Genomic DNA, 57,671 nt, shown 5'->3' on the forward strand with positions numbered 1-57,671 from the left:
GTGTTCCTTTTGCCTCTCCGGTTCCAAATCTGGGGGTGCTGGCTCCAATGATATAACTCTCTCTCTGATAACCGGAAAAAGCGATGGTAGACTTATGTTCACTTTCCCGATCTTTTCTCCATTCCACCAGATAATCGTTTACTTTTTCTCCCAGTTCCTTACAGCTTTTTAAAGGAATTAAGCCTAATGGTCCAACCGGAATGGTTTCTATCGTTTTCTCTTCGTAAAGCATTGATTTCTCCTCCAACGTGTCCTTATGCATTGCAACGGTTCTTTTATAACATTATGCGCGAAAATAGTCAAGTTAATCGGATAGTTTTTGTCATTCTCCACGTTTGGATTTTTTCCTGATTCGGATATCATCTCCATATAGGGGAATTACTGTATAACGGCTGATCAGCCTGGAAGTAACCCGTTCCGTATAACGGTCCCGCAATTCATTAATCGGGTGATTGGTAGAAATAATCGTCGATTTTGATGAATTAAGCCGCTCATTAATACAGTAGAAAAGTTCGGAAGAGGTAAAGCTGTTATTTAACTCTGTACCAAGATCGTCGATGATTAAAAGATCACAGTCCAGAATGTATTGATACATTCCTTTCATATCATCCTCGTCCTGATAATCAAATCGATTTTTGGAAAACACTTCAAAAAGATCATTGGCGGATAAATAGATCACAGAATAAAAACGGTCAATCAGCTCTTTGGCGATACAGTTGGTTAAAAATGTCTTCCCCACACCAGTCGGTCCAGTAAACAGAAGATTCCCATGCTCTTTCGGAAGGTTTGTCACAAAATTCCTGCAGGTTTCCGTTACCTGCATCATATATTGTTTTACTGTCCGGTTCAAAACCGGGATCACTCTGGTATTATCAAAGTACTCATAAGAAAATGTTTCAAAATTTTCTACTGCAATAATCTGTTCAATATTGGACTGTGCATATAAATATCTCATCTCACACTGTCGGAAGCAATGACACTTTATGCCATCTGCATAACCGGTATCCTTACAGTCCGGACATAAATACTGCATCTCCATATAATCTGCGGGATACCCGGAGGATTTAAGAAGAACCGCCTTCTGTTCCCGCAAATCCGTGATTTCATCTCTCAGCTCCTTTAGAGCCTCCTTGTCCCCATCTAAAAGCCTGCGGGCACATGCTACGGCTCTTGTGCTGATGGAATCGTCAAGTTCTTTTATTACAGGAATTTTTAAATAAACTTGCGCAATCCGCTTTTCCTGTTCATGCCGGTTCTTCAACTGCTGCTGCCCGTAAGCCCGCATGATGGCGTCATATTGTGAATTGCTCAGTGCCATAGCTACCTCCGTTCCTGTTGTGCTTCTCTTTGTTATTTAAGCTCTGTAAGCTGTTCAAGAATAAGAGCATCATAATCAATCTCTCGTTGAGGAAAGTTCTGAAACTGATTCTGCCCGTTCCTTCCCTTCCCACCAGCTGTATTCACTGCTGCCTTACCAGCTTTATCATTGCCGCTCTTTTTCCGGTCCGCATGCTGCTCATCCAGCTTACGGATGTCTTCCATCGTACGGACTCCGGCTTTCTTCCAGCCTTCTATAATCTTGTCCGTATAAGGAAAGCTGGGTGAATGCGTCGCTGTCAGAGTCCGGTTGCATGCCTCAATAACCAGCTCTTTGGTGAATCCGTATGTACGAAACCATTTATCCATATATTCCCGTTCTGAATCTCCGGGATTACGGTCACTCAGTCCAAAAGCTCTCATCACTGCAAATGAGTCCTTTGAAAATGTAAGTGCATAATTCTTGGCATCATCTACTGTCTGAAAGCCTTTTTCATGCCAGTTAATGGCCACTGTTTCAATATAACGTATGCTGGTATGTCCACCCTGCACACAATACTCCACCACATATTCCAAAAGCTCTGAGGGCATATGAAGGCCATCGTAAAGGTAAGCAAATACCTCGCACTCCCTCTGGGTGAAAACTTTGTTCATATATTTCTGGGCAATATAAAGCAGCTGGGAAAAATCCTCATCTCCTGCCAGCCTGCTGATCTGATCCGGAGTGTAGGACTTACGCTCTGGAGATTCCACGGCCTTTTCCTTCTTTCTTTCACCAGCCGGTCGTACGGAACATGCCGTCTCCGACGCGGCAGGAGAAAGCTCAGGCTTAGACACTGCCGACTCGCTTAATACTCCGGCTTTTTTCCAGTAAGATAAGGCACGCATCACATCGGCCTCTGTATGATTTAAGGCATCAGCAATCATGGAAACGGTCACCTCTTCACCCTCATGACGCATCAGGAACAGATATTCTTTAATATATTCACCATTAGCCGAAGCCATAGATTCATCTATGAATTGATTTGATATTATCGTACCATTGATCTTAAAACTGCTTTTAAAATTCACCGCCATAACCTCACCTTTTTATCGTATTCATATCATACCACAGGTCTTTCCAAAAGAAAATAGGGGCAGTTATCCACTAAATCAATTGTGGATATTGTGGATAATGTGGAAACCAAGTATACATAATCTTAGTTTATCCACTTTATTCCTGTCGAAATGCTGATAAAATCTAGATTTCCTAAATTGTGAGACGATAATTTATGTAAATTAAAAAATCCACATAGCTTCTTAACATAAAATGTTGAAAACTATGTGGATAATGTGGATAACTATAAGCCTAACAGCTTTTCTCCCACTTTTACAATATCTCCGGCACCCATAGTTATCAACAAATCACCGTGTATACAATTTTCTAAAATAAATGTTTCAATCTCGTCAAATGAAGTGATATAGTGCGCTTTCACGCCCTTTTTCTCTATTCTTTCCACAATATCTGCTGAACTGATCCCCAGATTGTCGGTTTCTCTTGCTGCATATATTTCTGCAAGTACCACCTCATCTGCCAGAGACAATGCATCTGCAAATTCGTCAAGAAATGCCTTTGTGCGTGTATACGTATGGGGCTGAAAAACCACCCAGAGTTTCTTGTGTGGATAATGCTGGGCAGTGTTTAAAGTTGCCCGGATCTCCTGGGGATGGTGGGCATAATCATCAATAATGGTCACGCCTCCCAGTTCACCTTTCTTTTCAAAACGGCGGTTGGTTCCTGTAAAGTGTTTCAATCCCTTTTTCACCTGTTCCAGTGAAATACCAAGTTCTGCACATACTGCTGCTGCTGCCAGGGAGTTATAAACATTATGTTCTCCGGGAACTCCAAGAGTTACCGTATCCACAACACTGCCGTCAATTATCAGTTCATAAGTGGCTCTTGCCAGATCATCAAATCTTATGGAATCTGCCTGGTATCTGCTTCCAGCTCTCTTTCCAAAGGTTACTACTTTACAGGGCAGATCACGTACGATCTCCTCATTATTATCGATATCATTATTAATTACCAGCAGTCCATCCTTTGGCAGCTTCTGGGCAAAAAGACGAAATGAATTGCGGATATCCTTAATATCTTTAAAGAAATCCAGGTGATCTGCCTCTATATTTAAAATAACCTCTACAGTGGGATAAAAAGAAAGAAAACTGTTGGTATATTCGCAGGCTTCGGTCACAAATAAATCCGGACCTCCAACGCGGATGTTACCACCTATGGAATTTAAAATTCCTCCTACGGAAATAGTAGGGTCCACATCTGCACATAGTAGTACTTCTGTAATCATAGAGGTTGTTGTGGTTTTCCCGTGTGTTCCAGAAATTGCAATTGCATTCTCATAATTTTTCATCATCTGACCAAGCAGCTCTGCCCTGCTGAGAACAGGAAGTCCCTTTTCTTTAGCAGCCATCAGTTCTGGATTGTCGGAATGTACTGCAGCCGTATAAACCACCACATCGATTCCCTCTGTAATATTCTCCGCACGCTGACCATACGCAACGTTTGCACCTTTTGTCTCCAAATGATGTGTCAGTTCCGATTCATGGGAATCTGATCCGGTCACTGTGAATCCCTCGTCTATGAGAATCTCAGCCAGACCGCTCATGCTGATTCCTCCGATACCGATAAAATGAACTGCCTGTGGTTTATGAAAATCAATTTGATACATGCTTTATCCATCCTTAATTTATTGTTTTATTTATGTAACGGTTACTTCCAATTACTTTTACTGCTTTTTTCTTATAAAGTCAACTGCTTTCTTCTTTATTATATAAGAAATACGGCAGAAAATCTACAAGTGAATCCAAACAGTACTAAAGCCTGATCGTGGCATGCTCCACATGCATCTGCTATAATTTCTTCTTATTATATAAAAATGCACCTTACAGATTCTATGAACTGTAAAGTGCACTTTATGACACCGAAAATTATGATCCGGATAACGCATATCCTGCACCTGCATGCAGATGTTCCCCAAAGCCATTGTTTTCAGCCGAAGTCTCTGCCACCGATGCTATCAAATAAAGCATTTCCTTATAACTGCGGAACAACTGTTTCTGTCTTCCCTCTCTCCAAAAAATAATTCCCTGCCAGGTTGCGTGTTCGTGGAACAGTACCTTAATAGAAAAAGAAGCAATCTTGCCACCTCTTCTGCAAAGATTACAAGCATCACTGGATATCAGCTGTCCATAATTCAGCCCATACTTTGGAATATCATCATTCTTTAATTCATATTCCATAAAAGTACCCAGTGACTTAGCCAAATCAACTGGTTGTACCTGCTGTTCTAATATCTCAGAAGGTATATTCTGATAATTTCCGGTAAACTTTCCGGAATGATAGGTGTCTATTGCCACGTGGCATGTTGTAATGATGTTATTAACATGCTCTTTTGTTTCACTGCCGGATAATAATAGGTACATGGAAAGAATCAGTTCAAGCTCACTTCCAAATGGTACCCTCTCATTACCTTCCAGCCATTTATAGTTTCCCTGCCAGCTTGCGTAATAACGGTACTGTACAAAAACATTGAAAGTTGCCAGTTTTCCAGGTCTCTCTTTCTCACTGGTTTCCTTCACTTCAGGAGAGAGATCATTTACACCGGTAAACTGCCGAATTTGAACAGTCTGCTTTGGACTGCCCAATTGATCAAAAATCCGATCCATATGAAAAAACATCTCCAGCAGGCTTTCAAATATAATTCCGTTTGAGCTGCTTTCATGAAACAAAATCCCTTTTATATTGCTATCATCAAATTCATCCACTGCTATTGTAAAATATCTGTCTGCATTTCGTACCACACTCATTCTTCCAACTGTCATCCCTTCACCATAATCTTTCATTTGCATATTTATTATATAAAAAAACGGTTACAAGCCGGTTACATAGCCATGTTTTCGATAAATATATTTTATCACATGTAACTAGTTATGAAAATAGAAAATATAAACAAAAACTCCCGTCTTTTCATGATAGTCGGGAGTTTCTTCGTAGTCTATTAAATTGTTTCTGAAAAAAAACGTTCAAATATGAAATATCTGTATCTGTTAAGTACGCCCAGCAAAATATTACCCAATACCCCAATTGCCAGAACCTCTCCGATTCCTACCGTAATCATAGCATACCATATCATATCCTGGGAACCGTATGCATATCGAAGAACCCATGGAATAATAATTACATTCGACAATATAGGCGGAATACATACCAGCCACTTATTACCCCGGAGTTTATAAGCTCCAATTGCTCCGATCAGTGTGGCCAGACTGCCAAATATTACGTCAAGTGCTGCTGCACCGCACAGAAGATTAGACAGAAAACACCCGATAAATAATCCTGGGATTGCCGCTGGGGTAAAATAGGGAAGGATACATAGCATTTCCGAAATCCGAAACTGGACAGGTCCGAAGCTGATGGGGGCAAATGCCATGGTCAGCACCGTGTAGATTGCAGCAATAACTGCTGAAAAAACCATGAAATAGGTTTTCACTGATGATTTGTGATTCATATTTTATTCTCCTCTAGTTTTGTTTTAGGTGTGGAAGGTCTCGAACACACCGGTCGTTGTTGTGAGATCCTTGTAAAATCAAAGGTTTCTCGGCCTTATTGAATCAACAATGTCTATGTAAGAATGACTGCTACACAGTTTTTACACAGTTACACTTAAAAACTGGCATTCAGAATCTTAAATCCCGACCTTATTGACGGATATAGTATATCATTCAGAATAGCAGTTATCAAGACTTATTTAAATACGCCCTCCATTTGAAAATTGAAAAAGTAAATTCCACTCCCATTTCCCCTGGTAAAGTTTACCTCTGCACAGTTAATATCCTCTTCCGAAACTTCGCTTTGATTAATTTCAGTGACCATGGCACTAAGTTCTTCATATGATACAGCTTTCTTTACGGGAATAAGCAACATTTCATGGACGCTCGATGGAAGTATGATAATATCCGTCCCCTGTTCGGACGCAAATCTCTTCAGGCAGTTATCATATAAAATACAGCTGCCACCATTCACCTGTCTTGAGTTGGATAATACATAAAGGGGTACCCTGCCCTCTCCCAACAGTTCGTCAACTAATCCACCATCACAAATATTAAGTCTTTCATATTCATATCATCACCTTCTTTTACAGCAAAAAGCCCCTGCAGCTTACACTGCAAGGGCAATTTCTATTAAATACGTTGTTGAAACCAGTCCGGCACATTATGGGAAATACGAACCGGAATCCCATCTTAATAAATAGCAATTCTTCTAAATTCCTCCGTATTGTCATACAAAGAAGCCAAATTGCACATGGGAAGAATCTGCTTAAGATTCCGGAACGTCTCCAGATACCGCTTTTCCACGTCCGCATCTGGGATTCCATGCCCTCCCTTTGATACACGGTAGACAATTCTCTCTTTGGCCAGCTCCACAGTATCCACTCCAACGTAATATAGTTCAATAGAATATCCCTGATTCTTAGCCTTTTCTATCGTTTTGAAAATGGTCTTACCGCAGAGAGTTGTTTCTTGATTAAAGGAAATTCCTGCAGACAGACACCGATTCAATTCCTGGACAGCCAATTTTCCCGCTTTCATAACATCACTGGTGACCTTCCAATCCCCAAATGTCTTAAGAATTTCGTCCGTGTTTATTCTGGGCATATTCTGGAATCTTGGAAATGTCTGATATAGTGTTGACTTCCCAGCTCCATTCACCCCTGCAAAAACAATATATTGTTTCATCAAAAACGATTCTCCTCAATTACTTTTCTCTGTCTCTGCTGAAGAACAAGGTCGCTGACCATAGAATAAAACTCCTGCTCTTCTTCCGTTTCCGCACCCAGAATCAACTGCGTCGCCTCATCTGGCTCCAATTTCTGGCACTCTTTATATAACATTTTCAAGGCATCATTCATTAGCATGTCATCACTCCTTCCTTGTAAATACATTATAACACAAGCACATAACAGAATACAATGGAGCAGTCAAAACAATTGCAGTAAGTACTTTTTATGCCGCTTGCTCTACGAATTCCCCATTTTCGCCATCCCCTCATAATTGCTTTTCCATGGACTGAATTCAGAAGAAAACGCTTTTGAATATCTGGACGCATAGGTGTCAATACCAGCTTTGGCATTAGACCTAATTCATATTCAAATTCATCATTCTCATAGACAGTCTGTGCCTCAATGCTCTGTACCCGTTCATTCCGGTAAGCTTATATGGATATTCTCTGTTGCATCTGAAAAACACAAGCACTTTATCAAATTAACCACCATTCCTTCGGAATGGTTTCCAGCTCTATTATACAATTAATCTGGTGGGATAACACATCTTTTGTTACTTCATAGATAGCTTTTGCATCACACAGAATACAGTCAGCATTGCCAAACAAAGTCTTAACAGCAGCTTTTCTATCATAAAAAGCCTGTTCCAGTTTTGTGTAATTTTCTGAGATATGATCTGTAACAGAATTGTCATGACGGTGCATGAAGGAAGGCTTTATCTTACCATCAGGCATAACGATCTTAAAATATGTTGGCTCACTGGTCAGACGGTCCGGGACATCTAAATGTTCTTCCACGCAATGGATAAAAGTATTTCTTTCATGTCCGATTCCAATCAGCAGAATTTTTCCGTTTCTTTCCTTTAAACGGTCATAGCATCCCCCTGGAGGACAGGGCGTGATCCGATTTTCTTCTCCTTCAATGAATTCTTCGCTGTCCGCTCCATACACAGCAACACTATGTGTCGGGTGAAGGGAACGAAGAACGCCTTTCCGTTTCATAAAAAGATTTGGTAAAATCCCAACACAGGCCGGCTCTAACCGAGGGTCGTATACGCTATGGTATTCCGACATGGAGTACCATGTATGAGTGGGAAGTATCAGAAGTCCTTCTGACAGATATTCCATTAAAGCATCAAGAACAGTATCCGCCCCACCGTCAACTTCTCCGATTGATTTCATGGATGAATGTACCAGTAAAGTGTCATGGGGCTTTATTCCCATCTCTTTTAAATTCTGCTTCAGATCTTGTTTTGTAAACATAATTATACCTTTCTTATCCCAAATCAGTTAATTGACATGGTATCCACTATCATAATGGTTGCGTAGATATTTTGCAAGTATCCACCAAGACATAACTATAGCTGTTATCGAATGGGAATATACAGATCTGTTTCTGAGTCCGGGTGGTCATATCCCAGAAACCGGTTATCATAAAGTTCAAAATCCTCCCGCCAGTCTAACTCCTCATCCGTTGTCAGAAACCAGGTTCCCCAGATATAGTCAAACGTCTGGGGCAGCATACGTAAACTTCCCCTGTGAGTAAATACAGCATATTTACCGGCAGGCAGAATCTTACGGACAAATTGGGATGGAAGATCTTCAAATGAATCCACCTCGTATCCAGCCACCTCAGTGAATAAAACCCAGTCATTCATCGTATACAAAGTATTTTCATTACATGCCTCACAGATCCCAAACCCTCTGCCACCCTCCACCCGATGTGGTATGTCGCAATGCATACGGTTTGCATGGTTCCAAAGTTCTCTCAGCTTTATATCAGAAAGAGTAGTCTCTCCCCGAATGCCTGCTACTTTAATCTCCGGCATGGTCACTATTCGAGGGTGTACCGTTACGTTTGATATCAGATGCTGTAATAACCCCTGATCCAGTCGCTCTTTTGATCCCACACAGGCATCCAGTCGATTTTTACGGTATATCTGGGGACTTACCTGATAAATTGCTTTAAATGCGCGGCTGAACGCTTCTGATGACTCAAATCCACTGTCTATAGCAATATCTATAATTCTTTCCTCTGTATAGAGCAGCCGCTTTGCTGCATTGGCAAGGCGGCGCTTTTTTATATAACTGCCTATACTTTCACCCAGAAGTGCCAAAAACTGCCGGTTAAGATGGTAGTATGAGTAACCGGCAGCTTTGGCCACATCCTCTACACATATATCCTCACTTAAGTTGGTTTCAATGTAAATGACAGCCCGTTCCAGCGCCTTCCGGTAATTCATATCAATCCCCTCTCCCTTTTTATATGATTGGCTGATAGGTAAAAATATCCGGGTCTGCTTTTTCAAAATTTAATCCGATCTCCCTGACGCTCTCTTCCATAACATCATCCACCCGAAAGCGCTCCCAGCCGTTCTCTTCTCTGCCACCCCAGCAAATATCAATAGAACGATCAACTGGTGACAGAATCATGCTCTTTGTAGTTCCAAAGTATTCCTCGTAGTAATGGGTGCACAATCCCTCCGGATATTTAGACAAAAGCATATCTTTCAACTGATCCGTGGTAATACCAAAAGAGCCGGACAGGGTCCGCGAGATATAATCATAACGCTTTGCTGAATGGACAAATGCTTTTGGTTCATAGGGAATTAACTCCGGTAATACAGGGTGGTTAGTGGCATGTAAAAATGATTGTGGTGAGTCAGGATCCAGTATCTTATATGATTTTCGTCCATCCAGTGTCTCAACCAGAGCCGCACTGCCGGTTTGATCCAAAATTAATAAATTTAAGTTATAAGCAATGGGCATATCTTTCATATACTCCAGCGCCTCAGTTACATCTTTACAGTTCTCCAGCAGGGCACGAATTACAGCCCAGAATTGAAGACCCTTTACCTTGGGCTTTCGCATATACGTCATCGCACCTACAGGAAAGCCACAGGAACTCATCGTCACTGACAGGCCATGTTCATTGATTCCATCATCTCTGCCAAAAAACAATACACTGGTTCCAATATGTGCAAACTTTCCCTGAATCTTGGTTTTTGCAAGGCAGAAATCCTCTGCTTCATGACTAAATTCATAGTTCCGGGCCAGAAGCGGCTTATGTTCTGCTGTCATAGACGGCTGCAGTGCAATGTGGCTGCAGCGGGGCAACAAATATGTCATTCCATAAAAGAAAATCTGATCTTCGCTTACCTGCAAAGCGTCTGCAAATCCTTTCATCTCTTCAGTCAGTCCGGGACACCATTGATCAAACAGCTTCTTTGCGTCTTTAAAATCAGGCGCTCCAAAGCCTTCTACTGATTGGGTATGAATGTCTCTTAACTGGGGAATTGCTCCCATTCTTTTTCCCGTCTGATAGCCTGTTTCATAATTCGTACCTTCCAGATTCATCGTATAAGCCATAACATTATTCATATTTTTAATCCTCCTGTTCTGAGTTTAGTTTAATCAGTCAGTTGGAATGCTGCATGATATTTTCTGCTTTTTTACTTATGCAATTAAATCTTAATTATAGTTTTCATCCCTTAACTTATACAATATACCAACTATATTCTTATTATACTATTTCCACATAATAATAACAATCTTCCCTAAATCTTCTCCCCATATCGAACATGTGTTCTGCGCAAATCATAACACCAGCAGGTAAAAAAGTCAATAGCTGCCCGTAATATCTATTTCCGGATTTTTGTTGACTTTTTGTCTACATCATGTTATTATCTGTACACACAATAAAAATACCAAAAACTTCCCTTTACCTATCTGTAAATCTTCTCTCCTTTATCAAAACCGTCTGACCGTTAAAATCGGCAGATAAAACGAAAGGAGAGGCATTTCATATGAAATCAGAACTAAAAACAACAATACCAACAAGAGAAGAATTTCACAGAGTCTATGCAGGAGAAATCAGTCTTCGAGATTTCTGTACCGAATCAACCAGACAGCGTAATATTCCCCCTTATACGCCACAAGAGCGCAAAGTGAAGTCAGACAACACAAACATGCAGAACAAACATACTACTTTATGATTTAACCGAAAGGGGGAAAACAATTGAACAGCAACCAAACCTGTCAAAGATTTATATATAAGCTGCAAAGCCGCCGCCTGGCAGAAGCAGGCTGGAATTTATCTCTTCCTCTTTCCGCTGCGCTTCATAACAAAAATGATGTGGTGGCGGCAGGAGACAGCCAGCTTCTACGCTGGATTATGGAATTAAACGGCAATGAGGATATGGACAAAGAAGTGAGCTCTTTAAAACTACAATTAAAAGAATTAAAAAAGACGGCTAAAGGAGAGGACTCTAAAAAACGTGTAAAAGAATTATACAAAAAGCTGTACGATCTTCAATATCAGACAGACTGCCTCTACCTGATTATGGATTCCACAAAAGATTACCATAGATCAAACAAAGGATTTTCAATTAATGGAATCCGATACCACAGGCTTCTGGGCACAAACGGTGGTGTCAAAAAGTCTACAATCACCTACGTCAGTGAACGTGTTTATGAACCAATTAAAAAACGTATGGAAAATGGGAGAGATCTAAATAAAAAGCTGGTGCCTGCTAAACTGGAGGCTTACCAGGCGCTGATCTGCAGCAGTTCTGTCCCAGTAACCATGCCCCGCATTGTAGTTGTGAAGGATTGTTTTGTCTCATGGAAAGAGGATGTTATCCTGATTCGTGATGAGGATGGAACCGAGCCGGACATGTCATATAAAAAAGATTATGAAATTACTTATTGCGACTCCGATGGCTATGGTTTCATGTCTCCGGAATATTCTAAACTCATCAATAAAGAGCTGAATGGCGTATCTGCAGAGGATAAAACCATTACTGGTGTCAATACACGCTTTGCCTGGACAAAAGGTATGCTTTTTACTTTCGATTTTGTTGAATTTGCCCAAAAGATCAATCATGAAAACTACATGATTGAAGATGTATGGGGAAAACCTCGGGATGTCCGTGACTTTGATGTAATTCTCACTGCATCTATGGTGAAGCTCTGGGACTCCTATAACAGCCTGGAACATTTTCTTGGCTGCTCAATGGAAAATCACTACCAGTTTTCCGTATCAAAAACAACTCCACTAAATCTGGAGCATGTAAGAAATGCTAATTATCAATTTCTTCAGACTTATGAATTTACAGATGAAGAAATACAGAAGCTTTGTGAACCTACTATAGAAGAACTGAAAGGCGCCCTTTGTATGGATTGGGGTAAAACTCTTGTTTTCTTAAAAGGCATGTATTTAGAAGAAGATCAAATAGATGGTTTAAACAATGATTTTGTTAAAGCGCTCATGATTGATGAAGGCATGAAGGAGGATCCATTTATACTCAGTAAAGTTTATGGAATGATTAAAAAGAGAATCCAGATGGCTGCTAAAGGTTCCATTCAGCTAACCGGTAATTATGCCATTGTTTCCGGAGATCTTTATTCTCTCGCCCAGTCAATCTTTGGACTACCAGTTACCGGTCTGTTAAAGCCGGGGGAAGTTTACCACAGATACTGGCTGGATCAGGGCGTAAGCGAAATTGCCTGCTTTCGAGCCCCCATGACCTGCCACAATAACTTACGAAAGCGGTCTGTCGTTCATAGCCAGGAAATGGATTACTGGTACCAATACAATCAGACGGGACTGATTCTTAATTCCTGGGATTCTACCTGTGATGCTTTAAATGGAGCGGACAAAGACAGCGACAGTTTTTTTACAACTAACAACGAAATTATTTTAAACAATACCAGGAATGATCCTACCATTGAATGTGTACAGAGACAGGCAGAAAAAATAATTCCAGACGAACCGGCTCTTATTAAAGCAAATCTTCTCGCCTTTGGTGATGAAATCGGTTCAATAACCAACAGAATCACCTCTATGATTGAGCTTCAGTCAGGTTTTGAGAAAGACAGGCCGGAATACAGGATGCTTGAATACAGAATCATGTGCGGACAACACTACCAGCAGAATTCGATTGATAAGGCAAAAGGAATTCTATCAAAACCAATGCCCAGGTACTGGTACGATAAATCAGCCTGTCATAAGCTTCCTGAATCAACTGAGAAAGAAAAGGAATTTAAGAAACTTTGTATTAGTATTGCTGCAGATAAAAAGCCTTATTTTATGAGATACATTTACCCAGATCTCATGAATGAATATAAGAAATACACCACTGGCAGCAATAAGAAATGTATCCGGCAGTTTCAAATGTCTCTTATGGACCTTGAACAGACTCAGAATTACACCCCCGAACAGGCGGAATTTCTGAAATTCCATCAGAAATTTATGCCCACCGGTAACAATCTCAGTACCGTTAACCGGATCTGCCTTCTGATTGAGGAAAATTTTAGTCAATTTCTCTCTGACCGAAAAAACGAAACCTGCTTTGATTACTCTGTCTTAAAAAGCGGAGTCAGCTATCAGAAAAGCGTTTATAGAAAAATCCAGAGTATTAAAAAAGAATATGACGATACCATGAAACTCTACCAGCAGGCTGCCAAAACCATGCGCCTGGATAAAGAGGAAACGGCTGAAAACAGGACGATGATGCGTATGAAATTTCGCTCAGCGTGTGAATCCATTTGCCCCAATTCTCTGGAACTGTGTGAAATTCTTTTAGACATGTGTTATACCACCAATAAATCCAAGCAGTTTGTCTGGGATATCTGCGGAGATACCATTATACAAACGCTTCTCAAAAAAAATAATGATATTATCCATTTTCCTGCACTGGCAGAAACAGATGCTGAAGGGGTATTTAAATATGGGGGCGAGTCATTCATTATGAAAGAAAAGAAAATAGGAAAGGAAGAGAGACTTTGATTATTTTAGATGAAAAAAAATATGCAGAACAATTACTTTGTACGGAACCAATAGATTTTTCGAAACCATATCAGACTTTAAGCATTCTTGCCCGCTACTACTATCATATATATGGATGCCACGGTGATAAACTAATTGACAGACTGCATTGCTTTATGGAACAGCATTACCCCAGATACAATCCTCTGGACTGGACAAACAGTATTGTGTCCTGTGCCAGACAGGCTGCAAAGTTTCCCCTCTGTCAGTGTGACGGTATCTGGATTACACAAAAGGAACTGAACATTATTATAGGAATAAATGACAAGGTTCTGGAACGGCTTGCATTTACACTATTATGTCTGGCCAAGTATCACAATTATAAAAATAAAAACAATCAGAACTGGGTGAATAATCCCGACAGTGAAATATACCGCCTCGCCTGTATTACCACCAATTCCTATGATAAAGACATTCGGTTTTATAAGTTAAGAGAAATGGGGTTCATTGATTATGCCCAAAAAATTGATAATCTGAGCATAAAAATACTGTTTGTTCATGATGATTCTGAAAGAAGACTCTGCATTACTGATTTCCGCAAACTGGGATATGAATGGAGACTCTATAAGGGAGAGGATTATATCAGATGCACAGGTTGTAACATATTAATCAGAAAAACTTCTGTTAATAAGAAATACTGCAAAGATTGTGTTAAAAAGAACCCCTACTACACTCCTGTCGGAGTAAAAACCATTCTCTGCCGGGACTGTGGTGTGACTTTTAATGCGGAAGCGTCCAGCAGAGAATGCCGGTGTGAGACATGTAAAACCAGTCACCGCAAAGAACTTCAGAGAATGAAAATGAGGCGTTACCGAAGTAAAACAGCCTTGTAGACCTGGTTCATTTCAGTCCTCAGTACACCTATAGTACTAAAAATCCCTTATACTGCAAGGGCGAAATACAAACACATGTTCGATTGTAAATTTTCTAATATGGAAAGGTAACAGTTGAAAAATCCTTTCTCATAAACTCCTTGTTACCGGTGGTCTGATGGCAAACGGCCGTCAGACTGCCGTTTGTATATACTGTTATTTATGTGCGAAAGGAGGAATCCAATGAAACTGGATTATGGAACGCTGCTTAGTACCGCCCCTGTTATACTGCAAAATGGCTTACATATCCGTTCTCCGTTACTGAGTGAGATATCAGAGATTTCATTCCCCGTTTACCAGTCCTATTTAGCGGCACTTATGCTGAATAAAGAATCTTATCTTTACGGGATTGATCATGAACAATTTCATTACCTGACTAATTATTCTGAGAAAGAAAAACAAGCTTTTCAAAGAATGCGGGCAGAATATGATACGTTTACAGAGGAAGAAAAAAACATTTTACCATTTATGGACCTTGTAATTTTTGACCCTGTTTTATTATTTACTCTGGAACAGGCTTTATCTTTTTTCTTAAGCAGTAGGCTCACCTACTCTCAGGATAAGCAGGGTTTTATAAATGCAGAGAAAAAAGACCCAGTTTATATCATTCCCAAAGCTTGTTACCCTGAAATAGCAGATCTCATTCTTCAGAGAAACGGAATCTCTACAAAGGCTCAGAAAGCAGAAACGCCTGTGTTTAAAAGCAAATTGGCCAAAGCTCTTTACGATCGGACACTGGAGGCACAGAAAAAAAAAGAATCAGTGATAAAAGCAGATAAAAATATGGATCTGCCCAATATTATTTCGGCAGTCTCTGCCAGGCACCCCTCTCTTAATATTCAAAATATATGGGATATTACGGTTTATCAGCTATATGATCAGTTTAAACGGCTTCAGGTCAACAATTTTTACGACATACAGTCTATGACTGTAGCCGCCTGGGGTGATGAAAAGAAGCAGTTTGATGCAACACAGTGGTACAAAAATTTTATTACCGAAAATTAGACCTGCAATATGCCGGTCTTTTTTTATAATTTAAAAATCAGGAGGAATTTTAGAATGACAAACATTAACAAAGCTAACAGAACCTGTTGTGACGTGGATATCCGTGTATTAAAAACACTGGCTCCCTATCTCTTCTTCGAAGATGCTAATGTAACTACCTTTGGTTTCACAGCTGATGAAACCTACGCCACAAGCAAAGGTGCTAAGAAAATCGCATTTTCAAATCCTATGGATGGAACAATGACTGTGGAAGCACAGGTAAAACCCTTCAAGCTCTATGCCTTATTATCTGATGGCACCATTGATACAACTGCAGTTGTTGCAGAAAAGAAAACAATTGCCTGTACAACTGCCGGCGAGCTATCCCTTCCAGCAGGTGTTAAATCCGCTTCCGTATTTGTTTATAAAGAAGGTGATTTTGGAGGCGAAGCCATTAAAGGTGCCGAAGAAGAATCTAAGTTCACATCCACCACACCGGCAGAACTTGCAGTCGGCCAGTCCTATGAAGTGGGTTATTTAACTGTAAAAGATTCCGGAGTTCAGAAAATCAGCTTCAATAACAAGAAGAACCCTCAGGATTACTACATCACCATGAAAACGGTTGAAAAGGATGAAAGCGGAGTTATCACTCCTTATGTGATTAATGCTTACAAATGCAAACCGAAAAAAGCATTGGATTTAAGTTTTTCTTCCAGCGGTGACGCAGCAACTGTAAAGATTGAATTTGCATGTCTGGAAGATAAGGATGGCAATGTAGCTGACATGGTTGAATACGCAGAAGCAGAGGCTTAAGTTTCGTGTATAAACGATTGTAGTTTGTGTTAGGAATAACACTCAGGGAATAGCGAAGTACCATACAATCGTTATTCCCTGTTTTTTTCGTTTTCCTATAAGCAACCCCTAATCTCCCACCTAATTATTAAGAGGATAACATATGGCAGACAATGATTCTATGATCAAACTAACAGCCGCTTTGGAAAAAGAGAAAAGTACAAAGCAAATCAATCAGGATATTAAAGCATTAGAAAAAACTATCAGCCAGCTTCATCTGATGGCAGTTCTTTATAAGGGAGAAAGCAGAAAAGAACTGGATACTTCCATTGAAGAACTGGAAAAGAAAGTAAAAGCAATTAAACTGAAAACTACCGTTGACGTCCGCAGTATCACAAAAGAATTAGATGGTGCACTGCAAAATGTTACACTTAAAGATATAAAAATTAACAATCTTGGAATGAAACTTGCTGCAAGAAAAGTGGCTCAGATTATCACTGGAACATTGGAACGCTATATCGCTTTACCCAAAATAGAATTGAAGCAGGATCAGTTTCATATGGATATCAGTGGTATTCAGAAGAATTTATCCATGGTTGCAGCTGGATTTGACCTGGCTGTTTCCGGAATAATTAAATTCAGAAAGGCAATTAATACCTCAAAAGAAATCACATCGCTTTTTAATGAGATTTCTAAGCTTAGTGGTATCGCTTCAGAGGATGTCCAAAAATTAAGTGAAGTATCTCTACAGGCAGCCGGTACCTATGGGAAAAGTATCAAAGAATATTTAGAAGGCGTTCTTGCTGTATTAAAAAACAGTCAGGTTTCCATATCTGGTCAGGAAGAACAGTTAATACAGGTGTTTCAATCCATGGACAGCCTATTTGAGAACAGCACCATTACCTGGGAAAACAGGCTTATTTCTATGCAAAATGCATGGGATGGTTTTGTCTATTCCCTGATGAATGCGGATTCAAGCGGAGGCAGTTCCTTTTTATTTCAGACTATACTGAGTGTTGAAACACTTTATCAGTATTTAAATCAGATTCCTCAAAAGATTGCACAGCTCAGCGCTTCTCCTGCTCTTGCCGCAACTGTGGATTTACAGGTGACTACAAAAAGCGAAAATATCTCTGGCAATGAAACAAAATCAGGAGCTGCAGCCTTTGATATAAAGGGGATAATGAATTCAGCCTCGGATTTTAAGGATATATCCAAATCGGTTGATGAACTGGAAGAAAAGCTGATTAAGTCACAATACGGGTTTAATTCCTTATCCTCTGCAATTGCAGAGAGTCACGAAAATTTAAGAAATTACCTTGATACCTGTACAAATGAGGATCCTCCTTCATTAGAAGGTTATCAACAACACTTAAACGAGGCGGGAGTACAAACAGACCTGTTAAGAGCTAAAACCATCATGCTGAATCTGGCATTTACTGCAGTTTCTGCCATTGGAATGCAATTAGTTACAATGGGGATCCAAGCCATTGGAAAAGCAATATACAATCAGCAGCATCAAACAGATATAGCTGCAGAAGCAGCTGCAAATGCTAAACAGGAACTGGCAGACATTCAATCAGATGTTGATGGACTTAACAGCAAGCTGCAGACTACCAGCCAGCGGATTAATGAATTAAAATCCAAAGACAGTATTACTCTCGTAGAACAAGAAGAGTTGCAAAATCTGACGGCAACCAACGAAGAGTTGAAAAATCAGCTTAAAATTAAGAAAGCTCTTGAAAATATTGCAGCAGAAGACTCTAACAAGAAATCAGAGGACTATTTTAAGTCTAAACAAAGCTATAAAAAGTTTAAAGGGATGGATGACGTTTATTTACCTGATGATTCTATGGATGCATATAAATCACCAGATATGAGGAAAAAGAATTCAACTCCTTTAGATCGGTTAAAGGACGAACTTGCTGATTATCAGGAATTAGAGAGTTTGTATGAAGATGTGGTCAAGCAGAAATCTGAGCTGGATAATTCTGATCAAAAATCTACTGGAGACTATCAAAAACTTGCATCACTGGGCATGCAGAAATCTGACATTGAAACTGAGTTGGAAAAGCTGAAAAACCATATAAAAGAATCAGTGCCCGAAATACAAGAAAACCTCGCCGCCCTTGACCCTGATAAAAATAAAGACTTAATTAATCAGGCACAGCAAAGTTTGGATGATTTTACTCAGGAATTTGGTTCATCTGAACCTGTACTTCCGTTAAAAGTAAGTCTGGATTTAGATACCGATAAAAACCAAATTGATGAAATGATCAAAAAGGCAGCTGATGGTGGGCTTACTACAGCAGACATTAGTGCTAATTTATTAGTAAAAAGTGATATGTCACCAGAAGATTTTATTTCTGCCTTTAACTTAGAGTTTGAAAAAGAGATTGGTAACCAAAAAAACGAGAATTTCAAAAATTCTTTGTCTGAGATAAGTGCAGGCAAGCTGGAAGAGTACATAAACTACTTAAATTCTGGTGATTTGAATCAAAACTCAATTACTTCATTTGAAGATTTGAATAAAATCATGAAAGAAACCGGAGTCAGTGCAGAAAATGCCTTTAATAACTTGAAAGAGTTCTCCAAAGACTATGTCACAAGTTCTGATTTAACATCGGGCATGGAAACTACTGCTCAGCTTATTGGATCCGTCAAACAGGAATTTGCTGATACCAAAAATGTCGCAACCAGCAGTCTAAATGCCATTTCCAAAAAATTTCCTCAGTTGTCTGGTGCTGTACTTGAATACAGTCAGGGAGCCATACACTATGACGATCTAATAAAACAGCTTGAGGATGCCTATGCTGAAGACTCAGAAGCTTATCGGTTAAACATTGTTTATAAACTGCAATTTGATGAAAGCTTTTTCTCCGTTGTACGGGATCGTAATCAACGTTTATTTGAAGATCTGGCAAAGGCTTATGGTGACGATTTAAAAAACTGGAATAATCTCGTTCGGGCGAAATCTGGAATTAACACTGGATTTAGAAATAAACTATCTAATATTTTAGGAGGTTCCAGTGAAAATTCTCTTACTCCTGATGAGTTATATGATAAATATATTACCGTAAATAAAGATAATACAATCTCTGTTAAAGAGGAAATGAGAAATAAATACTCGAAAATACAGGGACAGACTCTTGATAAAGAAATTTCTAAATATAACGAGAATGTAAAGAAGCTAGATGATGCTGCAGAGTCTCAGATAGTTATTCCTGAAATACCAAAAGTGTCTCCTAAAAGCACTCCCGCTGTTTCCGGTTCCAATACCAGCTCCACTTCACAGCCTCCCCAGGAAATAAACTGGATCGAACGGGAAGAAAAAATGCTGGACGAAGCCCGCACCAGATTAAAAGAGGCGTCATCAGACAGTAATATTGACTATCTTGGAGTTTCTGAAAAAGACTTTAACCGCGCAAAAGCTATACTTAATTCCACTACTGCCCCTACCATAGAGCAGTTAAACGAACTGAAGGAAATGACCCAGAAATCCGGCCTCTCCATGGATGAATTTTATAAAACCGTGCAGGGTGGGACTTGGTCTGCTTCCAGACAAAGCCTTCTTGACAAGCTGGTCGATGCAGATAAGCTCTCGCTGGAAAAGCAAAAAGAAATTACATCGCAATACCAAAAGCAGTATGAAGATATGGTAGCCAATATAACCCCTGAATATAGATCTAAAATCGAAAACGGCAGTTTATCTGTCGAGCAGTTTTCCGGCAAAGAAGCAGAGGTTATCAATAAAGCAATTTCTGCCTACGATAAACTCACCGCTTCAAAAAACAAAGTAAATGAACTGAATAAAGCCTACACTGAGGACTTCATGGCCAGCTACGAGAATCGTTACGCAGCACTGGAGGCAGAAAATGAACAGATAAAAAATTCCAGCTCTCTTATTGAAAAACAGATTGCTTACATAAAATCATCCGGCGAAGTTGTAGATTCCTCCCTTTATAAAAAGCTGATGAATTTATCCGGTCAGGAGGAGCTTGTCACAAAAGAGATTCTTGCCAATAAACGAAAAGAATTGCAGGATATGCTGAATCAAGACCGGAATTCCGAGAACTCAGAATCCTATTTAAAGCTAAAAGAGGACATTAACAAAACTGAGTCTTCTTTGTACGACTTAAAAAAGGCTCAGGAAGAATATAACTTCCAACTTTTAAAGCTTCCAATTGAACACCTGGAAACTGTTGGAAATATGTATAAGGATATCCAGTCTGCCATGGAAAACTGGTCCGGTGAAATGGAATCTTCCGGCAAAAAGGCTGACTCCGGCTATTACCAGGGACTTATCTCAAATGGGCTGACACTATCTGATCAGCTCAGAGAACAAGGGGATCTGATTGAAAGGGCCATGGACAATTATGAAGCCGGGTCTGACAACTGGAATGAGCTTTACGGAAAGCTGCAGAACGTGAACTCTGAAATGTCTTCCATGGTACAAAGTCTTCACAAATGGAATGAAGAACTGCTGAAAATGCCTTTAGATAAACTCTCTGCTTCTTCCACTGATATGCAAAAAATTTCTGAAGGTCTGGAAGCCTTAAAAAGTGATTATGATACTGCAATTAATGCCGTAACTGGCGCTATTAATGAACAAATTGCGTCTATAAACAAACAGAAAGATGCAGTGAACGAAGAATATGAATCATCTAAAAAATCACTGCAGGATAAATTAGACTTACTAAACAAACAAAACGATAAGCTTAAATTACAGCAAAAATATGAACAATCTCTCTACGATCTGCAAAAAGCAAACCAGCAGGCAACAGAAAAGGTCATCCGCAATGGAGAAGTTGTCTATGAACAGGATTCGGATAAGCTGCGGGCTGCTAAAGAAGCGGTACAGGATGCCAAATTTGATTTAGAGACCAATGAAATCCAGTCTCAGATTGATTCTCTACAGGAGACTCTGGACGGACTAAATGATACTTATCAGGATCAAATCGACTCTCTTCAAAAAATATCGGATAAATGGTCTGAAATCAACGAAAAAATTACAAAGGCTCAAAACGATGCCAAAGCTGATGAAATTCTTGGCACCGGCTGGAAGGATAAAATACTCTCCGGAAAGGATGACAGCCTCTACCAGAATTTAAATGGTCTTTATACCGGAATTACCCAACAGATTAGCGCTTATAAAGACCAGATTGAAAGTACAGAGAAGATTTATACCCTTTTGGAAAACTACATTGCTTCCTATAAAGAAGGTACCTTAACCTACAATCAGGCATTGACTGGAATTAACAATTTATTATCTCAGCTGAATCAGAAAATGTCCCCGACAGAAAATCTGCAGAATCTGTATGATTACTACGCCTCCATAAAGGGAACGGATGCGGATGGATTAAGTATTCTTGCCGGATTCCGACAGGGATTACAGGATTCAGCCTCAGAACTTATAAAATCATTGGAACAATACAACAAAAATTATGGCACCATATCAGAGTATACTTCAAGCTGGCAACAGCTAACCGATAATGTAGCCTCTATGCTTCATGTTTTAAAAGATGTCCGGGACAATTTAGAGTCATCGGAAGACAGTGAAGATGAGGAGGATTCCGTTCACTCAAATGGTGAACCCTATATGGGCGGTGGTTATGTAAACGGTGGACCCGGTGATACACGTAAAGACGGGATTTCCAAGGGGCTGATCGGCGCAACTTCTGCTTCTGCCCGGGAAACCAAGATGAAACTCTTAGGGTTGAAATCCATGGATTCTGATGAATTTGCATCTATTCTCCACAGAAATGAGGCCGTCTTCAATACAGAACAACAGGATATGCTGTTATCCAATTTAGAGCAGGCCTGGAATTTCACTCCTGGAGCCGGTACATTTATCATGGACTCTGGAACTAAGCCACATCAGGCAATTACGAACTTTGAATTTGGGGGTATTCAAATCAATGAATGCAGCAATCCAGATGAACTGGCAAAAGGAATCCTGAATGGAGGATTAAAAAGTGCTATTATTCAGCAAACAGGAAAACACTGATGTTTCTGATTCAGGAAAGGAAGGAAAGCAATGAATCTACAAGATGTATATAAAAAACTTGCAGAAGATATCAGTTACCTCGTCACTGCCGCTACGGAAAATCTGAAATATGACCGTACATTTCGTGCCCAGGTAATTGGTACAGTAAAAGACGGGAAATGCACCATTTCTTATAAAAACAAAACCTATACGGCCAGATGCAGAAACCCTGTTAGTCTCAATGATGCCGTATGGGTATGCGCTCCCTGCAACGACTGGAATTCCCTGTATATCCAACTGTCAGAAATAAACTAAAATGCCGCATTTGCATTTAAAGAAAAGGAGCTTCATATGCATGCAATTATTCACCCAATAGAACCTTTTGATTCCTCTGCCGGAACCACAATCAACTTCACATGGCAGGGAAACCAGATATTTAAAGCCCGCTGTATGATTAAAGACAATGCCACCGAAAGCGTGGTATATGACCAGACTATAAGCACCATGAAGCAGAGTTACCTTCTGCCGCCTGGCTCAGCCTTAAAAAACGGTGGGTACTATATAGCCTACATTTCAGTAATTGATGTTGATGGAACAGAATCTTCATTTCCAAGCATCGGCACCCCCTTTTACTGCTACCAGACACCTCAGTTTCGCCTGTCAGTTAAACCTGGAGACACGGTAAAGACCTCAGCCTATCAAGTGGAACTCACCTATGCCCAGACACAAAATGAGTTATTGGATTATTATTCCGTAACCCTTTACACCTATCAGAAAACGGAACTGTTAACTTCCGGTAACCTTTATAATACAGAAAACCTTTCTTATCTGATCTCAGGTCTTGAAAACGCAAAACAGTACTACATACGGGCAACGGGAAAAACAGTCCACAATATGACATTAGACACAGGCTATATCCTGTTTACCGTATCCTATACAGAGGCACAGATATTTAACCCGTTGGAGTTAAATAACCGTGCAGAGCTGGGTGCTATTGAAATTAAAAGTAATATCACTTCAACCATCGGAATACCCGAAAGTGAAGTTACCTACATTAACCATGAATATGCAGACTTAAGAAATAATTCTGTTACTTATGATGCAGGTTTTGAGGTAAAAGGTGATTTTACCAAAGCCTTCCTTTTTTATAAGCCTGATCGTAACGCAAGAATTATCCGTTTTACCGATGGCAGACAATCTTATGTAAACATTTATTACCGGGAAGGAACTTTATCCGATTCCAATGGGAAAAAGGCATTTTTTGAACTTGAGGCAGAAGCCTCGGGAATCAGATATATCCTGTACAGCAACTATGTATCCTTCCCTGATACGAACCAACAGTTTTTACTGTGCCTAAACCGGATCGGCAATACCTATGAAATAAATGCCGGTCTGATAAATCAAACAGAAAGGCGGTGATCCAATGTTTCTGGGAAGTTCATTTGCTTCCAGCAAGGAATCCCTGACCTCTTCCCTCGTCTCTTCCTGTGATGTGGCCGATTTAACCATAGCAGATGCAGTATTTGATGAGATATACTCCACTGTAACAATAGTGCGCCTGACAGATAAAGAACCTGAAATCCCCACTGATTGGGGGTTTCATACCAGACTGCACGCTCTGTTCCAGGATAACTTGTACGGCGGAAACGTCAGTTTTACAGAAAGTATTGTGGAGTCTGTCCGGATTAAGAAGAAGGTAACGGGAGATAAAAAATTTAAAACTATATATGAAAAACCCATTTCGTCTAATGAAGATTTTAAAATTGAGCTTATGGATTATTATGAGCCAGTCGGTTCTGTGGAGTACGCTTATGTTCCCGTAATCTCAGGGGGCGAAAACAGCTATATCACCAATCAGATTGAATCAGTATTTGATTCTTATTTTATCTGTGAAAAGGACTTATCCTACCCAATGATCCTGGACACAAGCTTTGAAAAGAAACTGACTCAGAAAACCAGTCTGATTGAACTTTTGGGCCGTGAAAAGCCGTTGATTATCAAAGGTGGACGGATTCGTTATTACACAGGAGATATTTCCTGTACCTTTATTGAATTAAAAGATGATGTCTGGCAGACTCATACCTCCTGGGATTACCGTAACGGTATTTATGATTTCCTCACAAACGGCAAGCCCAAAATTCTCAAGGATTATTTGGGAAATATCTACATGATCGCTGTTACCAGCAACGACATCAGCGAAGATTCTGATCATTATGAACACGTAATTACCAAGTTCAGTGTTGCAGAATGCGGCAGTGCTTATGAACCCGGCGATTTGTACGACAACGGCTTTATTGACGCTGACATTGACAGGTAGGTGAAAAATATGAAATATCAGGTAACACAATCAGATCTCAGCCTGCTGAAGCAGGGAGCCCAGGAAATCTTTTTAAAAGCGGAGCTGCTTAATTCCTCCTACAAAATCCTGGACTCCCTGGAAGGCCAGATCATATCAGACAACTATAGCCAGGACAATGAATCCATACAGCGAAGGAGTTACAGCTTTGATTTAATCATTTTAAACTCATCCTTTACAATAGGAAAAGACAAAAAAATCTGGATGGATAAACGGATACGGGTCTATTATGGCATCAAATCACTGCGCACCAATGAAATTAAATGGTACCTTTTCGGCGTTTTCTGCTATGTTAGCATGAAGTATACATTTTCTTTACAAGAGAAAAGACTTTCTGTTACCTGCGCGGACTTAATGGCTCAATATGACGGAACATTAAACGGACGTCTTGGCGGATATGGAACCTCTAATAATCCACCTGCTTTCGCAACCCAGTCGCTTACGATCCCTGCCGGAGAAGATATCCGCTCATCAGTCCTTGCAATCGTGAAGGAAGCTGGAATTGAAAACTATATTATTGAAGACATTAAAAAGCCGGTTCCCTATGACTTAACCTTTGAAACAGGCTCAACCTATGCAGATATCTGGACTAAGATTCGGGATCTATATGATTCCTGGGAATTTTATTTTGATGCAGACGGAATTTTTATCTGGAGAAAAATCCCCACATGTATAGATGAGCCTGTCGTTTTAAACAATTCACTTCTTGACAGTCTTATTATAAGTGAAGATGCTGATATGAAGTTCGATGAGATTTACAATGTTACTGAGGTGTGGGGTAAAGTGCTTGAATTGGAGAATAAAGACCGTTATGCAGATACCTCAACTTTTAAAAATCAGGTATATGATGTGCATTATGATTCCTGGAATTCATGGCAGGATGTGGATAATTTAACCCAGCTTGCTTTTAAAGTCACTGAAGAGAATTCTGATGCCCCCCGCTTTACAATAAACGGTTTTTCTCCTGCGATTCCTATTTACGATGGCGATGGCAAGCCATTAAAAGCTGGTGCTTTGAAAAAAAATACAGTATATGTCTTCCGATATCGAAGATTTACAGAATCAGATACAACGCCGGGAGCGCTTTATTTACTGGGTCAGTTTCAATGTTACGGTAAATACGTGGAAACGTCCATAGAGTGTCCTTTTTCGGTGACAAATTTAGGCTATGAAATCCCTCAATCTTTGGATTACAGTACTTTAAGTGACGATGCCGCCTGTTATAATCAGGCACAATATCTGACCTACCAGTCCACTGCCATGAAGGACACCATACAGCTGACTTCCCTGGTAATCCCCTGGCTGGAAGTCAACACAAAAATTGAATATACCCCCAAATACAATCATGTAACCAGTCAATACATAGTTAAGAACATAAGCTGGTCCTCAGGTGACGGGACTATGAATATAACTCTCTATCGTTTTCTGGAGAGTTTTTCTTATGTCTATAATAATATATGAAAGGAGTTTTTAAATGAGCTATCCAGAATATCCCCACAGCAGTTTTCCAGAGGAAATATGCGACTTACCGGGCATGCAGGATGTATCTGCAACAATGCGTCCTGTAATTGAGCAGTACAACGAAGCATGGATTAATAATGATGTAGATGCAATGGCAGCAATTAATGAAAAGTATCCTAATCTGAAAAAGTCTCTCTTTAACGCAGACAAATTCAATGTGCTACTGGACGGAATAAAAGCAACTCAAAAGTTCTTTAAAGATGATGTAAATGCAATGATACAGGACGTTGCTCAAAAAACGGTTGGTATAAATGATAATCCGTCAGAAGATCAGAAAAAGCTTAATTCCTATTCCGCAGAGAAAATGGATTATCTGACCGGCGTCTCAATTGCCTCCAATTTATCAATTCCTGTTACGGCATGGAGCAGTGGTCTGACCTATACGTTTAAATCGGATAAAATTGATGAAAATGATCAGGTGAATGTTTACTTTAGTTCCGACAGCATGGTTGCGGCGGCAAAAGCATTTATAGTAGTAAAAGACGATACCGGGGAAGGTAATCTTGTTCTGCAGGCGAGTAAACTTCCGAAAAGTGCATTAAATATCAGGAATATAGAGGTGGTGAGAAAGAATGGCTAAATGCGGTGTAACAAATATTGGCGGCGGCGGAATTAGTTCCGATGAAGTCTCCGCTGCGAAAGAAAATGTATTAAGCGGAAAAACATATGTGGGAACGGATACTGGCGATGAAATTGGTACGGGTACAATGGAAAATAATGGATCTACTGGGAACCAGAACCTTAATGCAGGAAGTTCGTTTCTGGTTAAGAAGGGATATCACGCACAGGATTTCTCGGTGGGAGCAAATAATTTGGCAAGCCAGACTTCGGGCACGGCTTCTGCAGGTCAGATATTAAGTGGACAAACTGCCTGGATAAATGGAAATAAAGTAACAGGTAACATTCCATTACAAAGTGGTGATGCATCCTCTGACCAGGTTTGGTCTACAAATAGAACTACATGGGGTGATGGAAATCTTTTTTTCGGTGTTAGAAATGGTCATTACTTAAATGGGATTAATTGGATAAGGTCATATGATGCGGCTTTTGTACCAGCAAATATTAAAAAAGGGGTAAATATTTTTGGCGTAACCGGTACATGGGAAGGTTATGTACCCGGAGTAAATGATCTATATTATAGAGGTAATAATATGGTTGGTTTTACTGGAGGAGTTAAATTTGACTCTGGACAAATGACAATAGATTACTACACGGTTGATTTGATAGCTAACTTTAGCTTAGTTGGTAAAACGTACCTAAACATTCAAGGTATGGAAGGTAATAGTCCTGACAACGTTACTATATATACTAAAAGAAATTCATATGAAGTAATAGCTAATTGGTCCCAACCAGGTGGTGGCACCCACAATTTGAAACCTTATTTATATAGTATAAATATAAGCGGTGCGCAAGTATCCGGATTAATTAAAATTAGTCTCCATTGTTTCAATGGGCTAATTTATAGAATATGGCTTAGTTAAAAAAATATTATATTCAAAAAAAATTTAGGTGCATATTATTTGTCAACTTCCATTCTTGACTAATGTCAATAAACCAACTATAATATTGCAATAATACCATTTATTGGATATTACTATTTATTACTAATAATGTATAATACTGGTACAATGTAATAATTTTAGCAGCGGTTAAAGAATCGTTATCAAAATAAAAAGATAAAATAAGGAAGGACAACACATGCTGAAAAAATTAAAAGTTGGCAAAAGGTTATTAATCACATTTCTCATTGTAGTATTGTTTTCAGGCCTTGCAGGAACTATAGGAATCCTGCTTATTCACACCATTAATCAGGAGTATCAGACCGAACTTCAGGATTATGGTTTTGCACAGGGGGATGTCGGGAGTCTTGGACAGGCGTTCCAGGCTCACCGTGCAACCGTTTTATACATAGTCTTTTCAGAGAATGCATCAGAAGCAGATAAGCAAAAGCAGATTTTAAACACACAGATTGATACTATCAATCAAATGATGAAGCAGGTGGAGACCCGTATGAAGACATCTGCTGAGAAAGAGCTTTACAGCCAGCTGGCTGAAAAAATGAATAAATATGAAGGCATACGAAGCAATACCATAGAACTTGCTTACAAGTCCTCGCAGGACGCTATGAAGGTCTTCCGCAGTGAAGCCGCCCCTCTGGCCGCTGATATTGCAAGCACTATCAATACCATGCTTGCTAACAAATCCAATGACGGCAATGTGAAGTCACACCAGCTGGAAGTTCAGACCAATGTCTTTATTATGATCATGGTTCTTATCATACTTGGTTCTATCGCGGCTTCCGTATTTATCGCGCTCTACATTACCCGCAGTATTATCAAGCCAATCGACGAATTAAGAGATGTAGCGGACAAGATGGCCCAGGGGCAATTAGACTGCCATCTGGAATATACCTCTAATGATGAATTGGGACAGCTCGCTGAAAGCATGCGCACCATGATGGAACGAGTCTCCTACTATATGAATTATATTTCCACAACAACACAGCGTATGGCTGGAGGGGATTTTGATGTCCCTTATGATCCGGAAGAATTTAAAGGTGAATTCCTGAATGTACAGCTTTCCATCCAGGCGCTTACTGATTCCCTGAACATTGTCATGAGTAAAATCACCCAGGCGTCCGACCAGGTAGCAAGCGGTGCCGAACAGGTGGCAAGCAGTGCTCAGGCTCTCAGCCAGGGGGCTACAGAACAGGCTTCCTCCATCCAGGAGCTGGCCGCAACGATCAACGATATCTCAGACAACATCAATCATAATGCCGAGAATGCAAAAGAGACAAATAGTCAGGTAGAGACAACCTCAGCAGAGGTTGAATACGGAAAAACCCGAATGGAACATTTAAATTCTGCAATGGATACCATCAGCGATGCCTCAGCTGAGATCAGCAAGGTAATAAAGACCATTGAAGACATTGCCTTCCAGACGAATATACTGGCTCTGAACGCAGCCGTAGAGGCAGCAAGAGCAGGTGATGCAGGCAAAGGGTTTGCTGTGGTTGCAGATGAAGTCCGTAATCTTGCGAACAAGAGTCAGGAAGCCTCAAAGAATACTGCGGCACTGATTGAGCGGGCATTGGCTTCTATAGAATCCGGTAATCATATTGCAAAAGAAACTAAGGAATCTATGGACCGCATCGTTGTATCGTCCAAGACAGTGGCTGATCTTGTTTACCAGATTTCCAACGCATCTGAACAGCAGGCTACTGCAGTTACCCAGGTTACCCAGGGCATTGACCAGATCGCAAGCGTAGTTCAGACCAACTCCGCCACATCCGAAGAAAGTGCTGCCGCAAGCGAAGAGATGGCAGGACAGGCCCAGATGCTCAAATCTTTGATGAAACAATTTCAGCTTAAAGATTAAATATTATATATAAATTTTAAAGAGGGTATGCTCAACAAGATTCTGAGCTATACCCTCTTTTCCTATTCCATCTATAACTCCTCTGTCAGCCACCGTTCTACCTCAGTCTCAGTTCCAAGGACATAATGCTGACCCTCAACATGATGTTCCTCTCCTGCCAGATAATCGATCCCCAGCCCTTTTACGTCATAGGTGTACGCGGTCCGCTTCCGTTCCGAGACAGGATCTGGCTGTGGAATAGCAGAAAGCAGAGATCTGGTATAAGGGTGGACTGGTCTGGAAAATATCTCTTCCGTTGTTCCAGTTTCCACCAAATGCCCCAGATGAAGAACTCCAATTCTGTCTGAAATATATTTAACCATAGATAAATCGTGAGCGATAAACAATATGGCGGTCTTCGTCTGCTTCTGAATTTCTTTCATTAAATTCACAACCTGAGCCTGAATGGAAACATCCAGTGCACTGATTGCCTCATCTGCTATAATCAGCTCCGGCTCCATAATAAGAGCTCTTGCAATTCCAATTCTTTGCCTCTGTCCCCCTGAGAACTGATGAGGATAACGGTTAGCATGTTCCCTGGATAGTCCCACCATATCAAGAATCCGGTACACCCTCTCCTCTCTTTCCTCTGGAGTACTGCAGATATGGTGAATATCAAGCCCCTGGGCGACAATATCCAGAATCTTTTTTCTGGGGTTTAAACATGCCATAGGGTCTTGAAAGATCATCTGCATGTTGGTTCTTAAATGCTTAGTCTCTTCGGAAGAGATTCTACCCGATATTTTTATTCCCTGAAACCATACCTCACCGGACGTAGGTTCATACAGGCGGATCACAGACCTTCCAATGGTAGATTTGCCGCTTCCCGACTCTCCTACCAGACCATAGGTTTCTCCAGGGTAGATCCGGAAAGAGACGCCATCCACTGCTTTTACGGAAAACTTCCTTCCAAGCTTAAAATGCTGCTTTAAATCCCTGACCTCCAGCAGCGGTTTTTTATTTTCCTCCACCAAGTTCCACCTCCTTCCCCAGCCTCTTTATTCTTTCCTTTAATGCCTCCGGCATTGACACCGCGGGTGCATTTTCATGAAGCAGCCAGGTTGCTGCATAATGAGTCTCTGTTACCTGGAACATGGGAGGTTCCAACCTGTAATCAATATTTAATGCAAACCGGTTTCTTTCTGCAAATGCATCCCCTTTCATTTCATTTAACAGATTAAACGGGCTTCCTGGGATGGTATAAAGCACCTCGTCATCCGTATCTAAATCCGGCATGGCTGATAATAACCCCCAGGTATAGGGATGTCTGGGATCATAAAAAATCTCTTCAGAAAGCCCTTTCTCCACGACTTTCCCCGCATACATAACTGCCACATAATCAGCCACCTTTGCCACGACTCCCAGATCATGAGTGATGTAGATGACAGAAATTCCTGTCTTTTCCTGGATTTCCTTAATCAGCTCCAGAATTTTAGCCTGAATGGTCACATCTAACGCTGTAGTCGGCTCATCACAGATCAATATCTCAGGATCACAGGACAGGGCGATTGCAATCACAACTCTCTGTCTCATTCCTCCGGACAGCTGGTGTGGATAGCTTTTCATGCGTTTTTCCGGCTCTGTTATGCCTACCAGATCAAGAAGTCTTACAGCCTTATCATACGCTTCCTTTTTGCTGGCTTTATAGTGATAACGCATCCCCTCCATAATCTGACTGCCAATGGTCATGGTTGGGTTTAAGGATGTCATGGGATCCTGAAATACCATGGCAATCCGCCTTCCATTAATTCGGCGGCGCATCTCCTTTTTACTGAATGACAACAGGTTCTCTTTAACCTCTTCCCCGCTTTTACGTGAGGTGAAAACGATTGTACCGCTTTTTATTTTTCCGTTTCCGCTTAAGATTCCCATGATTGCCTTTACTGTCACAGATTTCCCAGAGCCTGACTCCCCTACAATTGCAAGAGTTTCTCCCTGATATAAATCCAGATTGACTCCCCTGATAGCATTTACTTCACCAGCAGAAGTCTGAAACGAGATAGATAAATCTCTGATTGACAAAACCTTATCTTTATTCATAATCTACCCCCTACATCTCTTTCATCTTAGGATCAAACGCATCCCTCAGTCCATCTGCCAGCATGTTGAAGCTAAGCATTACAACTGCCAGAACTAACACCGGAGATATAATCATATATGGATGGGTCGTAAAGGATTTAAATGCATCACTGATCAGAGACCCCAGAGAAGCTAATGGTGCCGGAACTCCCAGTCCGATGAAAGCCAGAAATGCCTCCGTAAAAATAGCATTGGGTATGGAAAACATAGACATAATAATCAGCTGTCCAAAAATATTGGGTAGTATTTCCTTAAATATCAAATAGAAATCCCCCGCACCCAATGTTCTTGAAGCAAGAATAAATTCCTGCTCCTTCAGCTTCAGCACCTGGGCTCTTGCAACCCGGTTCATGCCAATCCAGCCAGTGATGGCAAGTGCCAGTGTAATGGTTGCAAGCCCTGGTTTTAATACCAGCATAAGAAGTGTAACAATGACAAGAGTGGGAATTCCATTTAAAATCTCTGCAAACCGCTGCATGACATTATCCACTACGCCTCCGAAATATCCGCTGATCAGACCGTAGCTCATTCCAAAGCACATATCAACAAGAACAGCAACAAGCGCAATATATAGAGAGATTCTGGTGCCCATAAATGTCCTGGTAAATATATCTCTACCCAGTACGTCCGTGCCAAACCAGTAATAAGTCTTCTCAAGTCCGGTTGTCTTTTGAGGGTCTGTATACCTGTTTACCGTAACTTTACCAGTGGAAGTATTCATGGTTTCCGAACCATCCATAATTCCCCAGCGTTCCAGAACCGGTACTCTGGGTGCAAGATTCTGGTTTGCTATAATCTGTTCATTGTATGTATATCCATTCATATATGGCCCGGCTATAGCCATTAAAATAATAAATACAATTGCAATAAATCCTGCTGACGCTCCTTTATTTTTCAAAAAGGACGATATGACATCTTTCCAGTACGACTGTGCCGGATAAACCCGGTCGATTCCTATGCTGTGATTTTCCGCCGGCAAAAAATCATCTGCCATAAATTCAAACGTTACTGCATCCCTGTTATGACTGCTCATAATCATCCTCCTTTGCAAGCCTGATCCTGGGATCAATAAGACCATATAAAATATCTACAGCAAGCATGATTCCGATGTACATGGCACTGTAAATAAACGCCAGTGTTATGATTACATTATAATCATTGGATTGAATAGCAGTAACCAGAAGACTTCCAATTCCCGGTATGGAAAATATCTTCTCTACCACCAGAGAACCGGTCATCAGGCTGACAACAAGAGGGGCCAGAACTGTAACAATGGGAATGAGCGCATTTCTTAACCCATGAACCAGTATCAGACGCCATCCAGGCAGTCCTTTACTCTCTGCAAGAAGCATATAATCCGATCCCAGAACCTCCAGCATTTCCGTTCTGGTAAACCGGGCAACGGTTGCCACTGTAAACATGGCTAAGGATATTGTTGGAAGAACTGAGGATTTTATCGCCTGCTGCTGCTGATACAATAGTGGAAACCATTTGAAGTGATAGCCCAGTGTATATGACAGCCCCAACGCAAACACATAAGAAGGAAGGCTGACGCCAAGAACCGATATGACCGTTGTCATGGTATCAAATACCGTATTGTGCTTCAGAGCCGCTATGAGCCCTAATACCAGTCCTACCAGCGTCCCCAGTAAAACTGCCTGCCCGCCGATTCGGATTGAAATGGGAAGTCTTGTTGCGAGAAGTGTTGAAATCGACGTATTCTTTGAAATAGTATAGGATACTCCGAAATCACCGGATATCATATTTTTTACGTAATTTATGAACCGGATAAAAACCGGCTGGTCTAAACCGTATTTTGCATTCAGCAGTGCAACCTGAGACTGGGTCAGTTTTTCATCATTAAACGGGGAACCCGGCATCAGTTCCAGCATCAGGAATAAAATAAGCAGAATTGCCAGCAAAGTGGCTGCTGATATGCAGATTCTCTTTGCAATATATCGTTTCACAAATATTTCCCTCCCAAATTAAGCAGCCAGAGGAATCACAGGCAGGACCTGTGACCCCTCCGGCAGCCAGTATCGTAATTCCGGCACTGTCTTATTGCTTTGTTGTGTTTTTAAAATAACGATTAATCGCAATGGAGTGGAACTCCACACCATCAACACCGGCTTTCTGCATTACTGCATTTCCCTTCTGGTAAACAGGGAAAATAACTGCATTATCACAAACAATTTTCTCTGCATCAATTAATGCTTTCCATCTCGCAGCGGGATCTAATGCCAGCTCTCCTTTTTTCGCAGACTGTATGATAGAATCATATTCTTCATTGGACCAGAATCCGTAGTTATTAGGACTGTCTGTAATCCACATGTCAAGATAGGTCATGGGGTCTGCATAGTCCGGTCCCCAGCGGGTAAGACCTAATTCGAAATCACCATCCTGCATACGCTCTACACGATTTTTCTTTGGCAACTGCTCTAAGTTAATGGTAATTCCGGGAAGTGTGGTTTGAATCTCTGACTGAAGGAACTGCGCCACATTAATGGCAGATTCCGTATCTTCCACAATCATGTTATAGGTCAGACTTTCCACACCCAGCTCTTTTTTCGCCTCTTCCCAGTATTTTAAAGCTTCGGCCTTATCAGTCTTAAAATAATTGCTTCCTGCATCTTCCCGGTAATCCTTTCCATCCGGACCAGTTGCTAAAAGTGAAGGTACTGCAAAGTATGCAGGGGTCGAACCGTCCTTTAAAATGTTAGTACAAACTGCCTCTTTATCAAAACAAAGAGATAACGCCTTTCTTAAGTTGAGATTTTCAAGACCTGCCACTTTGGTATTAGGTGACATATACCACAAATAGCCTGCCATAATATTTTTAAATTCAGGATCTGCCTGGAACTGCTCTACCTGCTCCCCGGACAGTGTAACTAAGTCTAAATCCCCGTTCTGATATGCAAGCATTGCCTGCTGGGAATCTTTAATGACCTGATAATTAATTCCTTCAAGCTTTACATTGCCGGCATCCCAGTAATCCGGATTTTTCTCCAGTGTAATGGTGGTGGCTGCCGGTTCATATGCCGTAATCTTAAATGGCCCATTTGATAGCAGGGTATCCGGTGTGCTTGCATACTGATCTTTGCACCTGGTAAAAAAGTCTTCGTTCACCGGATAGAAAGTTGGGAAAGCCATCAGAGATTCAAAAAATGGTACCGGCACATCAAGCTCCACCTTTAATGTCTTATCATCAACCGCAGTAACTCCCAGTTCTTCCAGGGGCTTTTCACCAGAGGAGACTGCATCCGCATTTTTAATTCCTGCGATCCCTACGATAAAAGCGTATTCACTTGCTGTTACCGGGTTAACTGCTCTTCTCCACGCAAATACAAAATCCTTAGCAGTAACAGGCGTTCCATTGGACCATTTCGCATCCCTTAAATGATATGTAAGGGTCAGTCCATCTGCACTCTTATCCACGCTCTCTGCAAGAGCTGGTACTGGATTTCCGTCTGCATCCAGTTCATAAAGACCATCTGTCGTGTCCGCGATCACCTCGAACGAGGTTCCATCCGTTGCAATCTGGGGATCCATGGAAGCGACCTCCACATCAATATGTACATTTAATGCATTTTCTTTTGAAGCTGAAGATTCCTGTGTCTGAGCCGCTGCCTGTGTTTCACTGGTAGAAGAAACAGCTGGTTTAGAATTCCCACATCCGGATAATGACCATACCATCAGTCCGGATAATCCTAGTGACACCAATCTTTTCAAGGTTTTCCTCATTTAATTACCTCCCCATTCTTTTCATTTAAAAATGACTAAGGAATCTGGCAGAATTATATTCTGATCAGACGCCTTAGTCATAATTTTCCATAACTTTATGATATTTTTTGAAATTTGTCAATATTTTGAAGTATTTAATCTATTTAATAAGATCAATTAGTTAATATTCAAATGTATTTGTTTATATATACTAGCAAACAGTTAAATATATTAACATTATCTTTCATTTTTCAATATAAATATGTTTGTACTAAAAAAATAAGACGCAGAATTTTATTAATTCAACGTCTTGCTTTCATTTTTTACGTTTCCAGTCCGAACCGTTCTTCCAACATACTTCTAAGAATATCTACGATTCCACCTGCATCAATCCCGGTTTCGTCCACGGTAATATCCGCGTAGTTCTCGTAATAAGGGATACGCTCATCGTACAGATCCTTCAATGTCATCCCATCTTTCAGTACAACCCCACGGTCTGTTAAATCGCCCAACCGTTCCTCTACTGCCTCATAGCTGAGTTTTAAATAAACAACTGTACTGATTTTTTTAAGATGTTCCATGGCTTCTTTTCCATAAATAACACTTCCTCCCGGAGCAATCACACTGTTATGCACCGAAAGCGTTGCATTCACCCGGTTTTCCACATCAAGGAAGCCGTCCTGGCCTTCCTCTGCAATAATTTCTTTTAATAATCTTCCTTCCTGTTCCTGGATTACAATATCCACGTCAACAAAGGAATAACCGAGACGCTTTGCTAACAGAACCCCCACAGTGCTCTTACCAGAGGCAGGCATCCCGATTAAGGTAATGTTGTCCAGATTCTGGTTCCTTTTCATTTCCTTTTCCTCCTGTCCTTTGACTTTTTATCTGGCTTTCTCACAGAGTAACCAAAGCTGCCTACCTTTTTCCCCAATTCGAAATACTCCCCATGAGAATAAGAAATCAGCTTTGACTGGTTTAAATGGAATTTATTATGTTCGTCCATGTACTGGCTGTCCACCGTTACTCCAACAACCTCAGCCAGAAAAAGATCATGACTACCGAGAGGCTTTACCTCCGTTACCCTGCAGGAGAGAATTACCGGACTTTCCGCAATCCCCGGTACTCCGATCTTGGTTAAGGAACAGGGCGTTAATTTCATATCTGCAAATTTGTCTACGTCTCTGCCAGATTTAACGCCACAGTAATCCGCAGCCCGGACCAGGTCCGCTGTCACCAGGTTGACTGCAAATTCACCTGATTCCTTAATGATATCATAGGAATAACGCTCCCGTCTGATTGAAACAGACAGCATTGCCGGGGAAGAGCAGATTGTCCCAGCCCAGGCTACCGTAATAATATTGGGTTTTTCACCCACCCGCATACAGCTTACCATAACTGCAGGTACAGGATAGAGCATGTTACCCGGCTTCCAGTCTATCTTACCGGCTGACTTTGCCATTCCCTGCTCTCTGTTCGTTTTTTCTCTCATGAAGACGGCCTCCTATTATTCCTGTACTGCCAGCATGATTCCGGGAATCAGCTGTTTTTTCCTGGATACGACACCTGGAAGACTTACAAAATGCTCTTCCTGGTTTTCCACTGCCTCTTCTGCACGGAATGCAGTTGTGATCATCTGTTTTGCGCCCTGGCCCTCACATAGCAGCACCGTAGATTCCGTAAGTATATTGGTCAGCATAAAGAACATCATATCTACCCCATGTTCCTCTCTTGCTTTTTTCATATAGGGAAGCATTCTCTCTTTTAATTCTTCCAGCTCTTTGGCGTTTAAAGAACTGATCTGCCCCACTCCAAAGTTCACTTTTCCAAAGGTAAACTTCTTAAAATCCTGATAAAAGATCTCTGCATCAGTCTTTCCTTTTAAGTTACTTCCTGCCGCAAACATGGATGATGCATACTTTTCTATCTGTATTCCTGCGATCTCTGCAAGGCTGAGCGCAGCTTCCTTATCCGCCTCAGTACAGGTAGGAGAGCGAAACAGCAGTGTGTCAGAGATAATCGCGCTGCATAAAAGACCTGCAATTTTGGGTTCTATCTCAGTATGGGTTTCCTGATACATCTGATATATGATTGTAGCAGTACATCCAACGGGCTGGTTGCGGAAGAATACCGGTGCGATGGTCTCCACTGTTCCCAGTCTGTGATGGTCAATAATCTCCAGCACTTCAGCACTTACCATACCCTCAACAGCCTGGGAACGCTCATTATGATCAACCAGAATCAGCCGTTTTCCCTTTGCACCAAGTAAATTCCGGCGGGAAATCATGCCCTTATATTTACCATTTTTGTCGAGAACAGGAAAATCACGGTGACGCTTACTAGCCATCACATCCTTAATATCGTCAATATAATCCTCTACTTCAAAGGTAATCAGCCCTTCTGTCTTCATAAAATAGCTGATGGGGATGCTCTGGTTCACCAGACGTGCGGCTGTATAGGTATCATAAGGAGTTGTCATGACTGCACAGCCCCGTTCCTGTGCCAGCTTCTTAATAGTCATGGAGACTGCTGCTCCTTCACAGACAATGATACATGCCGCTTCCATCTCAATGGCACAAAGCTGGGATTCATAACGGTTGCCCAGTATGACTAAATCTCCCTTAGCAATATAGTATTCCATCATATCCGGATTGGCTGCAGCAATCAGTACCTTGCCATTATTGAAATAATCTCCAGCTACTCCGACTACCATGTCTCCTTCCAGTGTCTCCACAATATTTGCATACTGTGTATTGGCTTTTGAAAGAATGCTGCTGTCGTATACGTTCATATAAGATTTGGCAATATCACCTACTGTAATAAGCCCCTCCAGCATTCCATCATCCGTCACAGCCGGAATGGTCACAACGTTGGCTTCCTGCATCAGATTCCAGGTATTTTTCAGAGATAAGTTTTTCTTTACCCCCCTTATTTCCCGAATCTCAATATCAAGCACCTGCGTCTTTACATTCTCAATAAGCTCCGGAGGTTCAACCCCAAAATAATTAAGTACAAACTGTGTTTCCTCATTAACCCTGCCAGCTCTTCCGGGCTGATAATCTGCGTTTGTCAGCTGCCTTTTTAAATTAGCATAACAGACTGCCGAACAGATGGAATCCGTATCCGGGTTTTTATGTCCAATTACAATTGTTTTTCTGTTTCTGCGGTTCTCTTCCATGCCTTCCTCCTTTATTTCATAATCTGTTTACACAGCGTTCACATTGTGTTCACAAGTATTTTTTATACTAATTGTATAGAAATCGAACAACTAAAAACGCTTAAATAGTCAAATTGCACATAGATTTTTCATAATTGCCCCGACTGCCTGGCAGCCGGGGTCTCCTCATGTCACGAGGTTTATTCTTTGTGAAGTATTCCCATTATATCATAATTTAGTAAATTGTAAATAAGCCCTCACAAGCACAGTTAATGCAAAAAGGAAAGCAGGGAGAGTTTCATTCTCTCTGCTTTCCTTTTAAGACACATTCATAATCAGTCAAGAATTAATCTTGCCGCACCAAAGATACCTGCATCATTCCCCAGTGTTGCAAGAACAATCCTGCTTTTGCTTTTTGAAATTGGGGTAAATGCATCATAATGGCGGAAAATCTCATCTATCAGGAACTGGCCTGCCTTTGATACGCCTCCGCCTATAACGAATACTTCCGGATCAATGACCATGGAAATCTGCGCCAGCGTAAGCCCCAGATAGTGACCGACAACATCTATCACTGACTTTGCCAGTTCATCTCCCGCCTTTGCCGCATCTAACACTTCTTTTGCAGTCACATCATCTCCGAAGTCCCTTAAGCCAGAAGGAAGTTCAGTTGAAGCCATCTTCCTTCTGGCTTCCCTTGCAATTCCGGTCGCACTGGCAATCTGCTCCACGCAGCCCACACCGCCGCAGTTACAATGCTCCGTCTCTTCATCCCGGATATGAATATGACCGATTTCCCCTGCCAGTCCATGTTTACTGGAAATAATCTTCTCACCTAAGATTACGCCGCCGCCAACACCTGTGCCCAGAGTGACCATAACAATGTCTTCGTAGCCTTTTGCACCGCCCTGCCACATCTCGCCCAGAGCTGCCACATTGGCATCATTACCGCAGAGTACCGGAATTCCATCCAGCCTGCTGCTCAGCTCTCTGCCTGGATATAAATCACGCCAGCCTAAATTTACGCAAACCTCCACATATCCATCAGGCATAACCGGACCAGGAACGCCCATTCCTATTCCTTTGATTTCATCCAGAGAGAGTTTAAGTTTGGTAATCGTTTCCAGAATAGAGTCAGATACATCATCCAATATATATCTTCCGTTCTCTTCCGTTCTGGTCACTACCTCCCATTTATGAAGAAGTTCCCCTGTTGTTTCAAATATTCCGATCTTAACAGATGTTCCTCCCACATCTATGCCAATACACTTTTTTCCCATGTCCGATACGCTCCTTTATGCTTTTGTATCAAAGCAGATGTTTTGATTATAAGGATTTTGCCACCTCTGCAACATGCTCAGGTGTAAATCCAAAGTGCTCAAACAACAGCTTTGCAGGACCGCTGGCTCCAAACCCGGTCATAGTCACATATGCGCCGTCAAGACCAACATATTTGCCCCAGCCGAAGTCACTTAACGCTTCTACCGCCACACGTTTCCTTACTGCCTTCGGAAGTACAGATTCCTTATACTCATCGCTCTGCTCTTCAAATAAATCCATACAGGGCATAGAAACCACGCGGACTTTTCTGTCCGTAAGAAGCTCTTTTGCCTTCACAGAAAGTTCCACTTCCGATCCGCTTGCAATAAGAATCAGATCCGGTGTTCCTTCACAGTCATCGATAACGTAACCACCCTTTAAAGCCTCTTTGCTGCTTCCTGGCATAGGAGTTAAATTCTGTCTGGTCAGAACCAGGCCTGTCGGTGTCTTCTTGGAAGTCAGGGCAGAATACCAGGCTGCTTCTGTCTCTGTTTCATCACAAGGACGGAATACATGGAAGTTTGGCAATGCACGTAACATGGCAAGCTGCTCAATCGGCTCATGAGTCGGACCATCTTCACCAACACCAATGCTGTCGTGGGTGAATACAAAGGTTAACGGCACTCCCATCAAAGCGGAAAGACGTGCCATAGGCTTGGTATAATCACTGAAAACAAAGAAAGTGGACACATAGGTACGAAGTCCTCCGTGAAGCATCATACCGTTTCCAATGGCAGTCATACCAAGTTCCCGAACTCCGAAATGCATATTTCTTCCGCTACGGTTTTCTTTGCTGTAATCTCCCATATCCGACATATTCGTCTTATTGGAAGGCGCTAAATCTGCAGAGCCTCCGATTAAGTTAGGCATAAATGTTTTAATTCTGTTTAAAACCTGACCGGATAAGTTTCTGGTTGCATCTGCCTTTTCGGGCTTTTTCCAGAAATCAGCGCAAGCTTCAATGGATTTTTCTCCTGCATCCGGATCATAATATGCATTCCATAATGTCTCCAACTCAGGATATTCCTGACAATATGCAGCAAACATCACATTCCATGCTGCCTCTGTCTCTGCCTTTTCCTCTGCAAGTTCTCTATAATGGCTGTAAACTTCCTCCGGAACGTAGAACGGCTCCATAGAAGGCCAGCCCAGATTCTCTTTTAATGCAGTAATATTGTCTGCGCCCAGAGGTTCTCCATGAGCGCTTGCTTTTCCCTGTTTTGCAGGACAGCCGTAACCGATCTGGGTATTTATTGTAATAAAGGACGGATGCTCGGTATCAGCCTTCGCATCTTCAATAGCACGGCCGATGGCCTCCAGGTCGTTACCGTCTTCAACCGTAATAATCTGAAAACCAAATGCTTCCATACGTTTCTGTACGTTCTCTCTAAATGCGATATCTGTACTTCCTTCTATGGAAATTTTATTGGAATCATAGAAAACAATTAATTTCCCAAGACCAAGAGTGCCTGCAAGAGAAAATACCTCAGAGGAAATACCCTCCATCATACAGCCGTCACCGCCCAGAGCATAAGTGTAATGATCCACCACTGGATAGTTGTCCTTATTAAATACAGCGGCAAGATGGCTCTCAGCAATTGCCATACCTACTGCCATACCCATACCAGCGCCCAGAGGACCTGTTGTTGCTTCTACACCAACTGTATGGCCGTATTCCGGATGACCTGGGGTTTTAGAATCCATCTGACGGAAATTCATCACATCCTCTTTGGACAGATTTCCATATCCAAACAGATGAAGAAGTGAATACAGAAGCATGGATCCATGACCTCCGGATAATACAAAACGGTCTCTGTTGGCCCATGTAGGATCTGCTGGATTATGATTCATATGATTGGCCCATAATTCATACGCAGCGGATGCGCAGCCTAATGGAAGTCCCGGATGTCCGGAGTTAGCTTTCTGGATTGCATCGGCAGAAAGGATGCGGATTGCATTAATTGACATAGTATCGATGTTGCTCATTGGTATTGTCCTCCTATTTGTAATCTTATTTCTTTCATGTTTTGGGGTCCGGTCACGATCAGAGTATTTGGAAGTCTGCCGCCTCGGATTTTGGATATGGGAAAATCAAATGTACTGGAAAACTTAAGTCTTCCTGACATATTATAGACTCTGCAAGAGTCTTCATTATACAAAATTACCAGGTTTCCGTCAATATCAGCATGTGTATACTGATATTGGAAACCACTGGTAAATACCAGATTACCATTGGATTTATATACATTCAGCTTGTACTCATTCTCTCCTTCGGAATTATTAAGGATAATTCCTACATACTTGTCCGAGAAAAATACACTTTTTATCTCGTCCTCTGCCGGTACCTGTTTAATAAGTTCCGGAGAGAGAGCATTCTTTGTGGAGAAAAATGAAATACCGTTATCTGCAAACGCACAGGAATACGTGTCATCAAGGAACCGGACCTGTGCTACAAGTGATTGCTCGTATGGTTCATCAAATCCTCCCACCAGCCTGTTCCCTACACTTTTTCCTATCTCAGCAAAGTTATGAAAGGCAACTCTTCCGTTCATCGTTCCGTTTTTTAAATATGCATAGGCTCCAATCAGCTGGGTTCCATCTGGAGATAAGCTGATATCAACCGGATAACCGGATTTGCCTCCTAACAGAACTTTGATCTTCACATCCAAATAGCTGCCATCCCGTTTGTAAAAATACACGTAATTGGAAGTACTATCTTCTAAAATTGCCGCCACAACTCCGTGGGCAGATACCGTAGCTTTTATAATGGGCAGCACCGTCGTAGCCACTCCTGTATTACCTGTCTTGTCAAAGATATATATGGAATTGCCCTGCTGGTCTGCAATGACCGCGAAAGGTCCATTCACACTGGCAACCGGGGATTTCATCTCGTAGCTTTGGATCCATACCTCTTTTCCCTGGGAATCGATATACGAAGCTCCATCTTTGCTGTATTTCAGCACATTGCTGCCGAAGGTTAAATATCCCACATAGCTGCCCTCATTCAACGATTTTTCCCAGATGACACTGTATCCAGTATACTGACAATATTTAAAATATGTATACAGACTGACTGCTCCGGCAGACAGGATCAATAACACCACCAGAAAAATCTTAAATCTTTTCTTTTTTACCTTCGTGCGGGCTCTTTTTATGATTTCATTGCTGTCCTCGTCCTTTTGCGGTGAAGCCGGGACAATCTGACGCCGCAGCTGGTCTTTCTTTATCTCTCTGTTCATTGAGTTCATATCGCTCATGCAGTTTCTCCTAAAAATGCCCATATATAATTGTAGTATACATCAAATCGGAGAGAAACGCATTAAGTTTTTCTAAGGAAGACGCAATTTCTGACCCGCAACTATCTTATTTTCGTCTTCCAACCCATTTAATTCACAAATTTCTTTTAATTTACTGATATTATTGTATTCAGCTATACAGATTCCGTACAGGGTCTCGCCTTCCACCACAACATGGGTGCGCTGACCGTCCGATACTGCCGCCTCCGTTGCAGGTGAAGTCTCAGGCTTTGCTGCCTGTGTCACCTTTTCTCCTGTGTCTGTTTGAGGAGCAGCCGTTGTCTCACCGGCCGTATCCTCAGCCTGTGCCGCTGACTGTGCCGTCTCAGGCATAGTTTCAGACATAGTTTCCTTATTGACTGCAGAGGTTGGATAGACCTCTCCATCTGCTTCCTCCACCACAACTCCGGATTCTTTCTTATTTCCCTTTTCCTGGCTTTTATCTCCCAGAATTAGTTTTTCAGCCTTTGCCGGAATTGCAGATACTACTACACTTTCCATACCACGCATCTGTTCATAGTTGTTAAACATAACAATTCCGCCAGCTAATATGACGACTGACATGGCCATGCACATGCCCCGGAGAAGTCCGACAGTCTGATGCCTGTCCGATGCCTCTTCCTTATTCTCGCCCATTCGCTTGCGGAATTCTTCAATTACCTTATCATTTGTATCGGTTTCGATACGTTTTACATCCTTACGCAGTACCATATAGTCCTGCATCATCTGATTTCGTTCATAGTAGATACTGTACCCCTGAAGTTTATAAAACCCATCCTCCGAGGTAACATAAATTGTTTCATCCCCCTCCGTACCACAACTTAGATACATTAGCTTATTCGGTCCTCCAAAATACTGCATATGCTGTTTCCAGTAATTTAAAGGAGTCAGGTCATCTCCCGGACTTCCGCATATAAACCAGCCCTGTATGGACCGCTTGGGAAACAGCTGTTCCATGCTCTGGGAAGCCCTTTTCCAGGATAGCTCTGTAAAGGCCACCTTTCGCCCTTCTTCTGTTACATCCTCCATTTCCAATGCTCCGTCAATGAAGATATATGGAGTTCCTTCGTTTAGCTCCAGACTGCCTAATAGAAGTCCAACCCTTAGTCTTTGTCCACTTGCAGGATACAGACGTTTTAAATATGTGTTAACATAATCTTCTACATACAGTTTTACGATCTCATCCCGTTCCCCGATCTGTCTGATATTTTTTGGCAGCTTTGGGAACGGATTGTATAATTCATCCATTGGATCACCCCGCTATTCTATTTAATCCAATGAATCATAGCATACGGTAATTGAAAAACGTGTCAAAGAAAGTACGTATTTTCCCATAACTTTTCGACAAGGCAAATACTCCGGCTGATACAGTCGGCCATCCGCATTACAACAGAAAGCCGGATGCTCTGAAGCATGAGCGGATCATAATTTCCGCAGCTTCCCACGATACCAGTAATAAATATATCACCTACTGCACGAAGCTCCTTGCTCACTCCCAGTCCCGGCTTTAGTGCTCCTTTTCCAAGGGTAACATAACCGATGTGCTCCATATTTCCAACGGAAGCATCCACCGCTATCACCACATGATTGGGGTAACGTAGTTTTAAAATAGTCTGATAGGTCTCTAAATTCATGGCATGAACCGGACGCTCCAGCGTGCCAAGTATATCAATGTGTTCAATTCCCATTTCATTTAGCTTATAACCAATTAAGGGCCCAAGGCTGTCTCCCGTGGAACGGTCGGTACCAATGCATAGTAACAACACCCCCGCCGTTTTTCCATTCTCCTGCTCCGAGCATATCATGTTGTAAAGTCTGGCAGCAAATTCCTCGGCTTCAAAGGTCTGCCGTGTGTCATAATAAAAAACATCCCGATTTCCCCGGATTGCAATTCTTTCCCATATTTTCATAATATACTGCCCTGCTGTCCTTATTTTTCTCTGTTCTATTATAAGCCGGGTTCTCTGGAATTATTCACCGCATTCTCCTCTAAAAACACAAAAAAAGTACAGGTCTGCTATTTCCATGTGCAGGTTCCTGTACCTTTTGAATTAGTCTTTCATGCTATTGTAAATGTCTTTGGCTTCACTGATTGTTGATGCCTTTTCCATTCGTATGATATCAGCCAGTTCATCAAGCTTTTCCGGTATCATAAAATCAGATCCAATATAAGAAGCATAATTATCATTGATAAAAAGAGTCTGTTCCTTAACCCGTATCTGGGCTTCCTTCCAGTTTGTTACCACCTCTTCATGTTCTTTCTCAAGCATTGAGATCTTTTCTCTCTTGCTGCTGGCGATCTCATCGGAGATGATAGTACTTGTCACCTTATCAAACGTGTTTAAAGCCTCCTGTTTCTTGTCTGCTATATTCATAAGGTCCTGTTCTGTCTTAGCTATTTCGTCATCGAAACGTTCCAGATTATAGACCTTCTCATTCCTGTCCTTCTTTATGTCTCGTATAATGGCACGAAGCTTCCTTCGGTTGGATTTTATGGAGTTCTTAATGAGCCGCCCTTTCTTAAGAGCCTCAGGGTGCCTCACCCTGGTTCGGTTATTAATCAATATATAAATTCCTCCAAAAAACAGAATGGAGACAAAATAGATGCCTGCCAGATAAAATGTATTTCTATGAGGTATCAGAAAATAGACTCCGCACGGTATAGCCAGGAAGAAAATAAGTGCAGTAATCAGCAAAATAAACATTTCAGAAAATCCCCTGGTAAAAAACAGGGCATAGTACCAGGTACTTCTACAATAAGACGGAACATGATCCCGTTTGAAAACAGATTTAAGTTCCCCGGCCAGCTCTCTGTTTTTATCCTTAAGCTCCTGGGTTTCTTCTTCAATTCTTTCCTTTACACCCTGAGTTTTTGCTTTCTCCCGCTTATTCCTCAGGCGCTTTAAATGTTCCTGTTCCTTTGCGATCTCTCTGTCATAAGTATCGTTAATCTCCTGGACCCGCTTCTTTACCGTAAGGCTGATGGCATCGGTCACAGCCTTTCTCTCTGATTCCAATTCTCTTAAAAGATTCTTTTCTTCCAGACGGAATTTTTCCAGCAAACTTTTACTTACCGCCAGCTCCTGAACAGCTCTGCATGCTTCTCCCAGAAATCCAACCTGATCTTCAATCGGCTGTGCCATCTTTCGTCTTCCTCCTTCGGTTTTTCCTCTGATAATTTTATCATAGGATGACTGCTTTTACAACGTCCTGTATTTCTTCCTTGCCAGATTCCTTCCCATAATGCTATAATCGACTGAGTATACTGTTGTTGCAAACCGAAATTTGTCTGTTAGAAGGGAAAATTAATATGTTTCGTATGTGGGCAAAATTGATAACGAATACCCGGATCGTTAAAGATACCGTCATCTGTAACTCCGACTACAGTCTGTCCAGGACTTCCATGGTGTTTCAGTCTCTGGAGGAGATCTGCTATCAGTTTGATCTTGGAAAGCCCATTTGGCTTGATTCCACAATCAAGGATTTTAAACTACATTCAAAAGCACGATTTAATCAGGATAATTTTATAGAACCCATTGATTTTGATTTTCTTGAAATACAGATTATAGAAGAATAAACTCAGGGTAAAAAAAAAGTCCGCCACAGCCGTGGCAGGACTTTTTTATTATAAATTTATAATCTCTTTAAGAGCTCTTCTCTCTCCTTCTCAAACCCGGGTTTGCCAAGCAGAGCAAACATATTCTTTTTATAGCTTTCTACCCCCGGCTGGTTGAATGGATTCACTCCCAGAATATAGCCGCTTACACCACAGGCATATTCAAAGAAATAGAACAGCTGTCCTAAGCTGAATTCATCCTGCCCCGGAATGTTAACCATCAGATTCGGGACATCTCCGTCACTGTGCGCCAGAATCGTTCCATTCATCGCGCTCTTGTTGACGAAGTCCACGCTCTTTCCCGCCAGATAATTCATTCCGTCTGTATCAACCTCTTCTTCCTTTAAAAGAATCTCTGCCGGAGATTCTGCCACGTTTAATACAGTTTCAAACATAATTCGGGACCCATCCTGAATAAACTGTCCCATAGAGTGCAAGTCTGTGGTTAAATCCACTGCTGCCGGAAAAATACCTCTCTGATCCTTTCCCTCGCTTTCTCCAAACAGCTGTTTCCACCACTCGGAAACATAATGAAGGCTTGGCTCATAATTGGCCACGATCTCAACCGCTTTTCCTTTTCTTAAGAGGATGTTGCGGATTGCAGCGTACCGGAGAGCACCGTTGGACTCATAAGGTGCGCCTAATGCCTCCTCTCTGGCGGCGGCTGCGCCTTCCATCAATTTATTAATATCAGCGCCGGATACTGCAATCGGAAGAAGGCCGACTGCCGTAAGCACTGAGAAACGTCCTCCCACATCATCCGGAACAACAAACGTCTGATAACCCTCCTGGTCCGCTAAATTCTTTAACGCACCCTTCGCCTTATCCGTAGTGGCATAAATCCTTTTATTTGCCTCTTCACGTCCATACTTTTCGATCAGCAGATCCTTAAATACACGAAATGCAATTGCAGGCTCTGTGGTTGTACCGGATTTGGATATAATATTAACGGAGAAATCTTTTCCTTCCAGCACATCCTTTAAATCCTGAATGTATTTACTGCTGATGCTGTTGCCGACGAAATAAATCTCCGGAGTTTTACGTTTTCCTTTTGGTAATACGTTATAAAAGCTGTGGGATAAAAATTCGATCGCTGCCCTTGCACCAAGATAAGAACCGCCGATCCCGACAACCAGCAGAACATCCGAATCATTCTGAATCTTTTCTGCTGCTGCCTTTATTTCCTGGAATTCCTTTTTATCGTAATTGACCGGTAGATCAATCCATCCCAAGAAATCATTACCTGCACCAGTTTTGTTCATCAGCACTTCTTTCGCACACATTACAGTGGCTTTCATGTTATCCATCTCTTCTGCTGTTACAAAACCTGCTGCTTTGGAATCATCAAACACTATATTTCCCATTGCTAATATTCTCCTTTTCCTATTATGTCAGGTTCCTGTCTGCCTGTTTAGGAAAATTATATCATAAAATTCATCGAAATGCGACTTTATTTTCTTCTGCCCTCCGAACGTTCATGTTAAATATTCCTGAAGAATCTCCCCGATTAACTTTATTTCCTCCGGGTTTAAATCCTTAAGCCATTCCTCTCCCTGCCTGTTGCCCCGCACCTTTTCCCTGCTAGCCGCAATCTGCTCCAGACTCTTTTTTAAATAATCCACGTCACGGACGGAACTTTTTGCTTCCACTGATTCCATGGGTTCTCCTCTCATTGGCACATGCTCCATTTCATCAGAATATTCCTCCGTCTGCTTCTGAGGACGGTTACGCCCCCTTTGCCTGGTGCTCCTTCTGTCCGCTTTCCGGTCCGGTTCTGCCTCCGGCTCTGCTGCGTTCCTTGTCTGGGCAGCATAGATTGATCGGATATTCTCACGAGGCTCCAGTCTGGGACCAGTCATAGATGCCGATTCTTCCCGCTCCTGATCCAGCCGGTAGATCAATGTATTCTCCAGATAATTATCCAGTGCTGCAAACAGCTGCTGCCGCTTTTCTGCTATTCCGGCACCATGATCCACCAGTATGGTAAACAGGCCTGCCATAATACCTACGGAACCATACAACACAATATAGTAAGGATCTGTCCGGTACCAGTAGGCGCCAAATGCGGCGGCACCGCCTCCTAAGAAGCACCAGAGTGTCATTTGATTGGAAAACATGTTCCAGCCATGGAGTGTAATACCCATATGTTTAAAATCATACATCTGTCTTTCCAAATAAGCCTTGACCCTGGGAATCCCCTGGTTCATTTGATAAGTTGATTCGGTCTTCTGTTTAAAAGCACGAAGATTCCTGTTTTTGGTAAGTGTCAGATTATCTGATTCTTTAATCAGTCTTTTGTAGAGGTTACGTGTCAGCCATCTGGTAATAATACCAATACCGCAGAAAATTGCAAGCACGTATAACGCTTTGCCTGTCTGTAAAAATTCCAGCATAATAATAGCTCCCCTTTCTTCCCGGCATCTCCGGGTGATAGGTTTATTATAAACACCCGGACTGCCTTTGGGAAGATGAGAGAGCCTAGAATCGTTCGTCAAATCCTGCCAGGATTCGATTCTTAAGTTAATCTGAATATTTTTCTGCCATAGCTAAAATGAGGTTCACAGAAGCTTTAACTGCCTTCTGTTCAAACTCGCTGTAGTCCATATTTGCGCTGTCATCCGCCTTATCTGAGATTGCTCTGATAACCAGAAATGGTATGTGGTTTAAGTGGGCCGTCTGAGCGATAGCCGCACCCTCCATCTCCGTGCAAAAACCTTTAAATGTATCAGATATCCAGGTTTTTTTAACCCTGTCAGAAACAAACTGGTCCCCTGAAACCACTCTTCCTTTAAAAATTCCAACTTCAGGATTCACCTCTTTGCAGCAATTCTCAGCCAGATTCCGAAGATTTTCATCTGCATGAAATGAAAATTCCTTCATCTGGGGAATCTGTCCCGCCGGGTAACCAAAGCCGGTGGCATCCATATCATGATGTACCACATCGGTAGACAGAACCACATCACCAATATTGATTTCGTTCTTTAAAGAACCGGCGATTCCGGTATTAATGACAGCGCTCACATGGTAATGATCCGCCAGAATCTGTGTACAGATGGCAGCATTGACCTTTCCAATCCCGCACCGGACCACAACTGCTTCAAGCCCTTTTAATATTCCTTTATAAAAATCCATTGCCGCTATGGTTTCAACCGTTACATCATTCATGGATTCTTTTATTTCTGCAACTTCTACATCCATTGCTCCGATAATTCCTAACACAGCAGTCCTCCTTTATATTTTATCCATTATATCACCGGCTACCGTATTATTATAACGGAAAACGGAGCAATTGTGTGATTAATTTCAATATTTTCCGGACGCAGAGTCAAAAGCCGCTGATTGATTTGATTCCGGTTCCACAGCTCTTTTCGTATAATATTCTTTTCCGGTTGTATTGGTTACATTTGTAAGCTTGAATTTTGAAATCTGTTCCCGGAGAATCTGTGCCTGTGCAGCCAGCTCCTCACTGGAAGCAGAGCTTTCCTCTGCAGTTGCAGCATTGGTCTGTACGACTGCAGAAACCTGGGAAAGTCCCTGATTAATCTCAACAATGGCATTTGCCTGGTCCTGAGTGTCGGATTCTATCTGTTTTATTGCTTTATCAACCAGATCCGCTTTTACTGCAACATTATCTAAAAGCTTTAAACTTTCATTGGCCATCCGTTCCCCTTCTGCTACCTTATCCGTAGATTTCTGCACCAGATCCGCCGTCTGCTTGGCCGCTTCCGCTGATTTTGCAGCCAGATTTCTCACTTCATCCGCAACAACCGCAAAGCCCTTGCCTGCCTCACCCGCTCTTGCTGCTTCTACTGCCGCATTTAATGCCAGTATGTTTGTCTGGAAAGCAATGTCTTCCACAATCTTTGTTACTTTGGAAATCTCTTCAGAAGAATGGCTGATTTCTCTCATTGCCTCATTCAGCTGCTTCATTCGGTTATTGCTTTCTCCCACGCCCTGGCCTGCCTGGAATACAGATTCCGTTGCATTGCGTACAGATACCGTATTCTTTTCCGCTTTTTCTGTTACACTATGAACGGAAGCAGTCAGTTCTTCTATCGTAGCCGCCTGCTCTGTTGCACCAGATGCAAGTGCCTGGGATGCATCAGAGACCTGACCTGCTCCGGAGTTCACCTGCTCCGCAGCGGTATGAATTACCTGCATGGTTGAATTCAGAGAAGCGATAGTACTGAGTAAAGACTCTTTAATTGCTGAGAAATCCCCAACATAATCCAGATCCACAGTAAAGCTCATATTTCCCTGAGACAGCATGGTCAGTTTTGAAATAATATCTTCAATATATGATGTAAGTCTTGCATTAGTGGTACGGATGCTGTCTGCCATACGTCCCAGCTCATCACGACTTTCATAGTGAATTTCTGAGCGTAGATTTCCTTCCGCCATTTCTTTATAAACTTCTTCTATTTCTTTGACTGGTTTTAAGATTGCCCGTGTCAATATAAAAATAATAGAGAGGGTTGCTAAAACAGATGCCACCAGTACCACCAGAAGAATCACCCATGACTCAGCAATCACTCCTTTTGCTGTTTGCTTCTGAATATCTGCTTTTTGTGCACCAACCAGATTCATCTGTTCCATTATATCTGTAATCTGATTAAAAGGAGGTAAAAATTCTTCCTGGAAAATTTTATAGGCTGCGGATGAATCCTTAGTAGACGGATCATTAAGCAGTTCCAGTATTTTATTACGGGCTGCTTCTGCCTCCTGTACATGCTGATTTACATCTGCTATGTTTTTATCATTTGCTGCGCTGCGCTGGTTTTTAGCAAATTTATCAAAAACCTCCATGAAATTTTGTGCACTCTTACCGGACATATCAAGAGAGGGCTTGTAATCTTTCCCTGCTTCCTTCTCAAGAAGCGCCATCAGCAAAAATCTCTGAACCGAAACAGCTTCTCGTTGGGCCACTAAGTTGTTATAGGTAAGAGGATAGGTGAATTTCGAATATAAATCTACCTGATTACCTATTTTGGATATGCTGGCCGCAGAAGTTCCAAGGGAAACCAGTAATATTAAAAACACTACACCAAACCCGATTGATAACTTCCATTTAACCGATAAACCTCTGATAAATTCATTGAAACCTCTTTTGTCTTTCATAATTGTACCTCTCATTATGTATTTATTCTAAAATATATCTATCTCTGAACAGCGAAAAATCCAGGTCTTTAACCTGGTTATTTTCCGCCCGTCAGTTTTTTTATAACCATAGGTGCTGCAGTCAGAAACCATACCGTATATTGCTCCGGATTGTGCAGCATGCTTTCAGACAAATCAGTTGTTTCCATCCATTTCAGATCCATAATCTCTTCCTTGTCCGGACTGATTTCTCCATAATACTGACCAATAAACACATGATCATATTCATACTCATACATCTCGTTATGAAACTTGTGAAAATAAACAAATTCCCCCACTTCTTGGCAGCTGCAGACAACTGAAAGTTCCTGGTAAAGCCGCCGCTTAACTGCTTCCGTTAAAGATTCCTCACAGCGGGGATGGGAGCAGCATGCATTGGTCCATAAGCCGCCGGAATGATATTTTCCAATTGCACGCCGCTGAAGCAGTAATTTTCCCTCATGATACAAAAATACCGAAAAAGCCCTGTGAAGCAATCCTTTTTTATGGCACTCCTCTTTGGTTGCTTTCCCAATTTCCCGATCCTGTATATCAACACAGATTAAATGATCCATCATTGCTCCAATCAGTCATTTTTCAAATATTCTTTTAAAAACAGATCTGCAGCAGCTTCCACATTTTCACACAGGAGATTGATGTCCTGTACAGTTGCATGCTCTACGTGAACGCCAAGACTTACAGACACCGGCTCTCCGGCTGCTAAACAAAGCTTCTTTGCAATCTTTTCTGCAAGTTGTGCATCCTTGTGACCGGGTACTGTCAGGGTCCAGAGATCGCAACTGGAAAGCTGCTGCCCATCAATTTTTACACCAGGAGACGCTAATGCCACGCCTCCCAGATGAGCCCGTTCGCCTCCGTCTACAATAACGGCCAGTCCGTACCCATTTGTCACATGGGCAGTAAAATTTATTTTATGTTTTCCTGCTCCGAAGGTTTTGCTTATCATAGTGTCACTTCCTTTTTTAATCTCCCCGGCCCTACTTCGCACCGCGCCAGGGAACAAAGCTTTTTAGATCCAGTCCAAACTGCATCAGAATCTTACCAACTACATGATTAATCTGATCTTCCAGAGAACGAGCTCCATTATAGAAAGTCAGCATGGGGGGGATTATGGTACAACCTAAATCTGCAGCCTCAGACATATTGCGAAGATGAACCCTTCCAAGAGGCATTTCTCTTGTACAAAGAACCACTTTCCGGTTTTCCTTCATACAGACATCTGCTGCCCTGATCAGGAGATTATCGGTGAAACCATTTACTACTCCGGACAGCGTCTTCATACTGCAGGGCAATATAATCATTCCGTCTGTCTGATATGAGCCGCTTGAGATGGCTGCGGCAAGATTATGTACATCATAATAATAATCTGCCTGTTCAATTAACCTCTCAAAGGGTTCATCTGTCTCAAGCTCCCAGGTTTTTCTGGCACAATCCGATACTACCAGATGCACCTCACAATCCTTAAAACTTTTCAGCGCTTTTAGCAGATATAAACTCATTACTACACCGGTTGCTCCTGATACTCCTACAATAATTCGCATTAAAACACCTCTCTTAACAAGCAGTTATAAAATACCGAGCACGGTAAACCAGATGACTGCAAAAGCAACGGTAAAAAATATCGGAATAAGAAGCGGAACTCCCATCTTTACTGTTTCCTTTTGCGTATACATTCCATTTTCCTCCCCCTGTCCCACCAGTAAATTCAGGTGGTGGAACGGAAGAATATAATGACCGGAAATAGCCAGATAAATAACAAAAATTACTGCCACTTCATTGATTCCCAGTGCATTGGTACATACAAGGATTGCCGGTATGGCAACACCCATGACTGCTATTACAGACCCCATAAACATATGAATTGCAATAGCAATTGCGGCAATCATCAGGGATAGTACCAGTATGTTGCCAGGCATGGTTTTTGGAAGCAGCGTTTCTGCAAGCCATTCATTCATGCCCGTTACTGCTCCTACCTTTCCAATCGCAATTGCAGAGGTTAGAAATACCAGGACATGAACAGGAACATCTCCCCACTCTTTTACAGTCAGAACATTACCAATTACAGGCAGAGCCATACACATTGCCACAGCCAAAGTGACCCAGCCCACATCAAGACCGGTAATCCCATTGGTTAACCAGAGGCCTATTGCAATCAATATCCAGATCAGGGTTCTCTTTTCCTTTTCAGTCATTTTACCAAGGGCTGACTGTGCAGCACGCACTTCCTCAAAATTAACTTCAACCTCTTTTGACGGTTTAAACAGAATCAGAATCAAAAGCAGGGTTGAGATGCTTAAAAACAGGGCCGGCGGTCCCATTAACTGAAACCATCGTATAAAATTAATACTTTCTGTCGTACAGTAAGTCACTACCAGGGGGTTGATTACAGAATCGCCGGTTAAAAAAACAAGTGAAACCGGTACTGAGGCTGCAAATACCGTAAAGCCTACTTTGACTGCATCTTCCTTTGGCATATTTGCCGCCTTAATCACAACTGACATGACAGACATGATTAAAAACGCCCGCGGCCAGGGGTGGGGGATAAACAGTGACAGTATAAAGGTCAGTACAAAAATGCCAATGATAATGCTCTTCCATGAGCTGACAAATTTGAGGATGTAGGCATAAGAAATACGTTCCCCTAATCCCGACTTTTTAACAGCTGCCGCAATCATATAAGCACCAATGACCAGCCACAGGGTAGAGGTTGTCCAGCCTGCAAATACCACTTTCGTATCAGCAAGCTTTAATAAACATACGCAGACCAGATAAAATCCCCCGATGTAACCTGACTGGGCAACCTGCGCTGCCCACCAGATTACTGTCATTAATGTTAATCCAAGACAAATCTGTCCTTCCTTAGACAGACCTTCAAGGGGAAGAAGTAGGACAAGGACAAAAACAATAATACCAATTAAAAAACCTGATTTCTGTTTGGTGAATGTCACGAAGCTTCTCCTTTCACGATCAATATCTCATAATATTACTTATCAAGAGGGGGAATGGGAGGAATAATCTGTAAGTTTTCTATCTCTTCCTTTTTCAGCTTAAATTTTTCATGAACCTGAGGAGTTTCAGTAGATCTCCAGGAATAGAAGCAATCCATACATTCATAAACTTCCCAGACATTTCCTACCGGAGAGGTTGCAATCACTTCAATTTTAGTTCCGTCACAGCGGGGACATTTCATAGTTCAATCTCCTTTCATTATTGCTTACATCTCAGACATCAGTTTTCGGATCAAGTCTTCATACTTCTCATAACCTACAGGCGGCTCTAAAAGTTCTACTTCTCTTGGATTCGGCTCCGGATCTTTTGGAGTTGTGGCATCAATAATCAGTTTGGAATGCATACCGGCAGGATATGAGGAGGGATCCAGAGGCATTCCCGGACAATTGGGAATCACTACAACGTCCTTATCCGGTCTGACGCGGGTTGTCAACGCCCACATAACCTGGGGGAGATTAAATGGATCAACAAATTCATCAACAATAATAATGATCTTACTGTACGAACCTCCATGAGGGGTGGATAGAAGCCGGAATGCCACCTCTTTTCCGAAACCTCCAAACCTTACCTTTGTGGATATAATACAGCCGATTCCATGTGTATACATCGCATTGACTGCCTGTACTTCCGGGAAGTCTCTCTTTATCTGCTGGTAAAGAGGAACCGATGTATTTAAAGCCATGAGATAATCGATTTCAGTCCAAGGTATACCAAGATAAAGGTTTTCAAAAATCGGGTTTGTCCTGTGAGTTACATGAGTAATTGTAATAACGCACTGACGTCTGGAACCAGAGTAGGAGCCAGGAAATTCTCCGAACGGGCCTTCCACTTCCCGTACCCTTGGCTCAATATAACCTTCCAAAACAACCTCAGAACCGGCAGGAACGTAAAGATTCTTATAAAGATCAGATTGAACAATCTGAGTCGGCACACCATCCTGTAAGGCTCCTACGAATTCGTACTCATTTTGAGTATACATTACTGGTGTAGATGCCATATAGGTAACCAGTGGACTGTTTCCAACTGTAATGCAAATCGGTACCTTTTCATTTTTTCTCTCCGCAGCTTCCAGTTGGATCGCAATATCATGAAATGCCAGTGCTTGAATGCCCACACGGTTTTTCCCTTTTATCTGAATACGGTATGTACCTACATTTAACTTGTCAAAGTTATCCGGCTCCCTCGGGTCCGCCGTAATAATAGAAGCTTTGGAAAGAAAGAAACCGCCATCCTGGTCATTGATCCGATATAATGGAAAAAGCTCAAACAGGTTGATATCCTCCGCCTTATCAATGGTATTTTCTTTACAGGGAGCATCTTCTCTTTTAAGAATTTCAGGTTTCACCGGGAATCGGTCCCATCTGCTGTTAATTTCATGAAATTGCTCCTTAACGGTTGCCTTTTTCTCCATCCCCAGCATCAGAGCATGATTGGCCCATGAACCGTGTACATTAGTGACTACGCTGTAAGGATATCCTTTAACCTTCTCAAACAAAACAGCCGGGCCACCTTCAATGTTTGCCGCAGCCCTTCCTGCCGCCGCAATATCCGGCTCTGGATTGACCTCCTCCTTAATTCGTACTAACTGTCCGTTTTCTTCCAGAGTGGAAAGGAAACTGCGCAAATCCTGATAAACTTTTGCCATGAATTTTCCTCCTGATCTTCTTCATAAACTGATGATATGGTTACAAGCTGGGATATTTTTCCAACATAATAAAATTATAATCAATTACAAATTTCATGGCAATTCGATTAAATTCGCGGCATTATTCCAAAATGGAAATGAAAAATTACCCATCACATCAAATTTGACTTGCAACAAACGATAAAACTTTAGTATGGTTAAATAGAAATGAGTAATTATAGTGATTTTCCAAATAAATAATAGTTAATTTTTATAAATATTTTATATTTATAAGTATTCTAAAATGTCATTACAAAATAGTATAAACATATTTTCCTTCGCGTCATTCTGTATTATAATAGTGTTAATGACAAAACGTACATTTTAAAGTGAATTTTTACGATTTATCAGTAACTAAAGGGGGCTAAATGATTATGACAAAATGGATTGATGATTTCCTGGCATTGGCGAAATACAAAAATTTTTCATCAGCTGCAGAGAGTATTTATATCTCTCAGTCAGCATTATCGAAGCACATCAAGGCAATCGAGAACGAACTTGGAATTGTACTGTTTATCAGAAGCAATACAAAAGCGGAACTTACGGAAGCAGGTAACATTTATCTGGAATATGCACTGAATGTTCGCCAGTGCACCCAGGATTTAAGAAACAAATTACAGAAGTTTAGTTCAGCCTGTTATATTACTCACATAACAGTAGGAACCATTCCATGTCTTGCAGAATCCGGAGTTATGCAGACGCTTCTTGATTTTCAGGAGAAGTTTGGCA

Annotated in this window: 51 protein-coding genes (2 of these 51 cut by a window edge); 15 read left to right on the forward strand and 36 right to left on the reverse strand. The window is 41.5% G+C overall.

The window, feature by feature from the left end; genetic code table 11:
• The 12 genes from RZO55_RS05525 to RZO55_RS05580 form a co-directional block, all read right to left on the reverse strand.
• On the reverse strand, positions 1–232 hold the beginning of the coding sequence (locus tag RZO55_RS05525) for a ribose-phosphate pyrophosphokinase (protein ID WP_318063286.1). 947 nt of this gene lie to the left of the window's left edge; the window shows 232 of its 1,179 coding nt (coding positions 1–232); it begins with the start codon at positions 230–232; its stop codon lies off the left edge, out of view.
• Positions 233–322: 90 nt separating this feature from the next.
• Positions 323–1,318 (reverse strand): ATP-binding protein, encoded by a 996-nt coding sequence (locus tag RZO55_RS05530; RefSeq protein ID WP_318063287.1) that lies wholly within the window; start codon positions 1,316–1,318, stop codon positions 323–325.
• 32 nt (positions 1,319–1,350) lie between these two features.
• The gene (locus tag RZO55_RS05535; RefSeq protein WP_318063288.1) at positions 1,351–2,394 is read right to left on the reverse strand and encodes a DnaD domain protein; all 1,044 of its coding nucleotides are present in this window, start codon (positions 2,392–2,394) and stop codon (positions 1,351–1,353) included.
• Positions 2,395–2,657: 263 nt separating this feature from the next.
• Positions 2,658–4,037 carry a UDP-N-acetylmuramate--L-alanine ligase gene (gene murC, locus RZO55_RS05540; protein ID WP_318063289.1) on the reverse strand — a complete coding sequence of 460 codons (1,380 nt, stop codon included), beginning with the start codon at positions 4,035–4,037 and terminating at the stop codon, positions 2,658–2,660.
• A 259-nt stretch (positions 4,038–4,296) separates the two neighbouring features.
• Complete coding sequence (locus RZO55_RS05545) at positions 4,297–5,217, reverse strand: hypothetical protein (RefSeq protein WP_318063290.1); 921 nt, start codon at positions 5,215–5,217, stop codon at positions 4,297–4,299.
• Positions 5,218–5,366: 149 nt separating this feature from the next.
• Positions 5,367–5,876, reverse strand: a complete 510-nt coding sequence (locus RZO55_RS05550; RefSeq protein WP_318063291.1) for a QueT transporter family protein — start codon at positions 5,874–5,876, stop codon at positions 5,367–5,369.
• 236 nt (positions 5,877–6,112) lie between these two features.
• Positions 6,113–6,439, reverse strand: coding sequence for a DUF5688 family protein (locus tag RZO55_RS05555; RefSeq protein WP_318063292.1), 327 nt, complete (start codon positions 6,437–6,439; stop codon positions 6,113–6,115).
• Between the two features lie 170 nt (positions 6,440–6,609).
• Positions 6,610–7,104 carry an ATPase gene (locus RZO55_RS05560; RefSeq protein ID WP_318063381.1) on the reverse strand — a complete coding sequence of 165 codons (495 nt, stop codon included), beginning with the start codon at positions 7,102–7,104 and terminating at the stop codon, positions 6,610–6,612.
• Positions 7,104–7,283 carry a hypothetical protein gene (locus RZO55_RS05565; protein WP_318063293.1) on the reverse strand — a complete coding sequence of 60 codons (180 nt, stop codon included), beginning with the start codon at positions 7,281–7,283 and terminating at the stop codon, positions 7,104–7,106. The genes RZO55_RS05560 and RZO55_RS05565 overlap by 1 nt, the downstream gene beginning before the upstream one ends.
• Positions 7,284–7,624: 341 nt before the next feature.
• Positions 7,625–8,410 carry an AAC(3) family N-acetyltransferase gene (locus RZO55_RS05570; protein ID WP_318063294.1) on the reverse strand — a complete coding sequence of 262 codons (786 nt, stop codon included), beginning with the start codon at positions 8,408–8,410 and terminating at the stop codon, positions 7,625–7,627.
• A gap of 104 nt (positions 8,411–8,514) precedes the next feature.
• A complete protein-coding gene (locus RZO55_RS05575; RefSeq protein ID WP_318063295.1) occupies positions 8,515–9,390 on the reverse strand; it encodes an AraC family transcriptional regulator in 876 nt (291 codons plus the stop codon).
• 19 nt (positions 9,391–9,409) lie between these two features.
• On the reverse strand, positions 9,410–10,528 hold the full coding sequence (locus RZO55_RS05580; RefSeq protein ID WP_318063296.1) for a C45 family autoproteolytic acyltransferase/hydrolase: 1,119 nt from the start codon (positions 10,526–10,528) through the stop codon (positions 9,410–9,412).
• Between the two features lie 425 nt (positions 10,529–10,953).
• Here RZO55_RS05580 and RZO55_RS05585 point away from each other — a divergent pair, with 425 nt between their 5' ends.
• The 13 genes from RZO55_RS05585 (at position 10,954) to RZO55_RS05645 (ending at position 29,865) form a co-directional block, all read left to right on the forward strand.
• Positions 10,954–11,142, forward strand: a complete 189-nt coding sequence (locus RZO55_RS05585) for a hypothetical protein (protein ID WP_318063297.1) — start codon at positions 10,954–10,956, stop codon at positions 11,140–11,142.
• 23 nt (positions 11,143–11,165) lie between these two features.
• Entirely contained in the window at positions 11,166–13,937 is a 2,772-nt protein-coding gene (locus RZO55_RS05590) for an RNA dependent RNA polymerase (RefSeq protein WP_318063298.1), read from the forward strand.
• A complete protein-coding gene (locus tag RZO55_RS05595; protein ID WP_318063300.1) occupies positions 13,934–14,809 on the forward strand; it encodes a hypothetical protein in 876 nt (291 codons plus the stop codon). The genes RZO55_RS05590 and RZO55_RS05595 overlap by 4 nt, the downstream gene beginning before the upstream one ends.
• Positions 14,810–15,031: 222 nt before the next feature.
• On the forward strand, positions 15,032–15,853 hold the full coding sequence (locus tag RZO55_RS05600; protein WP_318063301.1) for a hypothetical protein: 822 nt from the start codon (positions 15,032–15,034) through the stop codon (positions 15,851–15,853).
• 54 nt (positions 15,854–15,907) lie between these two features.
• Positions 15,908–16,645, forward strand: coding sequence for a YomU family phage tail tube protein (locus RZO55_RS05605; RefSeq protein ID WP_318063302.1), 738 nt, complete (start codon positions 15,908–15,910; stop codon positions 16,643–16,645).
• 142 nt (positions 16,646–16,787) lie between these two features.
• Positions 16,788–22,631 (forward strand): rhoptry family protein, encoded by a 5,844-nt coding sequence (locus tag RZO55_RS05610; RefSeq protein ID WP_318063303.1) that lies wholly within the window; start codon positions 16,788–16,790, stop codon positions 22,629–22,631.
• 30 nt (positions 22,632–22,661) lie between these two features.
• Positions 22,662–22,925, forward strand: coding sequence for a hypothetical protein (locus tag RZO55_RS05615; protein WP_318063304.1), 264 nt, complete (start codon positions 22,662–22,664; stop codon positions 22,923–22,925).
• A 36-nt stretch (positions 22,926–22,961) separates the two neighbouring features.
• Positions 22,962–24,029: a hypothetical protein gene (locus RZO55_RS05620; protein ID WP_318063305.1), complete on the forward strand. Its 1,068-nt coding sequence runs from the start codon at positions 22,962–22,964 to the stop codon at positions 24,027–24,029.
• A gap of 4 nt (positions 24,030–24,033) precedes the next feature.
• Positions 24,034–24,927, forward strand: a complete 894-nt coding sequence (locus RZO55_RS05625) for a hypothetical protein (protein WP_318063306.1) — start codon at positions 24,034–24,036, stop codon at positions 24,925–24,927.
• Positions 24,928–24,936: 9 nt separating this feature from the next.
• The gene (locus tag RZO55_RS05630; RefSeq protein ID WP_318063307.1) at positions 24,937–26,427 is read left to right on the forward strand and encodes a DUF5048 domain-containing protein; all 1,491 of its coding nucleotides are present in this window, start codon (positions 24,937–24,939) and stop codon (positions 26,425–26,427) included.
• A gap of 13 nt (positions 26,428–26,440) precedes the next feature.
• Entirely contained in the window at positions 26,441–27,067 is a 627-nt protein-coding gene (locus RZO55_RS05635) for a hypothetical protein (RefSeq protein WP_318063308.1), read from the forward strand.
• The gene (locus tag RZO55_RS05640) at positions 27,060–27,968 is read left to right on the forward strand and encodes a hypothetical protein (RefSeq protein WP_318063309.1); all 909 of its coding nucleotides are present in this window, start codon (positions 27,060–27,062) and stop codon (positions 27,966–27,968) included. The genes RZO55_RS05635 and RZO55_RS05640 overlap by 8 nt, the downstream gene beginning before the upstream one ends.
• 217 nt (positions 27,969–28,185) lie before the next feature.
• Positions 28,186–29,865 (forward strand): methyl-accepting chemotaxis protein, encoded by a 1,680-nt coding sequence (locus RZO55_RS05645; RefSeq protein ID WP_318063310.1) that lies wholly within the window; start codon positions 28,186–28,188, stop codon positions 29,863–29,865.
• A gap of 71 nt (positions 29,866–29,936) precedes the next feature.
• Here RZO55_RS05645 and RZO55_RS05650 read toward each other — a convergent pair whose 3' ends face one another.
• The 14 genes from RZO55_RS05650 to RZO55_RS05715 all read right to left on the reverse strand — a co-directional run bounded on the left by RZO55_RS05650 (position 29,937) and on the right by RZO55_RS05715 (position 46,619).
• A complete protein-coding gene (locus RZO55_RS05650) occupies positions 29,937–30,878 on the reverse strand; it encodes an ABC transporter ATP-binding protein (protein WP_318063311.1) in 942 nt (313 codons plus the stop codon).
• Complete coding sequence (locus RZO55_RS05655; protein WP_318063312.1) at positions 30,862–31,944, reverse strand: ABC transporter ATP-binding protein; 1,083 nt, start codon at positions 31,942–31,944, stop codon at positions 30,862–30,864. The genes RZO55_RS05650 and RZO55_RS05655 overlap by 17 nt, the downstream gene beginning before the upstream one ends.
• A gap of 10 nt (positions 31,945–31,954) precedes the next feature.
• Positions 31,955–33,016 (reverse strand): ABC transporter permease, encoded by a 1,062-nt coding sequence (locus tag RZO55_RS05660; protein ID WP_318063313.1) that lies wholly within the window; start codon positions 33,014–33,016, stop codon positions 31,955–31,957.
• Positions 33,003–33,950, reverse strand: coding sequence for an ABC transporter permease (locus RZO55_RS05665; protein ID WP_318063314.1), 948 nt, complete (start codon positions 33,948–33,950; stop codon positions 33,003–33,005). The genes RZO55_RS05660 and RZO55_RS05665 overlap by 14 nt, the downstream gene beginning before the upstream one ends.
• A 91-nt stretch (positions 33,951–34,041) precedes the next feature.
• On the reverse strand, positions 34,042–35,724 hold the full coding sequence (locus tag RZO55_RS05670) for a peptide ABC transporter substrate-binding protein (RefSeq protein ID WP_318063315.1): 1,683 nt from the start codon (positions 35,722–35,724) through the stop codon (positions 34,042–34,044).
• 302 nt (positions 35,725–36,026) lie between these two features.
• The gene (locus RZO55_RS05675; protein ID WP_318063316.1) at positions 36,027–36,560 is read right to left on the reverse strand and encodes a shikimate kinase; all 534 of its coding nucleotides are present in this window, start codon (positions 36,558–36,560) and stop codon (positions 36,027–36,029) included.
• On the reverse strand, positions 36,557–37,195 hold the full coding sequence (locus tag RZO55_RS05680) for a flavin reductase family protein (RefSeq protein ID WP_318063317.1): 639 nt from the start codon (positions 37,193–37,195) through the stop codon (positions 36,557–36,559). The genes RZO55_RS05675 and RZO55_RS05680 overlap by 4 nt, the downstream gene beginning before the upstream one ends.
• 15 nt (positions 37,196–37,210) lie before the next feature.
• A complete protein-coding gene (locus RZO55_RS05685) occupies positions 37,211–38,881 on the reverse strand; it encodes a putative manganese-dependent inorganic diphosphatase (RefSeq protein ID WP_318063318.1) in 1,671 nt (556 codons plus the stop codon).
• 314 nt (positions 38,882–39,195) lie between these two features.
• On the reverse strand, positions 39,196–40,140 hold the full coding sequence (locus tag RZO55_RS05690) for an ROK family glucokinase (RefSeq protein ID WP_318063319.1): 945 nt from the start codon (positions 40,138–40,140) through the stop codon (positions 39,196–39,198).
• Between the two features lie 46 nt (positions 40,141–40,186).
• On the reverse strand, positions 40,187–42,166 hold the full coding sequence (gene tkt / locus RZO55_RS05695) for a transketolase (protein ID WP_318063320.1): 1,980 nt from the start codon (positions 42,164–42,166) through the stop codon (positions 40,187–40,189).
• Complete coding sequence (locus RZO55_RS05700; protein ID WP_318063321.1) at positions 42,163–43,437, reverse strand: DUF5711 family protein; 1,275 nt, start codon at positions 43,435–43,437, stop codon at positions 42,163–42,165. The genes tkt and RZO55_RS05700 overlap by 4 nt, the downstream gene beginning before the upstream one ends.
• Positions 43,438–43,509: 72 nt before the next feature.
• On the reverse strand, positions 43,510–44,724 hold the full coding sequence (locus RZO55_RS05705; protein ID WP_318063322.1) for a LysM peptidoglycan-binding domain-containing protein: 1,215 nt from the start codon (positions 44,722–44,724) through the stop codon (positions 43,510–43,512).
• A 62-nt stretch (positions 44,725–44,786) separates the two neighbouring features.
• Positions 44,787–45,386 carry a spore protease YyaC gene (gene yyaC, locus RZO55_RS05710; protein ID WP_318063323.1) on the reverse strand — a complete coding sequence of 200 codons (600 nt, stop codon included), beginning with the start codon at positions 45,384–45,386 and terminating at the stop codon, positions 44,787–44,789.
• A 141-nt stretch (positions 45,387–45,527) separates the two neighbouring features.
• Positions 45,528–46,619 carry a hypothetical protein gene (locus RZO55_RS05715; RefSeq protein ID WP_318063324.1) on the reverse strand — a complete coding sequence of 364 codons (1,092 nt, stop codon included), beginning with the start codon at positions 46,617–46,619 and terminating at the stop codon, positions 45,528–45,530.
• 167 nt (positions 46,620–46,786) lie between these two features.
• On the opposite strand from RZO55_RS05715, the gene RZO55_RS05720 reads away from it, so the two are divergent.
• Complete coding sequence (locus tag RZO55_RS05720) at positions 46,787–47,053, forward strand: hypothetical protein (RefSeq protein ID WP_318063325.1); 267 nt, start codon at positions 46,787–46,789, stop codon at positions 47,051–47,053.
• A 56-nt stretch (positions 47,054–47,109) separates the two neighbouring features.
• Here RZO55_RS05720 and RZO55_RS05725 read toward each other — a convergent pair whose 3' ends face one another.
• From RZO55_RS05725 to RZO55_RS05770, 10 genes are all read right to left on the reverse strand, one after another.
• Positions 47,110–48,456: a glucose-6-phosphate isomerase gene (locus RZO55_RS05725; RefSeq protein ID WP_318063326.1), complete on the reverse strand. Its 1,347-nt coding sequence runs from the start codon at positions 48,454–48,456 to the stop codon at positions 47,110–47,112.
• A 111-nt stretch (positions 48,457–48,567) separates the two neighbouring features.
• Positions 48,568–49,485 carry a hypothetical protein gene (locus RZO55_RS05730; RefSeq protein ID WP_318063327.1) on the reverse strand — a complete coding sequence of 306 codons (918 nt, stop codon included), beginning with the start codon at positions 49,483–49,485 and terminating at the stop codon, positions 48,568–48,570.
• 127 nt (positions 49,486–49,612) lie between these two features.
• Complete coding sequence (locus RZO55_RS05735; protein WP_318063328.1) at positions 49,613–50,311, reverse strand: 5'-methylthioadenosine/adenosylhomocysteine nucleosidase; 699 nt, start codon at positions 50,309–50,311, stop codon at positions 49,613–49,615.
• An 84-nt stretch (positions 50,312–50,395) separates the two neighbouring features.
• A complete protein-coding gene (locus RZO55_RS05740) occupies positions 50,396–52,210 on the reverse strand; it encodes a methyl-accepting chemotaxis protein (protein ID WP_318063329.1) in 1,815 nt (604 codons plus the stop codon).
• A 77-nt stretch (positions 52,211–52,287) separates the two neighbouring features.
• Positions 52,288–52,806 carry an isopentenyl-diphosphate Delta-isomerase gene (idi, locus tag RZO55_RS05745; RefSeq protein ID WP_318063330.1) on the reverse strand — a complete coding sequence of 173 codons (519 nt, stop codon included), beginning with the start codon at positions 52,804–52,806 and terminating at the stop codon, positions 52,288–52,290.
• 8 nt (positions 52,807–52,814) lie between these two features.
• Positions 52,815–53,195 (reverse strand): prenylated flavin chaperone LpdD, encoded by a 381-nt coding sequence (lpdD, locus tag RZO55_RS05750; RefSeq protein ID WP_318063331.1) that lies wholly within the window; start codon positions 53,193–53,195, stop codon positions 52,815–52,817.
• Positions 53,196–53,226: 31 nt separating this feature from the next.
• A complete protein-coding gene (locus RZO55_RS05755) occupies positions 53,227–53,790 on the reverse strand; it encodes a UbiX family flavin prenyltransferase (protein WP_318063332.1) in 564 nt (187 codons plus the stop codon).
• Between the two features lie 24 nt (positions 53,791–53,814).
• On the reverse strand, positions 53,815–55,197 hold the full coding sequence (locus RZO55_RS05760; protein WP_318063333.1) for an SLC13 family permease: 1,383 nt from the start codon (positions 55,195–55,197) through the stop codon (positions 53,815–53,817).
• Positions 55,198–55,232: 35 nt separating this feature from the next.
• A complete protein-coding gene (locus tag RZO55_RS05765; RefSeq protein ID WP_318063334.1) occupies positions 55,233–55,439 on the reverse strand; it encodes a non-oxidative hydroxyarylic acid decarboxylases subunit D in 207 nt (68 codons plus the stop codon).
• 24 nt (positions 55,440–55,463) lie between these two features.
• On the reverse strand, positions 55,464–56,903 hold the full coding sequence (locus RZO55_RS05770) for a non-oxidative hydroxyarylic acid decarboxylases subunit C (RefSeq protein ID WP_318063335.1): 1,440 nt from the start codon (positions 56,901–56,903) through the stop codon (positions 55,464–55,466).
• Positions 56,904–57,316: 413 nt separating this feature from the next.
• Between RZO55_RS05770 and RZO55_RS05775 the strand changes: the two genes are divergently transcribed.
• Positions 57,317–57,671, forward strand: partial view of a LysR family transcriptional regulator gene (locus tag RZO55_RS05775; protein ID WP_318063336.1) — the 5' portion only. The gene runs 536 nt beyond the window's last position; only the first 355 of its 891 coding nucleotides appear in the window; the start codon lies at positions 57,317–57,319; its stop codon lies beyond the right edge, outside the window.

Source organism: Clostridium boliviensis (assembly GCF_033342255.1).
In the GTDB taxonomy this organism is placed as follows: domain Bacteria; phylum Bacillota; class Clostridia; order Lachnospirales; family Lachnospiraceae; genus Lacrimispora; species Lacrimispora boliviensis.

Bases quoted from the DNA above. Each gene is read 5' to 3' on its own strand.
- RZO55_RS05530 (WP_318063287.1), bottom strand. From the start codon at position 1,318: ATGGCACTGAGCAATTCACAATATGACGCCATCATGCGGGCTTACGGG.
- RZO55_RS05535 (WP_318063288.1), bottom strand. From the start codon at position 2,394: ATGGCGGTGAATTTTAAAAGCAGTTTTAAGATCAATGGTACGATAATA.
- murC (WP_318063289.1), bottom strand. From the start codon at position 4,037: ATGTATCAAATTGATTTTCATAAACCACAGGCAGTTCATTTTATCGGT.
- RZO55_RS05545 (WP_318063290.1), bottom strand. From the start codon at position 5,217: ATGCAAATGAAAGATTATGGTGAAGGGATGACAGTTGGAAGAATGAGT.
- RZO55_RS05550 (WP_318063291.1), bottom strand. From the start codon at position 5,876: ATGAATCACAAATCATCAGTGAAAACCTATTTCATGGTTTTTTCAGCA.
- RZO55_RS05560 (WP_318063381.1), bottom strand. From the start codon at position 7,104: ATGAAACAATATATTGTTTTTGCAGGGGTGAATGGAGCTGGGAAGTCA.
- RZO55_RS05565 (WP_318063293.1), bottom strand. From the start codon at position 7,283: ATGCTAATGAATGATGCCTTGAAAATGTTATATAAAGAGTGCCAGAAA.
- RZO55_RS05570 (WP_318063294.1), bottom strand. From the start codon at position 8,410: ATGTTTACAAAACAAGATCTGAAGCAGAATTTAAAAGAGATGGGAATA.
- RZO55_RS05575 (WP_318063295.1), bottom strand. From the start codon at position 9,390: ATGAATTACCGGAAGGCGCTGGAACGGGCTGTCATTTACATTGAAACC.
- RZO55_RS05580 (WP_318063296.1), bottom strand. From the start codon at position 10,528: ATGAATAATGTTATGGCTTATACGATGAATCTGGAAGGTACGAATTAT.
- RZO55_RS05585 (WP_318063297.1), top strand. From the start codon at position 10,954: ATGAAATCAGAACTAAAAACAACAATACCAACAAGAGAAGAATTTCAC.
- RZO55_RS05600 (WP_318063301.1), top strand. From the start codon at position 15,032: ATGAAACTGGATTATGGAACGCTGCTTAGTACCGCCCCTGTTATACTG.
- RZO55_RS05605 (WP_318063302.1), top strand. From the start codon at position 15,908: ATGACAAACATTAACAAAGCTAACAGAACCTGTTGTGACGTGGATATC.
- RZO55_RS05610 (WP_318063303.1), top strand. From the start codon at position 16,788: ATGGCAGACAATGATTCTATGATCAAACTAACAGCCGCTTTGGAAAAA.
- RZO55_RS05615 (WP_318063304.1), top strand. From the start codon at position 22,662: ATGAATCTACAAGATGTATATAAAAAACTTGCAGAAGATATCAGTTAC.
- RZO55_RS05620 (WP_318063305.1), top strand. From the start codon at position 22,962: ATGCATGCAATTATTCACCCAATAGAACCTTTTGATTCCTCTGCCGGA.
- RZO55_RS05625 (WP_318063306.1), top strand. From the start codon at position 24,034: ATGTTTCTGGGAAGTTCATTTGCTTCCAGCAAGGAATCCCTGACCTCT.
- RZO55_RS05630 (WP_318063307.1), top strand. From the start codon at position 24,937: ATGAAATATCAGGTAACACAATCAGATCTCAGCCTGCTGAAGCAGGGA.
- RZO55_RS05635 (WP_318063308.1), top strand. From the start codon at position 26,441: ATGAGCTATCCAGAATATCCCCACAGCAGTTTTCCAGAGGAAATATGC.
- RZO55_RS05640 (WP_318063309.1), top strand. From the start codon at position 27,060: ATGGCTAAATGCGGTGTAACAAATATTGGCGGCGGCGGAATTAGTTCC.
- RZO55_RS05645 (WP_318063310.1), top strand. From the start codon at position 28,186: ATGCTGAAAAAATTAAAAGTTGGCAAAAGGTTATTAATCACATTTCTC.
- RZO55_RS05655 (WP_318063312.1), bottom strand. From the start codon at position 31,944: ATGAATAAAGATAAGGTTTTGTCAATCAGAGATTTATCTATCTCGTTT.
- RZO55_RS05660 (WP_318063313.1), bottom strand. From the start codon at position 33,016: ATGAGCAGTCATAACAGGGATGCAGTAACGTTTGAATTTATGGCAGAT.
- RZO55_RS05670 (WP_318063315.1), bottom strand. From the start codon at position 35,724: ATGAGGAAAACCTTGAAAAGATTGGTGTCACTAGGATTATCCGGACTG.
- RZO55_RS05675 (WP_318063316.1), bottom strand. From the start codon at position 36,560: ATGAAAAGGAACCAGAATCTGGACAACATTACCTTAATCGGGATGCCT.
- RZO55_RS05680 (WP_318063317.1), bottom strand. From the start codon at position 37,195: ATGAGAGAAAAAACGAACAGAGAGCAGGGAATGGCAAAGTCAGCCGGT.
- RZO55_RS05685 (WP_318063318.1), bottom strand. From the start codon at position 38,881: ATGGAAGAGAACCGCAGAAACAGAAAAACAATTGTAATTGGACATAAA.
- RZO55_RS05690 (WP_318063319.1), bottom strand. From the start codon at position 40,140: ATGGGAAAAAAGTGTATTGGCATAGATGTGGGAGGAACATCTGTTAAG.
- tkt (WP_318063320.1), bottom strand. From the start codon at position 42,166: ATGAGCAACATCGATACTATGTCAATTAATGCAATCCGCATCCTTTCT.
- RZO55_RS05700 (WP_318063321.1), bottom strand. From the start codon at position 43,437: ATGAGCGATATGAACTCAATGAACAGAGAGATAAAGAAAGACCAGCTG.
- RZO55_RS05705 (WP_318063322.1), bottom strand. From the start codon at position 44,724: ATGGATGAATTATACAATCCGTTCCCAAAGCTGCCAAAAAATATCAGA.
- yyaC (WP_318063323.1), bottom strand. From the start codon at position 45,386: ATGAAAATATGGGAAAGAATTGCAATCCGGGGAAATCGGGATGTTTTT.
- RZO55_RS05715 (WP_318063324.1), bottom strand. From the start codon at position 46,619: ATGGCACAGCCGATTGAAGATCAGGTTGGATTTCTGGGAGAAGCATGC.
- RZO55_RS05720 (WP_318063325.1), top strand. From the start codon at position 46,787: ATGTTTCGTATGTGGGCAAAATTGATAACGAATACCCGGATCGTTAAA.
- RZO55_RS05725 (WP_318063326.1), bottom strand. From the start codon at position 48,456: ATGGGAAATATAGTGTTTGATGATTCCAAAGCAGCAGGTTTTGTAACA.
- RZO55_RS05730 (WP_318063327.1), bottom strand. From the start codon at position 49,485: ATGCTGGAATTTTTACAGACAGGCAAAGCGTTATACGTGCTTGCAATT.
- RZO55_RS05740 (WP_318063329.1), bottom strand. From the start codon at position 52,210: ATGAAAGACAAAAGAGGTTTCAATGAATTTATCAGAGGTTTATCGGTT.
- idi (WP_318063330.1), bottom strand. From the start codon at position 52,806: ATGATGGATCATTTAATCTGTGTTGATATACAGGATCGGGAAATTGGG.
- lpdD (WP_318063331.1), bottom strand. From the start codon at position 53,195: ATGATAAGCAAAACCTTCGGAGCAGGAAAACATAAAATAAATTTTACT.
- RZO55_RS05755 (WP_318063332.1), bottom strand. From the start codon at position 53,790: ATGCGAATTATTGTAGGAGTATCAGGAGCAACCGGTGTAGTAATGAGT.
- RZO55_RS05765 (WP_318063334.1), bottom strand. From the start codon at position 55,439: ATGAAATGTCCCCGCTGTGACGGAACTAAAATTGAAGTGATTGCAACC.
- RZO55_RS05770 (WP_318063335.1), bottom strand. From the start codon at position 56,903: ATGGCAAAAGTTTATCAGGATTTGCGCAGTTTCCTTTCCACTCTGGAA.